The 55018-nt window shown below is 61.8% G+C and carries 57 protein-coding genes and 4 tRNA genes (2 of these 61 running past the window's edge); 18 read left to right on the top strand and 43 right to left on the bottom strand.

Annotation, left to right across the window (positions count from 1 at the left end; all coding sequences use genetic code 11):
* Positions 1–1939: the 3' portion of an ATP-dependent DNA helicase RecG gene (gene recG / locus JXQ94_RS06425; RefSeq protein ID WP_421922954.1), read on the top strand. 146 nt of this gene lie to the left of the window's left edge; the window shows 1939 of its 2085 coding nt (coding positions 147–2085); its start codon lies off the left edge, out of view; it ends in the stop codon at positions 1937–1939.
* Here recG and JXQ94_RS06420 read toward each other — a convergent pair.
* On the bottom strand, positions 1936–2598 hold the full coding sequence (locus tag JXQ94_RS06420) for a DUF502 domain-containing protein (protein WP_295690872.1): 663 nt from the start codon (positions 2596–2598) through the stop codon (positions 1936–1938). The genes recG and JXQ94_RS06420 overlap by 4 nt on opposite strands.
* A gap of 141 nt (positions 2599–2739) precedes the next feature.
* Here JXQ94_RS06420 and JXQ94_RS06415 point away from each other — a divergent pair, with 141 nt between their 5' ends.
* Complete coding sequence (locus JXQ94_RS06415; RefSeq protein ID WP_421922953.1) at positions 2740–3942, top strand: DUF3089 domain-containing protein; 1203 nt, start codon at positions 2740–2742, stop codon at positions 3940–3942.
* Positions 3943–3951: 9 nt separating this feature from the next.
* Here the strand turns inward: JXQ94_RS06415 and kdsA are convergent, their stop codons facing one another.
* Positions 3952–4800: a 3-deoxy-8-phosphooctulonate synthase gene (kdsA, locus tag JXQ94_RS06410; RefSeq protein ID WP_295690878.1), complete on the bottom strand. Its 849-nt coding sequence runs from the start codon at positions 4798–4800 to the stop codon at positions 3952–3954.
* 99 nt (positions 4801–4899) lie between these two features.
* Here kdsA and JXQ94_RS06405 point away from each other — a divergent pair, with 99 nt between their 5' ends.
* Positions 4900–6387 (top strand): cryptochrome/photolyase family protein, encoded by a 1488-nt coding sequence (locus JXQ94_RS06405; RefSeq protein ID WP_421922951.1) that lies wholly within the window; start codon positions 4900–4902, stop codon positions 6385–6387.
* Between the two features lie 2 nt (positions 6388–6389).
* Here JXQ94_RS06405 and JXQ94_RS06400 read toward each other — a convergent pair whose 3' ends face one another.
* Positions 6390–7034, bottom strand: a complete 645-nt coding sequence (locus JXQ94_RS06400) for a DUF6134 family protein (RefSeq protein ID WP_421922950.1) — start codon at positions 7032–7034, stop codon at positions 6390–6392.
* 101 nt (positions 7035–7135) lie between these two features.
* Between JXQ94_RS06400 and JXQ94_RS06395 the strand changes: the two genes are divergently transcribed.
* From JXQ94_RS06395 to metC, 3 genes are read left to right on the top strand one after another with little or no spacing between them, the layout of a single operon-like run.
* Complete coding sequence (locus JXQ94_RS06395; protein ID WP_421922949.1) at positions 7136–8143, top strand: cysteine synthase A; 1008 nt, start codon at positions 7136–7138, stop codon at positions 8141–8143.
* On the top strand, positions 8143–8973 hold the full coding sequence (locus JXQ94_RS06390) for a sulfurtransferase (RefSeq protein ID WP_421922948.1): 831 nt from the start codon (positions 8143–8145) through the stop codon (positions 8971–8973). The genes JXQ94_RS06395 and JXQ94_RS06390 overlap by 1 nt, the downstream gene beginning before the upstream one ends.
* Positions 8970–10127, top strand: a complete 1158-nt coding sequence (gene metC, locus JXQ94_RS06385; RefSeq protein WP_421922946.1) for a cystathionine beta-lyase — start codon at positions 8970–8972, stop codon at positions 10125–10127. The genes JXQ94_RS06390 and metC overlap by 4 nt, the downstream gene beginning before the upstream one ends.
* 61 nt (positions 10128–10188) lie before the next feature.
* On the opposite strand, the gene JXQ94_RS06380 is transcribed toward metC, so the two are convergent.
* The 10 genes from JXQ94_RS06380 to JXQ94_RS06335 form a co-directional block, all read right to left on the bottom strand.
* A tRNA-Arg gene (locus JXQ94_RS06380) sits at positions 10189–10265 on the bottom strand.
* Positions 10266–10287: 22 nt separating this feature from the next.
* Positions 10288–10593 (bottom strand): ETC complex I subunit, encoded by a 306-nt coding sequence (locus JXQ94_RS06375; protein ID WP_421922945.1) that lies wholly within the window; start codon positions 10591–10593, stop codon positions 10288–10290.
* Between the two features lie 59 nt (positions 10594–10652).
* Positions 10653–10729 (bottom strand) — tRNA-Pro (locus tag JXQ94_RS06370).
* Positions 10730–10770: 41 nt separating this feature from the next.
* Positions 10771–11340 carry a DUF192 domain-containing protein gene (locus JXQ94_RS06365; protein WP_421922944.1) on the bottom strand — a complete coding sequence of 190 codons (570 nt, stop codon included), beginning with the start codon at positions 11338–11340 and terminating at the stop codon, positions 10771–10773.
* Between the two features lie 88 nt (positions 11341–11428).
* Entirely contained in the window at positions 11429–11917 is a 489-nt protein-coding gene (locus tag JXQ94_RS06360; protein WP_421922943.1) for a cold-shock protein, read from the bottom strand.
* 368 nt (positions 11918–12285) lie between these two features.
* A complete protein-coding gene (locus JXQ94_RS06355) occupies positions 12286–12795 on the bottom strand; it encodes a 6-pyruvoyl trahydropterin synthase family protein (protein WP_421922942.1) in 510 nt (169 codons plus the stop codon).
* A gap of 134 nt (positions 12796–12929) precedes the next feature.
* A tRNA-Glu gene (locus JXQ94_RS06350) sits at positions 12930–13004 on the bottom strand.
* A gap of 67 nt (positions 13005–13071) precedes the next feature.
* A complete protein-coding gene (gene recJ / locus JXQ94_RS06345; protein ID WP_421922941.1) occupies positions 13072–14883 on the bottom strand; it encodes a single-stranded-DNA-specific exonuclease RecJ in 1812 nt (603 codons plus the stop codon).
* 11 nt (positions 14884–14894) lie between these two features.
* Positions 14895–15851 carry a class II fructose-bisphosphatase gene (gene glpX / locus JXQ94_RS06340; RefSeq protein ID WP_421922940.1) on the bottom strand — a complete coding sequence of 319 codons (957 nt, stop codon included), beginning with the start codon at positions 15849–15851 and terminating at the stop codon, positions 14895–14897.
* 54 nt (positions 15852–15905) lie between these two features.
* The gene (locus tag JXQ94_RS06335; protein ID WP_421922939.1) at positions 15906–16235 is read right to left on the bottom strand and encodes a hypothetical protein; all 330 of its coding nucleotides are present in this window, start codon (positions 16233–16235) and stop codon (positions 15906–15908) included.
* An 83-nt stretch (positions 16236–16318) separates the two neighbouring features.
* Here JXQ94_RS06335 and phaC point away from each other — a divergent pair, with 83 nt between their 5' ends.
* Entirely contained in the window at positions 16319–18232 is a 1914-nt protein-coding gene (phaC, locus tag JXQ94_RS06330) for a class I poly(R)-hydroxyalkanoic acid synthase (protein ID WP_421922938.1), read from the top strand.
* Here the strand turns inward: phaC and JXQ94_RS06325 are convergent.
* A complete protein-coding gene (locus JXQ94_RS06325; RefSeq protein WP_421922937.1) occupies positions 18229–20106 on the bottom strand; it encodes an ABC transporter transmembrane domain-containing protein in 1878 nt (625 codons plus the stop codon). The two genes, phaC and JXQ94_RS06325, sit on opposite strands and share 4 nt — an antisense overlap.
* A 26-nt stretch (positions 20107–20132) precedes the next feature.
* Positions 20133–20756 carry a class I SAM-dependent methyltransferase gene (locus JXQ94_RS06320; protein ID WP_421922936.1) on the bottom strand — a complete coding sequence of 208 codons (624 nt, stop codon included), beginning with the start codon at positions 20754–20756 and terminating at the stop codon, positions 20133–20135.
* Between the two features lie 112 nt (positions 20757–20868).
* Here JXQ94_RS06320 and JXQ94_RS06315 point away from each other — a divergent pair, with 112 nt between their 5' ends.
* Positions 20869–21786 carry a LysR family transcriptional regulator gene (locus tag JXQ94_RS06315; RefSeq protein WP_421922935.1) on the top strand — a complete coding sequence of 306 codons (918 nt, stop codon included), beginning with the start codon at positions 20869–20871 and terminating at the stop codon, positions 21784–21786.
* Between the two features lie 70 nt (positions 21787–21856).
* On the opposite strand, the gene rpsI is transcribed toward JXQ94_RS06315, so the two are convergent.
* Positions 21857–22354, bottom strand: coding sequence for a 30S ribosomal protein S9 (gene rpsI / locus JXQ94_RS06310; protein ID WP_421922934.1), 498 nt, complete (start codon positions 22352–22354; stop codon positions 21857–21859).
* A gap of 1 nt (position 22355) precedes the next feature.
* Positions 22356–22820 (bottom strand): 50S ribosomal protein L13, encoded by a 465-nt coding sequence (rplM, locus tag JXQ94_RS06305; protein WP_421922933.1) that lies wholly within the window; start codon positions 22818–22820, stop codon positions 22356–22358.
* 213 nt (positions 22821–23033) lie between these two features.
* Here rplM and JXQ94_RS06300 point away from each other — a divergent pair, with 213 nt between their 5' ends.
* Together JXQ94_RS06300 and JXQ94_RS06295 are read left to right on the top strand one after the other, a co-directional pair.
* Complete coding sequence (locus JXQ94_RS06300; RefSeq protein WP_421922932.1) at positions 23034–24449, top strand: alkaline phosphatase PhoX; 1416 nt, start codon at positions 23034–23036, stop codon at positions 24447–24449.
* Between the two features lie 92 nt (positions 24450–24541).
* A complete protein-coding gene (locus tag JXQ94_RS06295) occupies positions 24542–25441 on the top strand; it encodes a hypothetical protein (protein ID WP_421922931.1) in 900 nt (299 codons plus the stop codon).
* Between the two features lie 51 nt (positions 25442–25492).
* On the opposite strand, the gene JXQ94_RS06290 is transcribed toward JXQ94_RS06295, so the two are convergent.
* Positions 25493–25996, bottom strand: coding sequence for a MarR family winged helix-turn-helix transcriptional regulator (locus tag JXQ94_RS06290; RefSeq protein ID WP_421922930.1), 504 nt, complete (start codon positions 25994–25996; stop codon positions 25493–25495).
* An 84-nt stretch (positions 25997–26080) separates the two neighbouring features.
* On the opposite strand from JXQ94_RS06290, the gene JXQ94_RS06285 reads away from it, so the two are divergent.
* Complete coding sequence (locus tag JXQ94_RS06285; RefSeq protein WP_421922929.1) at positions 26081–26929, top strand: CPBP family intramembrane glutamic endopeptidase; 849 nt, start codon at positions 26081–26083, stop codon at positions 26927–26929.
* Between the two features lie 14 nt (positions 26930–26943).
* Here JXQ94_RS06285 and JXQ94_RS06280 read toward each other — a convergent pair whose 3' ends face one another.
* Entirely contained in the window at positions 26944–27969 is a 1026-nt protein-coding gene (locus JXQ94_RS06280) for a COX15/CtaA family protein (RefSeq protein ID WP_421922928.1), read from the bottom strand.
* 153 nt (positions 27970–28122) lie between these two features.
* Here JXQ94_RS06280 and JXQ94_RS06275 point away from each other — a divergent pair, with 153 nt between their 5' ends.
* The gene (locus JXQ94_RS06275) at positions 28123–29394 is read left to right on the top strand and encodes an NAD(P)/FAD-dependent oxidoreductase (RefSeq protein ID WP_421922927.1); all 1272 of its coding nucleotides are present in this window, start codon (positions 28123–28125) and stop codon (positions 29392–29394) included.
* 216 nt (positions 29395–29610) lie between these two features.
* Positions 29611–32022, top strand: a complete 2412-nt coding sequence (locus JXQ94_RS06270) for a DUF305 domain-containing protein (RefSeq protein WP_421922926.1) — start codon at positions 29611–29613, stop codon at positions 32020–32022.
* A gap of 157 nt (positions 32023–32179) precedes the next feature.
* Here the strand turns inward: JXQ94_RS06270 and JXQ94_RS06265 are convergent.
* The 6 genes from JXQ94_RS06265 to JXQ94_RS06240 all read right to left on the bottom strand — a co-directional run bounded on the left by JXQ94_RS06265 (position 32180) and on the right by JXQ94_RS06240 (position 35926).
* A tRNA-Pro gene (locus JXQ94_RS06265) sits at positions 32180–32257 on the bottom strand.
* 120 nt (positions 32258–32377) lie between these two features.
* Positions 32378–32830: a MerR family transcriptional regulator gene (locus JXQ94_RS06260; protein WP_421922925.1), complete on the bottom strand. Its 453-nt coding sequence runs from the start codon at positions 32828–32830 to the stop codon at positions 32378–32380.
* A 30-nt stretch (positions 32831–32860) separates the two neighbouring features.
* Positions 32861–33166 (bottom strand): integration host factor subunit alpha, encoded by a 306-nt coding sequence (locus tag JXQ94_RS06255; RefSeq protein WP_301062976.1) that lies wholly within the window; start codon positions 33164–33166, stop codon positions 32861–32863.
* A gap of 97 nt (positions 33167–33263) precedes the next feature.
* Entirely contained in the window at positions 33264–34241 is a 978-nt protein-coding gene (locus JXQ94_RS06250) for a beta-ketoacyl-ACP synthase III (protein ID WP_421922924.1), read from the bottom strand.
* Positions 34238–35296, bottom strand: a complete 1059-nt coding sequence (gene plsX / locus JXQ94_RS06245; protein ID WP_421922923.1) for a phosphate acyltransferase PlsX — start codon at positions 35294–35296, stop codon at positions 34238–34240. Before plsX ends, JXQ94_RS06250 begins: the two co-directional genes overlap by 4 nt.
* A 96-nt stretch (positions 35297–35392) precedes the next feature.
* On the bottom strand, positions 35393–35926 hold the full coding sequence (locus tag JXQ94_RS06240; RefSeq protein WP_421922922.1) for a ubiquinol-cytochrome C chaperone family protein: 534 nt from the start codon (positions 35924–35926) through the stop codon (positions 35393–35395).
* A gap of 117 nt (positions 35927–36043) precedes the next feature.
* On the opposite strand from JXQ94_RS06240, the gene JXQ94_RS06235 reads away from it, so the two are divergent.
* Complete coding sequence (locus JXQ94_RS06235; RefSeq protein ID WP_421922921.1) at positions 36044–36538, top strand: outer membrane protein assembly factor BamE; 495 nt, start codon at positions 36044–36046, stop codon at positions 36536–36538.
* 217 nt (positions 36539–36755) lie between these two features.
* On the opposite strand, the gene JXQ94_RS06230 is transcribed toward JXQ94_RS06235, so the two are convergent.
* The 10 genes from JXQ94_RS06230 to glyA all read right to left on the bottom strand — a co-directional run bounded on the left by JXQ94_RS06230 (position 36756) and on the right by glyA (position 45605).
* Positions 36756–38849 carry a sodium-translocating pyrophosphatase gene (locus tag JXQ94_RS06230; protein ID WP_421922920.1) on the bottom strand — a complete coding sequence of 698 codons (2094 nt, stop codon included), beginning with the start codon at positions 38847–38849 and terminating at the stop codon, positions 36756–36758.
* A gap of 199 nt (positions 38850–39048) precedes the next feature.
* Positions 39049–39570, bottom strand: a complete 522-nt coding sequence (locus JXQ94_RS06225) for a hypothetical protein (RefSeq protein ID WP_421922919.1) — start codon at positions 39568–39570, stop codon at positions 39049–39051.
* A gap of 39 nt (positions 39571–39609) precedes the next feature.
* Positions 39610–40575, bottom strand: coding sequence for a thiamine-phosphate kinase (thiL, locus tag JXQ94_RS06220; RefSeq protein WP_421922918.1), 966 nt, complete (start codon positions 40573–40575; stop codon positions 39610–39612).
* A 3-nt stretch (positions 40576–40578) separates the two neighbouring features.
* A complete protein-coding gene (gene nusB, locus JXQ94_RS06215; protein WP_295690949.1) occupies positions 40579–41061 on the bottom strand; it encodes a transcription antitermination factor NusB in 483 nt (160 codons plus the stop codon).
* Positions 41062–41063: 2 nt separating this feature from the next.
* On the bottom strand, positions 41064–41492 hold the full coding sequence (ribH, locus tag JXQ94_RS06210) for a 6,7-dimethyl-8-ribityllumazine synthase (protein WP_421922917.1): 429 nt from the start codon (positions 41490–41492) through the stop codon (positions 41064–41066).
* Complete coding sequence (ribB, locus tag JXQ94_RS06205) at positions 41489–42610, bottom strand: 3,4-dihydroxy-2-butanone-4-phosphate synthase (protein ID WP_421922916.1); 1122 nt, start codon at positions 42608–42610, stop codon at positions 41489–41491. Before ribB ends, ribH begins: the two co-directional genes overlap by 4 nt.
* A 15-nt stretch (positions 42611–42625) precedes the next feature.
* Entirely contained in the window at positions 42626–43231 is a 606-nt protein-coding gene (locus tag JXQ94_RS06200; protein ID WP_421922915.1) for a riboflavin synthase, read from the bottom strand.
* Complete coding sequence (locus JXQ94_RS06195; RefSeq protein ID WP_421922914.1) at positions 43231–43806, bottom strand: RibD family protein; 576 nt, start codon at positions 43804–43806, stop codon at positions 43231–43233. The genes JXQ94_RS06200 and JXQ94_RS06195 overlap by 1 nt, the downstream gene beginning before the upstream one ends.
* On the bottom strand, positions 43803–44288 hold the full coding sequence (gene nrdR / locus JXQ94_RS06190; protein WP_295690958.1) for a transcriptional regulator NrdR: 486 nt from the start codon (positions 44286–44288) through the stop codon (positions 43803–43805). The genes JXQ94_RS06195 and nrdR overlap by 4 nt, the downstream gene beginning before the upstream one ends.
* A 9-nt stretch (positions 44289–44297) precedes the next feature.
* Entirely contained in the window at positions 44298–45605 is a 1308-nt protein-coding gene (gene glyA, locus JXQ94_RS06185; RefSeq protein ID WP_295690960.1) for a serine hydroxymethyltransferase, read from the bottom strand.
* A 270-nt stretch (positions 45606–45875) separates the two neighbouring features.
* On the opposite strand from glyA, the gene JXQ94_RS06180 reads away from it, so the two are divergent.
* On the top strand, positions 45876–46298 hold the full coding sequence (locus tag JXQ94_RS06180) for a MucR family transcriptional regulator (RefSeq protein ID WP_295690963.1): 423 nt from the start codon (positions 45876–45878) through the stop codon (positions 46296–46298).
* A gap of 10 nt (positions 46299–46308) precedes the next feature.
* Here the strand turns inward: JXQ94_RS06180 and JXQ94_RS06175 are convergent, their stop codons facing one another.
* From JXQ94_RS06175 to JXQ94_RS06140, 8 genes are all read right to left on the bottom strand, one after another.
* Positions 46309–46536, bottom strand: coding sequence for a DUF6898 family protein (locus tag JXQ94_RS06175; RefSeq protein WP_295690964.1), 228 nt, complete (start codon positions 46534–46536; stop codon positions 46309–46311).
* A gap of 28 nt (positions 46537–46564) precedes the next feature.
* Complete coding sequence (hemA, locus tag JXQ94_RS06170) at positions 46565–47788, bottom strand: 5-aminolevulinate synthase (RefSeq protein WP_421922913.1); 1224 nt, start codon at positions 47786–47788, stop codon at positions 46565–46567.
* A gap of 132 nt (positions 47789–47920) precedes the next feature.
* Entirely contained in the window at positions 47921–48412 is a 492-nt protein-coding gene (gene ldtR, locus JXQ94_RS06165; protein WP_295690967.1) for a transcriptional regulator LdtR, read from the bottom strand.
* Positions 48413–48515: 103 nt separating this feature from the next.
* The gene (mmsB, locus tag JXQ94_RS06160) at positions 48516–49427 is read right to left on the bottom strand and encodes a 3-hydroxyisobutyrate dehydrogenase (protein WP_421923168.1); all 912 of its coding nucleotides are present in this window, start codon (positions 49425–49427) and stop codon (positions 48516–48518) included.
* Between the two features lie 48 nt (positions 49428–49475).
* Entirely contained in the window at positions 49476–50531 is a 1056-nt protein-coding gene (locus tag JXQ94_RS06155) for an enoyl-CoA hydratase/isomerase family protein (RefSeq protein ID WP_421922912.1), read from the bottom strand.
* Between the two features lie 12 nt (positions 50532–50543).
* Complete coding sequence (locus JXQ94_RS06150) at positions 50544–50957, bottom strand: type II toxin-antitoxin system VapC family toxin (protein WP_421922910.1); 414 nt, start codon at positions 50955–50957, stop codon at positions 50544–50546.
* A complete protein-coding gene (locus tag JXQ94_RS06145; protein WP_421922909.1) occupies positions 50954–51217 on the bottom strand; it encodes a type II toxin-antitoxin system Phd/YefM family antitoxin in 264 nt (87 codons plus the stop codon). Before JXQ94_RS06145 ends, JXQ94_RS06150 begins: the two co-directional genes overlap by 4 nt.
* A gap of 71 nt (positions 51218–51288) precedes the next feature.
* On the bottom strand, positions 51289–52425 hold the full coding sequence (locus JXQ94_RS06140) for an isobutyryl-CoA dehydrogenase (protein WP_421922908.1): 1137 nt from the start codon (positions 52423–52425) through the stop codon (positions 51289–51291).
* 134 nt (positions 52426–52559) lie between these two features.
* Between JXQ94_RS06140 and hemB the strand changes: the two genes are divergently transcribed.
* The 3 genes from hemB to JXQ94_RS06125 all read left to right on the top strand — a co-directional run.
* Complete coding sequence (hemB, locus tag JXQ94_RS06135; protein WP_421922907.1) at positions 52560–53540, top strand: porphobilinogen synthase; 981 nt, start codon at positions 52560–52562, stop codon at positions 53538–53540.
* A 134-nt stretch (positions 53541–53674) separates the two neighbouring features.
* Positions 53675–53941, top strand: a complete 267-nt coding sequence (locus JXQ94_RS06130; protein ID WP_421922906.1) for a hypothetical protein — start codon at positions 53675–53677, stop codon at positions 53939–53941.
* 455 nt (positions 53942–54396) lie between these two features.
* Positions 54397–55018: the 5' portion of a trans-sulfuration enzyme family protein gene (locus tag JXQ94_RS06125; RefSeq protein ID WP_421922905.1), read on the top strand. The gene runs 527 nt beyond the window's last position; 622 of the gene's 1149 nt are visible here — the first part of the coding sequence; the start codon lies at positions 54397–54399; its stop codon lies beyond the right edge, outside the window.

The following is a 55018-nucleotide window of genomic DNA, read 5'->3' as shown; positions in this document are numbered from 1 at the left end:
GACGCGGCGGGTGCCGATCATGGACGCGCCGACGGGTGAAATCGTCACGCTGACCGTAATCGTGGAGTCGCATCTCCCGGCCCAACGCCAGGGCCAGCCCTACAAGGTGCGATGCCGCGATGAGACGGGTTTCCTCCACCTGATTTTCTTTCACGCGCGACGCGACTACTTGTCCAAGCTCCTGCCCGAAGGCGAAACACGGGTGATTTCCGGCAAGGCGGAGCGTTTCGGTTCGGAAATCCAGATCGTGCACCCGGATCTGGTTGTCACGGAAGATGCTGCGGGAGAGATGGCGCTCATTGAGCCGGTTTACCCCCTCACCGCCGGGCTGACCGCCAAGGTCATGCGCCGTGCCATCGATGGTGCCCTTACGCTCCTGCCCACGCTTCCTGAGTGGATCCCGGGTGATGTGTGCGGCGAGCACGCCTGGCCGGCCTTCAAACCCGCTTTGAAAGCCTTGCATGCACCGGAGTCGGCGCAGTCACTCGAGGCTGGCGCCCCAGAGCGTGAACGCCTCGCCTTTGACGAGATTTTTGCCCGCCAACTGGCCCTGCAAATAGTCCGGGCGAGCCGACGGGCCCAATCCGGTCGCGCATTGGCGGGGTCATCGGCGGCCGTCGACAAACTCCTTGCCACGGCGCCGTTCAAACCGACCGGGGCCCAGCTACGGGCCTTTGAGGATATCCGTCGTGACATGGTCTCCGATGCCCGCATGACGCGCCTCCTCCATGGGGATGTCGGAGCGGGCAAAACATTCGTTGCCGCCCTCGCCGCCGCCCAGGCCGCCGGCGCCGGTGTGCAGACGGCAATCATGGCACCAACTGAAATCCTCGCACGGCAGCATGCCAGGACCCTGACAGAGATGCTCGAACCAGCAGGGCTTTCCGTCATCGCGCTGACGGGGCGCGACAAGGGGAAAACCCGCGCAGCCCTGCTCGAACGCATGTCGCAGGGCCATGTGGATATCGTTTGCGGCACCCATGCCCTCTTCCAGGACGGGATCGAATTCGCGGACCTCGGCCTGGTCGTTATCGATGAGCAGCACCGGTTCGGGGTCTCAGATCGTCTGCGACTGACATCCAAGGGACAACGCCCCGACACGCTTGTCATGACTGCGACGCCGATTCCGCGCACGCTTTCGCTCGCAGTGTATGGCGACCTGGATGTCTCCCGGCTGGATGAAAAGCCGGCCGGCCGCATCCCGCCGGAGACCCGCCTGGCGTCGATGGATCGCCTGGATGAAGTCGTCGAGGGCGTCCGCCGGGCAATCGGTCGCGGAGACCGGGTTTACTGGGTCTGCCCGCTGGTTGAGGAAAGCGAGATGTCCGAGCTGTCGGCGGCCGAGGATCGATGGCGACATTTGCGCGCCGCCCTCGGCGATGACCGGGTCGGTCTGCTGCATGGCCGAATGAAGCCCGCCGAGAAAGAAGCCGTTGCGACCGCCTTCAGGGCTGGCGAAATGGATATCCTGGTCGCCACCACGGTCATCGAGGTGGGCGTGGATGCGCCGGATGCCACAGTCATGATCATCGAGCATGCCGAGCGTTTCGGGCTGGCCCAGCTGCATCAGTTGCGCGGCCGGGTGGGACGGGGTGAGAAACCCTCATCCTGTCTTCTTCTCTACAAGGGCCCCCTGGGCGATACAGCACGGGCCCGTCTTGAGATGATGCGCGAGACGGATGACGGCTTCCGGATCGCAGAAGAGGACTGGCGCTTGCGCGGGGCCGGCGACCCGCTTGGTTTGCGCCAAAGCGGACTGCCGGAGTTCAGGCTTGCCGATATCGAGCAACATGCGGCGCTGATCGAGATTGCCAATGACCATGCCCGTCTGATCGTTAACCAGGACCCCGAACTCAAAGGCGAACAGGGCGATGCGCTGCGCACCCTCCTTTACCTGTTCGATCATGACCAGGGCGTTCGCTTCCTGCGCTCGGGCTAGTGAGGTTTGGTGATTTCGTCCGGTAATTTTGCCCGGACCTCATCCGGCAGTTTGTCGGGCGTCACCATTCCAAAGGAAATGATCAGCTTGGCCGCTTCCTCCACCGTCATGTCGACATGGATCGTATTGGCTCGCGGCGTGTAAAGCAGGAAACCCGATGTCGGATTGGGCGTGGTCGGAACGAAAAGTGCCACCACGTCATCGGAAATCTTGTGCTTGAGGTCGCCCTGCCCTTCGGCCGATACGAACGCGACAACATAAAGACCTTTCATCGGGTATTCGATCAGCACCACTTCCTTGAAGGAATTGGCCTTTCCGGAGAACACCGTTTCCATGATCTGCTTCAGCGCGCCATAGACATTCCGGACCAGCGGAACACCATTGAGAATGCGGTCACCAATCCCGATCAGGGTTCGTCCGAAGATATTCGCGGCCAGTGCGCCGAGGGCCGTCAGCAGGATGACCGCGATCAGAACCCCAAGCCCGGGAATGGTGAAATCCGCCGGCAGATAGGTTTCCGGATTGTAGCGGGCCGGGATCAGGGGCTTGACCACATTGTCGACGAAGCCGACGAATGACACGATGAGATAGAAGGTCACGCCCAGTGGTGTGGCGATCACAATACCGGTGAGGAAACTGTTGCGAAGCCAGCGAAACATGGCGCTCCCGTTCAGATGACGCCGGATCGGCGTAAACACTACCCCCCGGCAGCCGTGTCAGCATAGGGTAAGCCCAATCGGTCGCCAATCGCCGCTGCACGATCTTCACACGCAGTTCGCGTTACAAGGAAAAGCCTCGACATGCTCGCCAATCCGATCTCGATCGCGCGCTGGATGATCGTCGCCGGGAGCCTCGGCGTCTTGGTCGTTGCGGCTCTGGCTGGCTGGTTGCTACGCGACCAGATTTTCCAGACGTTCCAGGACCCCGGAGAACCATTCCAGACCTATAGCCCCCCCCCGCCGGCAGATTACGCCGCAGCGGACGCGTGGTTCGCGCAGGGCGCTTTCAGCGATCCCGATGAAGCTGCAGTCTTCTTCGTCCATCCGACCACCTATTCCGGCGGTGCCAACTGGAATGGGGCGCTCGACAAGGAAAGCGCAAATCGCCAGGTCATCGATATCGCTCTGCCCAATTACGCGGCCCCCTTCGCGCGTTCCGGCGTCCTGTTTGCGCCACGCTACCGGCAGGCCGCGCTCTACGCCTTCATGAACAACCGGGAGGACAGCGTTCAGGCTCGCCTGTTTGCCCATGAGGATGTCGCGCGGGCCCTCGACGCTTTTCTGGAAGACATCGGCCCCGATCGTCCAATCATTCTCTCTGGCGTCGGCCAGGGCGGGTTTCACGCGCTCGGCTTGTTGATCGACCGCTTCGCGCGGGATCAAACGCTTCGCAGCCGGTTGGTGGCTGCCTATATCATTGACGCACCTGTCCCGCTCGACTTGTTCTCTGACGCGCTTGCCGACATACCGCCCTGCGAAACGGCGGAAGATGTTCGCTGTGTCTTTGCCTATTCCTATGCACAGACAGAGGAATCTGACCGAATTCGCATTCTCACCGAACGCACGATGAGCTGGACCCCGGATCGCAATCTGGCCTTTGTGGAAGGACGGGGTCTGTTGTGCATCAATCCGGTCCTGGGCACGCGGACCAGTGAATATGCCTCGGCGCGTCAGCATCGCGGCGGTGTGGCCGCTGAAGGCTTGCCGCCGGATACGACGCCCGCTCCGATCCCCGGACAGACAGGCGCGCAGTGCGCAGACGGGATCCTTTTTGTCGACGAGCCCCGTCACCGTGACCTGCAAAGGCCGAATCGCCTAGCCGAGGACTTCAGGGAGCCGCCCTTCAACCTCTTCTACGAGGACTTGCGCCTGGATGCCGCCCAACGCGCCTTTACGCTGATCAGTATCCTGCAAGAAGAACGTCGCTGGGCGCCGCCTCTCGAGAGCGTCGAGGATGTCGAGGATGCGCCTGTTGTCCCGATCCCGGACCGGCGCGAGTTCTGAGCCGGCTGGCTACAGCCCTTTCGCGAGCGCGTCGAATTCCAGCAGGCGCTTCACCAGAGCCTCGAATTGATCAAGCGGCACCATATTCGGGCCATCGGATGGCGCGTTGTCAGGATCCGGATGCGTTTCCATGAAGACAGCGGCGACACCGATCGACACCGCTGCGCGGGCCAGGGTCGGCACAAACTCGCGCTGACCACCCGAAGACGCACCTTGACCGCCGGGCTGCTGGACCGAGTGGGTCGCATCGAAGACCACCGGTGCGCCAAACTGCGCCATGATCGGCAGCGAGCGCATGTCCGATACCAGAGTGTTATAGCCAAAGCTGGCGCCGCGCTCACACGCCATGATATTGGGATTTCCCGCCGCCGCGATCTTCTCGATCACATTTTTCATGTCCCAGGGCGCCAGGAATTGGCCCTTCTTGACGTTGATTGGCTTGCCCGTCTCGGCCGCCGCAATCAAGAGGTCGGTCTGACGGCAGAGGAAGGCCGGGATTTGGAGAATGTCGACCGCCTGAGCGGCGATCCGCGCCTGCTCTTCGGAATGCACATCCGTCAGCACTGGCAGTCCGCTCGTCTCGCGGATCTCTGCAAAGACCGGGAGTGAAGCCTCAAGGCCGAGGCCGCGTTGCGCCTTGATACTGGTGCGGTTCGCCTTGTCGAAGGAGGTCTTGTAGATCAGGCCGACATCCAGACGATCGGCGATCTCACGCAATTGAGCCGAAACCTCCAACCCATGCTGGCGGCTTTCAAGCTGGCACGGCCCCGCAATCATCGTGAGTTTGCGGTCATTGCCGATCTCGATCGGATTGCGACCGGGACGCGGGATGGAAATGACGGAATTGACCTGGCTCACGCGGGCTCTCCTTGTGGACGCGAATGCTGTCGCTCGACTGATCCGATATCGGATCGATGACGTAGCGAGACAAGGCCCTTATTGAGCGACAGGACAAGAATGGCAAGTTCCAGCGCCACCGATACCGCCCTCCTCTGGTTTCGGCGAGACCTTCGCATCCTTGATAATCCGGCGCTTCATGCCGCAGTTCGCAGCGGGCATAACCTTGTCTGCGTGTTCATCCATGAAACCGAGGGGGAAACAGCAACGGCCCCGGGCGCCGCTTCACGCTGGTGGCTGCACCACTCCCTCGAACGCCTCGCCGAAGACTTGTCGGCACGCGGCGCACGCCTGATCCTGCGGAGCGGTGATCCAGCCGACATATTGCCTGCCCTGGCTCGCGAAGCAGCATGTGGCGAAGTCTACTGGAACCGCGCCGACCGGCCCGAGATTGATGCGCGCGACAGACGTCTCGCCACAAAGCTAGAGGGCTTGGGGATAAAGCCTCGCGCATTTCGAGGCAGCACACTCATCAACCCGGCCTGTCATCTCAATGGGTCCGACAAGCCCTATCGCGTTTTCACGCCGTTCTGGAAGGCGGCGCTGCGGACCCTTGATCCGCGCGCGCCCTTGCCTGCGCCCACACGGCTGATCAAAGGTAGAGAGGTCGCCAGCGAGGCGCTGGAGGATTGGGGCCTGTTGCCCAGCCGCCCCAATTGGGCCCGTGGCTTTGAGCGGGACTGGTCGCCTGGCGAGGCGGGTGCCCACGCCAAGCTCGACGCCTTCCTCCGCGGTCCCATGAGCGCGTACCCCACGGATCGCGACCGCCCCGACCGCGAAGGCACATCACGCCTTTCCCCACATTTCGCCTGGGGTGAGATTTCACCGAGAACCGTGTGGCATCGGGCCCGTGATCACGCCGAACGCGGTGGCGCGTTCCAGCCGATGGAAAAATTCCTCTCAGAAGTCGGTTGGCGCGACTTCGCCCTCTATCTCGCATTCCATTTCGGCGATTTGAGAGAGGCCAATTTCAACCGCCAGTTCGATCATTTTCCATGGCGCAAGAATGATGACGGGCTGGCGGCGTGGAAGCGCGGGCAGACCGGCGTGCCCATCATTGATGCGGCGATGCGCCAGCTCTGGCAGACGGGCTGGATGCACAACCGCACCCGGATGATCGTCGCGTCCTACCTGATCAAGCATCTCGGCGTTCACTGGCGCGACGGCATGGTCTGGTTCGAAGATACCCTGGTCGATGCCGACCTCAATGTGAATGCAGCGAGTTGGCAATGGGTCGCCGGATCCGGCGCCGATGCGGCCCCCTATTTTCGGGTATTCAATCCGGTAAGCCAGGGCGTAAAATTCGACCCGAACGGCGCGTATGTGAGACGCTGGGTTCCGGAGCTGGCCGAACTCGGCAGCAAGGCGATCCATGCACCCTGGGAGCAGCCGGATGGTATTCTCGCCATGGCCGGTGTGACACTCGGCAAGACCTATCCGCACCCGATCGTCGATCTGAAGCTGGGACGCGAGAGCGCTCTGGCCGCTTATCAGCACATGAAAGAACGCGCCGCGAGCGCGGCAGCCGAGGCGGACGCGGCCTCCTGAACTCAGCTATCGCGAAGGCGGTAGACGATATTCTGGCCGCGGATAGAGAAGGCACAGCCCACCCAGCGGCCCTCTGCGTCATACCAAAGGTCGACCGTGACGGAGCCGGTCATCCGGTAGCGACGGGCGTCGATCAGACCACTCCCGGTCTCGATCCGGTCCATGCCCAGATCCTCGATCGTGACGTCCATTGGCTCGCCGGTCTCGGTGTTGAGCACAGCCGGCAGGCCCGCCATATAGCCTGACCAGTGACTGGAGGGGACCAGGTCTTCGATCAAGCCGTCCTGCGAGATCAAACGCCCCTCTTCATCACGAGAAAGCGCGTAACGAGTGCGATCACCATCCTTCAGCGTCGAGGCCGTCAGCGAGACCAGCTCGCCTCCGTCCCAGACCTCCTCGGATTCATGCTCATAGCGAAAGACGGTCACCGGTCCGAAACCGACCCGCAGACCGATATCGATCTCAACTTCCATCCGTCCATCGGGTCGCTCGGAGAACTCAACGCGGTGTTCACCGAAGGGCGAACCGTTCCGGAACACATCAAAGGTGACGTCATCCGGCGTGTCAGCAAGCGCGCCAGGCGTCGCAAGGTTGACCATGGCGAGGGCGAGCGGGATGGCTTGAAGCATTGAAGTATGGCGGGTCATGATTGAACTACGCGCTGAAGCAGGATCCGGATTGCAGGCCTTGCCATTTTCTTTTCCATCCGCGACACCAACTGAGACTGGTCAGCCCCAGCCAAGGAGACTTGCCCGTGCAACCTGCCCGCAGCGTTATAGACCTGATCGGCCATACCCCGCTGATACGATTGAACGCCGCCTCGAACGCCACGGGGTGCGAAATCCTCGGCAAGGCGGAGTTTCTCAATCCGGGCGGATCCATCAAGGATCGCGCAGCTCTGGGCATTGTTCGCGCAGCGGAAGCCAGTGGTGCGCTGCGCCCTGGCGGCACGATTGTGGAAGGCACGGCCGGCAATACCGGGATCGGTCTGGCCCTCGTTGGAGCGGCCCTCGGCTATCGGGTCGTGATTGTCTTTCCACGCACCCAGTCCAAAGAGAAGAAGGATGCCATTCGATTGCTCGGGGCCGAGTTGATCGAAGTGGATGCTGTGCCCTACGCCAATCCCAATCATTATGCTCGCTATTCCGGCACGCTGGCTGCCGAGCTGAATGAGAGCGAACCCAATGGTGCGATCTGGGCCAACCAGTTCGACAATACCGCCAATCGCGATTTCCACGCTGCCACAACGGCGCAAGAAATCTGGGACCAGACCGAGGGCAAGTTGGATGGCTTCATCTGTGCCGTTGGATCCGGAGGCACGCTCGGCGGCCTTTCCCAGGGCCTGAAGGCCAAGCGGGAGAATGTCCAAATTGGGATTGCCGAGCCGGGCGGCGCGGCCCTCTACGGGTTCTTCAAGGATGGCGAGCTCAAGGCTGAAGGCACGTCGATCACGGAAGGAATCGGCCAGAGCCGGGTGACAGCCAATCTCGAGGGGATCCGGGTCGACCGCGCCTATCGTATTCGGGATGAAGAGGCCCTGCCGATCATTTTCGACCTGACCCAGAAGGAAGGGCTGTGTCTGGGCGGATCTTCCGGGATCAATATCGCCGGCGCCATGCACATGGCGCGCGATCTGGGGCCGGGCCATACGATCGTGACGATTCTTTGTGATCACGGCGCACGCTACCAATCCAAACTCTACAATCCGGATTTCCTGCGCGAAAAAGGTCTGCCCGTACCGGCCTGGCTCGCCTGATGTGCAAAAGCCTGATCCACGCCAGCGCGGCAATTTCGCGGCTGTCCGACCCCGACACAATCTTCCTGGATGGCAGCTGGACCTTCCCAGCGGGGCCACAGGATGGGGCAGATGGATATATTCCCGGCGCTCGTCCGTTCGATATCGATACCGTCAAGGACACTGCCAACCCGCTGCCGCACATGTTGCCGACGGCCCCGGAGTTTACCCGTCACGCCCGCAAGCTGGGGATCAATGGTGCCAGCAAGCTGATCGTCTATGACCGGTTCGGCCTGTTCAGCGCCGCCCGGGTCTGGTGGATGTTCCGCGTCATGGGACATGAGAATGTCGCCGTTCTTGACGGCGGCCTGCCGGCCTGGATAGCCGCGTCGGGGCCGGTCGCAGACCGGCCAGCATCGAGCTGGACGGACGGTGATTTCGAGGCGGCCCTGATGCCAGACCGCCTCGCGGACCGGGACAGTGTCATCGCGGCGGTCGAATCCGGACGGAGCCAGATCCTGGATTCCCGCGGCAAGGCCCGTTTTGCGGCGCGTATACCCGAACCGCGCCCGGACATGCGAGGTGGGCATATGCCTGGCGCGCGAAACCTGCCCTACACGACCTTGCTGACGCCGGAGGGGAAGCTCCGGGTCGAGGAAACCCTCTTCACCCGAGCCGGATTTGATCCGGACCGGCCGGCTATCACGAGCTGCGGCTCTGGGGTCACGGCTTGCATTGTTTCGCTGGCACTGGATTGTCTGGGATACGATTCCGCCGTCTATGACGGATCCTGGAGCGAATGGGGCAGCTGTCCCGACACCGAAATCGAAACGGGACGCGCCGCGCCATGAAAGACGATACCCGCCTCACCCGCCTGGGCCGACCGCATGATGAGCGCGGACAGGTCAATCCTTCCGTCGCGCGGGGATCGACGATGTTGGCGCCGTCGGCCGCCGCTCTCTACGACTTCCCGCCAGGTCGCAAGCATTATGGCCGGGTCGGTCTGGAGACGCATGACGCCTTGCGCACGGCGCTCACCCAATTGCAGGGGGGAGCGGGCGCTGCCCTCACCTCGTCCGGGCTGATGGCCAATACGCTGTCCATCCTTGCCGCGACCGAGGCTGGCGGAGAAGTCCTGGCCGCCGACTGTATCTACGGGCCTGTCCGCAATTTCCTGCTGACCCAGTTGTCGCGCTATGGAATCTCAACTCGTTTCTTCGCGCCGCGCATGGGCGCCGAGATCGGTGACCTTATCACCGACAAAACCCAGGCCATCCTGCTGGAAAGCCCGGGCTCCCTGACGATGGAAATGCAGGACGTGCCGGCGATCGCGAAAGTCGCCCGGGACAAGGGTGTCACCACGATCATCGACGATACCTGGAGCGCCGGCCTGACTTTCAAACCGCTTCAGCTTGGCGTCGATTACGCGGTCCAGGCCCTGACCAAATATGTGGGCGGGCATTCCGATCTTCTCATGGGCGCTGTCGTCGCGCGCGACGAGACCTTGTTCCAGAGACTGCAAACCACCGAGCGCGCCTTCGGTTTCCACACCGGGCCGGACGATGCCTATCTCGCCTTGCGCGGTCTGCGTTCGATGGCGGTCCGCATGGAGCGCAGCGCTGCCAGCAGCCTGGCCATCGCCGATTGGCTCGCCACCCGGCCAGAGGTCGGGCCCATTCGACACCCGGCCCGCCCGGATCATCCGGACCATGCCATTTTCTCGCGCGATTTCACCGGTGCCTGCGGTCTATTTGCCTTTGAGGCCCCGGGCTGGGATGTGGCGATGTCGGAGCGCTTTCTGGACGCGCTGGAAGTCTTCGGCATGGGCTTTTCCTGGGGCGGCTATGAAAGCCTCGCCATCCACTGCGATCCTCAATTGAAGCGCTCGAAGACCGACCACAGGCATGACGGCGCCTTGCTTCGTCTCTCCATCGGCCTCGAGGCTCCCGAAGACCTGATCGCCGATCTGGAGCGCGGTTTCGCAGCTGTCGCGGCCACACGCTGACCCGGACGAGCCCGCCCGCTCAGGACGGGGCCGCGGCGTGAGTTGTCGTGCGCTGGAAAGCTGGCGCTTCCGGCAGGACTCGAACCTGCAACCATCCGCTTAGAAGGCGGGCGCTCTATCCGGTTGAGCTACGGAAGCTGAAAACTGTCAGGCGAGGCGCCTAGTGCGACCAGGGCTGTTTGCGATCGGCCGAGAAATTATCGGCATAGGATTTCGCGTACCGCTTCGGTTCGTGCGGCTCGACGACCTGGAAGGGGATACCCTGACGCTTGGCATAGGCCACGGCATCTTCCTGGCTGTCAAAAGTCAGCTTGATCTGGCCGCGCATGTCCGAGGACGAGGTCCAGCCCATCAGAGGGTCGGGGCGCTTGGCCATCTCAGGCGAGAATTCGAGCACCCATCTTTTGGTCTTGCCGCGACCGGATTGCATCGCATTGCGTGCGGGACGATAGATCTTTGCGAACATGCGTCTCTCCCAATCATATCACGACATTGCCGGGCGGGACCCTGCGAAGGCCCGGCAAATGGTCGGGGCGGCAAGATTCGAACTTGCGACCCTTCGCTCCCAAAGCGAATGCGCTACCAGACTGCGCCACGCCCCGACTGAGTGTCCTTATGTAAGCGAGTTCCGATTAAGGCAAGCCTACTGCGCCTCGACAGGGCTTTCCTCTGCAGCATTGTCGTCGTCCAAGACCGCTGCCGGCTCGCCATCATTACCGAAAATGGCGTGATGAACACTGTCACCCGGACGCAGTCCCAGCTCGATCGCCTGCCCCGCGCCCAGCTCCAAGACCCCAGAAACACTGGCTTCCGCAGCAAGACTGCGCAGCGATTCGGCCTGGGCGTAGGCAATGATCTTCACAATCCTGCCCTCCGGATCGATGAAAACAATATCCAGATCCACCAGCGTGTTCCGCATCCACATGGAGGCTGACTCCGGCGGCGCGTACTCAAACAACATGCCCGTGCCCGGCTCGATGCTCTCGCGCCACATCAGCCCGCGCTGCTTTTGGTCAAGCGTCGTCGCGATTTCCGCCATGATGACATGACTGTCACCGCTCGCCGTGTCGATCCGGACGACATCGGGACCACCGAATATGATCGGCGCATCCTGCGCAGTCGGGTCAAGAGCAGGTTGAGGAGTGCCGGGCTGGGCCGAAACGGCGCCGGCCAGACCAAGAGCCAGAAGGCTGGAAAGGATCAGGGTTCGCATGGCCGCAAGCTAACCGCGCACCCGTAGGCGCGCAACGGTCAAACGCAAGGGAAGGCGGCGGGCGACGCAGGTCACCCGCCCCTGATACTCAGGCCGCGCCGGCAGCCTTGATCTCCGCGGCCAGCGCGCCCTTGGGGCCCTCGACACAGCGAACCTCGAGGCGATCACCGGGCTGGATGTCTTCCAGCCCCGCGCGCCGCAGAGTGGCTGCGTGCAGGAAGACGTCACCCTCGACCTCGTCGCAGGTGACAAAACCGTATCCACGCAGCGCGTCGAACCATTTCACCACGGCCTCGCTGAAAGGCGCGTTTGTAACGGCATAAGGATGGAAACGCCGTGGTCGCGTCTCGGCTTCGGCATCGCCGCCGACCATCTCAACCAATTCGACCGCCTGTCGGCCCTTGTCGCCCTGGACCGCCTTGCAAAGCACTTTCGCGTTGGGAAGCGCCGGACCTTGCCCGAACCGCCTGAGGCAGCTCGCATGAAGCAGGATGTCCCCCTGCCCGTCACTTGCATCGATAAACCCGTAGCCCCGAGCCGGATCGTACCACTTTACCCGGCCTTCGAGCTCAAGCATCTCCGTGTCTTCAAACACTTCGTGAGCCAAAACCATAATGTCACTCGCTTAAACAACCCTCGAGCGAAAGATTGTTACACAAATTGATAGGTTAAGAGAAGGTGAATTCGGCTCTGGGGCATATTGGCGCCGAGCTAAATATTGATAGTGCGAGCCATTCGCACCCCTTCAACTACTATATCTTGTGGTTTTGGAGATTTCTCCACGCTACTTGATGCGCTTTCAATGACAGTTCGGTAATGTGCATTTTTCCCGTATCAGGCGAATTTTTTATGCACCTACATCCGGCCATGCACTCGCATTTGCTCCGTGAACACATCAAAACACGTCAATTTATTTGGAGCATTGAGCCGGATAACCGCTGAGTCTCAATCTTCGGTCAGCGAGGCCTGCAAACGCTCGGTCTGGGCGAAACGCTCAACCGCTGCAGCGGAGCGATAGATCGCTGAATTCGAGGCATGCTCGGAACATTCCACCGACTCGACCCAGCAGCGGCCACCCGTCGCCGTGGCCACGATCTCAGACGCCTTGTGAAAGGCCAGCTCGGCCATACGCTCACAGCTCGTACCCTCGACAAGACGTATCTTGGCCAGGCCGCGCTCGCCGAGCGCTTCAAGCATCGGCCGCTCGGGATCATCAAGCGCAACCAGCAGTGAGTGGTCGAACATGTCATGCAGCCACTCCTTGATCGGTCCGAAACCGCCCTTGCCGAAATCCAGCACCCAGCCCCGCTTGTCGAGCTGTTCCGCGGCGAACACGAAGTTGAAGCCGAAGGAATAACCGTGAAGGAGCGCGCAATGGCTGTCCGCAGCCCACTGCCGAGAGCAACAGGAAAGACCGCGCTCATTGCCATAGGATTTGGTCGACAGATGGGCCATGCCCGTACGCTCCGCTTTCGGTTTCGGTGTGGGCCTATAGCCCGCGCCCCGCGCAGAGGCAAACCCTGACTGCCCGCGCAATGGGCATGGCGACCGGCTGATCTCGCATCATCATCTGTAAGGGGAGGACATCGTGGCAGTCCCTAGGGGAATCGAACCCCTCTTTCCAGGTTGAAAACCTGGCGTCCTAACCGATAGACGAAGGGACCGCAGCGATGTGAGGGCCGTCGTATAGAAAAGCCTGAGCATCCTTGCAAGCGGGATTTCTGCAAAAAATCATTCCGCTGCAGTTGCGAGGTCTTCCAAGTGGAGCTGCACGCGTTCCCGGCCTTGCCAGCTGTCCAGCTTAAGGCGACCCAAAGCGTGGAACAAGTCCGGGCCCGCAGCCAGCAGGGCCTCGCCAATTGGCGTATCGGCACAGCGAAAGCAAATGCCGTCGACCCGACGGCTGTCGCTATCACTGAGCGTGAAACGGACATGATCCGTGCCCACTCGCTTGGCAAAGCTGACCCGCATCCTTGGCAGGACAAAGCGCGGTTCCGCATTGCCCTGCCCGTAAGGACCAGCCTGTTCCAGCATGCGCGCGAGCTCGAGCGTGAACCCGGAGGCCGACAAGACACCATCGGCCTTCAGCGCCATGGCATCGGCTGCGGCTGCGAGTTCAGGTGCCAGACGCATGTCAAGATCGGCGACGAGCTCTGTTATGCGGTCCGGATCGACGCTGAGCCCCCCGGCCATGGCGTGACCGCCACCGGAGAGCAGCAGGCCGGCCTCGCGGGCCGCGGCGATTGCACCGCCGAGATTTACACCGGGTACGGAGCGACCGGACCCCTTGCCGACGGGGGGTGTCGCTTCGCGATCAATCCCGATAACGATGACGGGCTTGTCGAAACGTTCCTTGAGCCGGCCGGCCACAACCCCGATCACGCCGGGGTGCCAGCCCTCGCCGGCAGCAATCAGAATGGCCCGGTCCGATGCCTGAGCTTCAAGCTGGGCGCTTGCAGCGTCCAACACCTCCGCCTCGATGGCGCGACGCTCGGCGTTGAGCCGGTCGAGTTGATCGGAAATGCGCCGGGCCACAGCCTCATCCTCGGTGGTCAGCAAGGTAGCGCCGAGATCCGATTTGCCGACCCGGCCACCGGCATTGATACGCGGCCCGATCAGGAAGCCGGCATGATAGGTCGTCGCCTCACCTTCCACGCCCGACTTTTCGGCCAGACTTCGCAGACCGAGATTACGCCAGCCGGTCATCGCCTTCAGGCCCTGGGCGGTGATCGCACGATTGATGCCGGTGAGCGGCACGACATCACATATCGTGCCGAGGGCGGCCAGATCGATCCAGTCGAGCAGATTGGGCTCATTGTCAGGCGTGATGGCCCCACGTCGACGGCCTTCGCGATTGAGTGCGGCGAGAAATACAAAAGTTACCCCGGCCGCAGCGAGATGACCGCAACCGGATTTGTCGTCGGCCCGGTTGGGATTGACCAGGGCGGCGGCGGGCGGCATTTCCGCATCCATCAAATGGTGGTCGATGACGATGACGTCGAGATCGATGGTCGCAGCATGCTCCAGGGCCGCGTGGGCGGCCGCGCCGCAATCCACGGTAATGACGAGCTCCGCCCCGCGCGCTTTCAGCGTTTCGAAAGCCTCGCCCGACGGGCCATACCCCTCCTCCACACGGTCCGGCACGTAAATGTCCGCATCCTGGTCGAAATGCCTGAAATATCGGATGAGTTGCGCGGCCGAGGTCGCACCGTCGACATCGTAATCGGCGAAAATCGCCATCGGCCGTTCCGTCTCGATCGCCTCCCACACGAGACGGGCAGCCTTGTCCATATCCGCGAAATCGGCGGGGTCGGGAAAGCTGTCACGCAAGCGCGGCGTGAGATAGCCCGCTGCGCCTTGCGCGGTAATACCCCTGGCCGCCATGACCCGCGCGAGCGCATCGGGCACGCCCTGCTGACGGGCTATGGTGACAATCTCGCCCTCATCCGCCTCGCGCAGTCTCCAGCGCTTGCCGGATAGCGAACGGCTCACCCCCAGGAGTGGAGATGAGCCGCCGGATTGTGTCGGATTGTCGTCGCGCATCACACCATCGATCAGGCCGCCGGTCGGGCTGACCGGATACGGCGGACGGAATGATCGGCTGAGTCGAGCAAAAGCGTATGCGTATGGACCAGATCGCCTTCCTTGCGCACGCCATCGACCAGATCACCATCGGTGACGCCGGCGGCAACGAAAAGACAATGGCTCGCCGCCAACTCGGCGACGTCATATTTGCGATCGAGATCCGTCACCCCGGTACGGGCTGCGCGCGCCCGTTCATCATCATTACGGAAGACGAGGCGCGCCTGCATCTGACCACCAATACAGCGCAGGGCAGAGGCGAGCAGGACACCTTCAGGGGCGCCGCCCTGGCCGATATAGAGGTCGACACCGGCACCAAGGCCCGCCGTCCCCATACCGCCGGCAACATCGCCATCCGGAATCAGGCGAATGCGCCCACCGACCGATTTCACACCATCCATGATGGGCTGGTGACGTTCGCGTTCGAGGATACAGACCGTGATCTCGGACGTGTCGACACCCTTGGCCTTGGCCAGATTGCGGACATTGTCCGCTGGCGAGGCATCGAGATCGATCACTCCAGCCGGCAAACCCGGGCCGACAGCAATCTTGTCCATATAGGTATCCGGCGCGTGCAGCAGACCGCCACGGAGCGCGAAGGAGACCAGGACCAGCGCATTGGGTTGGCCTTTTGCGGTCAGCGTCGTGCCTTCAAGTGGATCCAGCGCGATGTCGATCTCGGGGCCCTCGCCCGTACCGACTTCCTCACCAATGAAGAGCATTGGCGCTTCGTCTCGCTCGCCTTCGCCAATCACGATCCGCCCCTTCATGGGCATGGCGTTCAGGCCTGTGCGCAACGCGTCGACTGCGGCCTGGTCTGCCAATTCCTTTTCACCACGCCCGATCCAGCCATAGGCTGCCACGGCTGCGTGCTCAGCCGCACGAACGGCCTGAAAGGCCAGATTGGTCAGGGCTTGCGTGTCGCTCATTTCGTCTTCCTCATCATCCCGTCCGTGTCCGGTACGGGCGGCTTTACGCCGATCCTATTGCTGGGGAGGCTGGGTTCGTGCCTGCCCGTCACTCACAAAATCACTGGCGTCCCCACGCCGGTTTTCCTCTTCGCGGCGCACGGCCTCGGCCTGCATGGCGGCGCGCTCATCGAGCAGGCGCTGCGTGGCAGCATCCATGGCCCCCGCTTCGCTCTGTGGAAGGGATGTTACCGGTACCACGGACGGTGCTTCTCGTCTATCCCCGGCACGAGCGAGGCGCTCATCAACCCAGCTTGGATTGGCATCATCGGACGCCGGCATGTCGACCACGGCGCAGCCGCCAGAACCGAGCGTCACACACAGGACGAACAGGACATGTTTCATGGGCTCTCCTCGCGCTGGACGCGCGTCGCGCTTTCTATACGCTGATAAGGGTCTGAGTCACCTGTTGATCACAAGGGATTGCCATGAGCGACACGTCGGGAAATGACAAGAACAAGAACCCCGGCAAGCCTGATGACAAGGCTGACACGCCTGGTTGGGCGGCGTTCTCCGAAAAGGAATTCGAGACGCTCGACAAGGTTTCGCGCAATCTGATGCAGGCCTCGTTGAAGTCGCAACACCTGATGTCAGACGTCATGCGCAAGGCGATTGAGGGCGATCCGGTCCTGCCCAATGCCGACCCCTTTCACTCGGCGCCGGAATTCCAGGAAGTCTGGGCGAAGATTGCTGAACAGCCCGATCTCATGATGCAGGCCCAGGCCGATCTCATGAAAGGTTATATCGATCTCTGGTCGAACACGACCAAACGGATGATGGCCAGTGATTCGCCCGCGACCCCAGCCATCAGGCCCGAACCCGGCGACAAGCGCTGGCGCTCGGCTGACTGGTCGGAAAACCCGGTTTTCGACGCGATCAAGCAATCCTATCTGCTCAACCAGCATTTCCTGATGGGCCTGGTCGGCAGCGTCGACGGCATCGATGAGCGGACCAAGCGCAAAGTCGAGTTTCTCACCAAACAGATGACTGATGCGCTGTCGCCCACCAATTTTGCCCTGACCAATCCCGACGTGCTCCGCGCAACCATGGAGAGCCAGGGAGAGAACCTGACCAAGGGCTTGCAGAACCTGCTCGATGATCTCGCGGCAGGCGATGGACGGCTGGCGCTCACCCAGACTGACACGGACGGTTTCAAGGTCGGCCGCGACATGGCGACGACGCCAGGCAAAGTCGTTTTCGAGAACGATCTGATGGAGTTGATCCAATACGCGCCGACAACAAAAAGCGTGAAGGCGCGTCCGCTGCTAATCGCGCCTCCCTGGATCAACAAATTCTACATCATGGATCTGCGCGAAAAGAATTCCATGATCCGCTGGCTGGTCGATCAGGGCTTCACCGTCTTCCTGATTTCCTGGGTCAATCCGGGCCCCGAGCTCAAGGACAAGACCTTCGAGGATTACATGCATGAGGGGCTGTTTGCGGCCCTCCACGCGATCGAGGCTGCCACCGGTGAAACCGCGGTCAATGCTGTCGGCTATTGCGTCGCGGGCACCCTCCTCTCCTCCGCCATGGCCTGGCTTGAGGCGGAAGGCCAGTCAGAACGAATTGCCTCGGCAACCTTCTTCGCGGCCCAGTCGGACTTCGAAAAGGCCGGTGATCTGCTCATCTTCATTGATGATGTCTGGCTCAAGGAAATCGAACGCATCATGGACAGCCAGGGAGGTGTTCTGGACGGTCGCTCGATGGCGGACACATTCAACCTGCTTCGCTCGAACGATCTTGTCTGGTCCTTCGTGGTCAACAACTACCTGCTCGGCCGTCAGCCTCAGGCGTTCGACCTTCTGTTCTGGAATGCCGACCAGACGCGCATGCCCAAGGCACTACACCTCTGGTATCTCGACAACTTCTACAAGAATAACCGCCTGGCGAAGGGCGAGCTCGAGCTCGGCGGCCACACCCTGGATCTCGGCGCCGTCAAGACACCGGTCTATATTCAGGCCTCCAGGGAAGACCATATCGCGCCTTACCCGTCCGTTTATCGCGCTGCCCGCCTGTTTGGCGGCCCGGCCCGCTTCATGATGGCGGGCTCCGGACATATTGCCGGCGTGATCAATCACCCCGACGCGAACAAATACCAGTACTGGACCAATGATGCCCTGCCCGAGACCGTCGAAGACTGGATCGAGGGCGCGTCAGAGCATCCCGGCTCCTGGTGGGGCGACTGGCGCGCTTGGCTGTTTGACCGCTCGGGCGACGATGTCCCTGCACGCACACCCGGTGATGGCCTGCTGAAGGCGATCCGCAAGGCACCCGGTCGCAATGTTCTCGTACGAAGCGACGCCAAGCCGTCGAAGTCGACCGAACAGGAACCGGCGGTCTAGCCGTCAGTCTGACCGAATTGCAGCTCGACATATCGGGCGTAGAGACCGCCGCGCTGCAGCAGGTCGTCATGGCGACCGGTATCGACCACTTGCCCGTTCTCCAGGACGATAATCCGGTCTGCCGAGCGCACGGTCGCCAGTCGGTGGGCGATAACCAGGGTTGTTCGCCCTTCGGACAGCGTCTCGACGGCTGCCTGGATCAATTGCTCACTCTCTGAGTCCAGGGCGCTGGTCGCCTCGTCAAGCAGCAGAACCGGGGCATCGCGCAGGATGGCGCGGGCGATGGCGATACGTTGGCGCTGACCACCAGACAGGCTAGCGGCCCGCTCGCCCAGCGATGTGTCATAGCCCTCCGGCAATGCCTGAATGAAGGCGTCGGCATTGGCGGCCCGAGCCGCGGCCTGGACGTCGGCATCACTCGCGTCGGGGCGCCCGAAGCGGATATTGTCGGCCACACTTCCCGAGAAGAGCGGCGCATTTTGCTGCACGATGGCCAGCCTTTCGCGCAAGGCGTGCGGATCGAGCTGCTTGATATCGTGTCCATCCAGACAGATCCGGCCGGCAAGAGGATCATGCAGGCGCAGCAGAAGCTGAAATAATGTCGTCTTGCCAGCGCCGGACGGCCCGACAATGGCGACCGTCTCGCCGGGCCTGGCATCGAAGCTGACCTCACGCAGAGCCGGGTCCGCCTCCCGCCCCGGATAGGCAAAGCTGACGGCATCGAACGCTATCGCGCCTTCAACGGGCTCGGCCAGTTCCTCGGCCGGCGACGCAATGGGCAGTGAGGTGCGCGCAACCAGCAATTCCATCAGACGCTCGGTGGCACCGGCCGCCCGCATCATCTCGGTATAGGTCTCGGTGAGCATGCCGACACCGCTCACCGCGACAAAGGCGTACATCACGAACTGGGTCATGGCGCCGGGCGTGATGGCGCCAGCCTGCACCTGAACGGCACCAAACCACAGCACCGCGATCAATCCGGTCAGTATGACCGAGAAGATCAAGGCGGTCATGAAGGAGCGGACATTGATGCGCCGCATCGCCGAGGCAAAGGTCATTTCAACAGCCTTGCCAAACCGGTGGGATTCCTCGCGCTCGCGGGTGAAGGCCTGTACTGTCTGGATTGCTTGCAAGGTCTCGCCGGCCCGCGCCGAGGCATCGGCCAGATTATCCTGGCTGACGCGCGACAGGCGTTGGATCCGGCGCCCGAACAGCATGATCGGTCCCAGCATCAAAGGGCCGAGCGCCAGCACGAGCAGCGCCAGCTGCCAGCTCACAACGACCATCAGGATCAAGGCACCGGTCGTGGTCGCCACGGTCCGCAACGCCACCGAGATAGAGGATCCGACGACCGTCTGTATCAAGGTTGTATCGGTGGTCAGGCGCGACAGCACCTCGCCGGTCCGCGTCCCAGCATAGAAACGCGCATCGAGCGACAGCAGATGGGAAAACACATCCTGCCGCAGGTCGGCCACGACACGCTCACCCAGCCGACTGATGAAATAGAAGCGGAAGGCGCTGGCGAGACCCAGCAGGACCGCCACCCCCATTCCGGCCAGGAAATAGATTCCAAGCCCCGAGCTTTCCCCCAGGCTGGCGCAGGCGTCGGACTGGGTTGCGCCTGCAAAACCGCAATCAACCACGAGACGGAAGGCTGCGGGAAGGAGCAGTGTCAGACCGGACGCCAGGAAGAGAAAAACCGAAAAGGCCGCCAGCAAGGCCGGATAGCGCAATATATAGGGCAGTAATCGGCGCAAGGGCTGCACCGATTTCGCCTTTTCCCGGTGGGCCTGGTCGCGCTCAAGCTCGGCAGCAAATCCTGAACCGCGGGCTTCGTCCACGGCAGCATCTCGCGCGGTCTGGGTTTCAGTCATGCTATCACTCTCTGCTCGGTCGAGGCTCAGGCCGGTTTGCGGGCGATGACGAACAGTGCCGCGCCGGGTTTTGGGCGCCAGTCATAGGTGATTTCGAACCCGGCTTCGACAATCTCTTGCTTGAGCGTCCGCGTCCCGAAGGCCTTGACCGGCGGAAAGGCACCGAACCATTGCCCGATCGGCAGGATTGGCACCATGAACCAATAACCATCCAGCAAACAGGCGGTGCTGGTGATGAAGAGGCCGCCTGGCCGAAGCAGTGCCATCGCCTTGGCCATTGCGGCCTGACGATCCTCCAGCAAGTGCAGGATGCTCATGCCGAGGACGACGTCGAAACTGCCCTCCGGCGCATCCAGGTCAACAAAATCGGAGCGCTGATAGCTGATATTGTCGATTGCGGCCTCGGCACCCCGCGCCTCGGCAATCGCCAGCATCTCGCCCGAGAGGTCCGTCGCAAGGATGGAGCCTGCAGCATCCGCGAGACGGCGGGCCGTTCCGCCTGTGCCGCAACCGAATTCCAGCAGGCGCGAATCCGGCGTCAGGGTTTCACGGATTTTCGAGAGCTTGAACTCCCAGGACTCGACGTCCGCAATCGGTTGGTTCGAGTATTTCTCCGCAATCTTGTCCCACCAGCGATGTGCTTGACCCATGACTTTGTCTCCACTGCAAGTTCGCGACGTACGAACCACCAAGACCCCGGTTTTGACATACGTTGAGCGAATATAAATTGCCCGCATTCGGACATCTGATATACGCATTTAGATGAATTGGAACGCCATCGCCTTCGACTGGAATCAGATCCGCGCCCTCCTCGCCACGATCGAGGAAGGCTCATTCTCCGCCGCAGCACGAGCGCTGGGCCAGACCCAGCCAACCCTCAGCCGCCAGATAGCGGCGCTTGAAGCGGATCTGGGCGTCACCCTATTCGAGCGCAATCGCCGCGCCACCCAGCCAACCCGCGCGGCCCTGGAACTGGTCGAGCATGTCCGCTCCATGGGTGAGGCCGCCCAACGTATTTCGTTGACCGCGTCCGGACAGTCGAGAGCCATTGAGGGCCTGGTCACCATCACCGCGACCAATATCACGGCGTCTTTCTATCTCCCGCCCATCATCAGGCGGATCCGCGAGGAAGCGCCAGGTATCCGCCTCGAGATCATTGCCTCGAATGAATTGCAGGATCTGCAGAAGCGAGAGGCCGACATCGCCATCCGGCATTCCCGCCCGGAACAACCGGACCTTATCGCCCGCCTGGTCAGCGAGACCACCGGCCACCTCTATGCGCATCCGGACTATCTCGACCGCGTCGGTCGTCCGACCAGCCTGGACGACGTCAACCGACTCGATTTCATCGGCTTCGAGCAAAATGAACGCGTGATCGAGCATCTCAACGCGATCGGGCTAAACCTGACGCCGGATAATTTCCGTATCAGCAGCGGCAGCTCGACCGTGCATCACGCCCTGGCCATGCAAGGCCTCGGCGTGACGCCGATGACACGCGACTGGATCGATCAGCACTCCATCCTGGAGGAGGTCTGGCCAGCTCTGCCTCCGATCCCGGTCCAGACCTGGCTGGTCACCCACCGCGAACTCAATACCAGCCGCCGTATCCGCCTGGTCTTCGACCATATTGCCAACGGTCTTGCCGAACAGGCACGGGCCCGGCCACGTCCGCGACTGTGAGATAGCCAAAATAAAAAACGGGCGGTGCCAGCGGCACCGCCCGTCTTGCATGCGTTGTGTTCTGTAAAGCTTAGCGCTTGGAGAACTGGAAGGAACGACGGGCCTTCGCCTTGCCGTACTTCTTACGCTCGACGACGCGGCTGTCGCGGGTCAGGAAGCCGCCGGCTTTCAGGACCGGGCGCAGGCCCGGTTCAAACAGCTGGAGGGCCTTGGAGATGCCGTGACGCACAGCACCGGCCTGGCCGGACAGACCGCCGCCAACGACGGTGGCGACAATGTCGAACTCGTCGACACGCTCGGCGGCCTGCAGCGGCTGCTGGAGCAGCATGCGCAGGACCGGGCGTGCGAAATAGGTTTCCTGATCGCGGCCATTGACCGTGATCTTGCCATTGCCGCGCTTGATCCAGACGCGGGCGACCGCGTTCTTGCGCTTGCCGGTGGCATAGGAACGGCCGTGCTCATCGATTTTGGGCTCAGCCGGAACGGACTCGTCAGCCACCACGGTGCCGGCGTCGGCTTCCTTGATGACGTCTTTGAGGTCTTCGAGCGAGCGGGCTTCTTCTGACATATCAGCCTCGCGTATTCTTGGAGTTCATGGACTTGAAATCGACCACATCCGGCTGTTGGGCCTCGTGCTTGTGATCGGGACCGGCGTAAACGCGCAGGTTCGAGAATTGCTGACGGGCCAGCGGGCTGTCTTTCGGCAGCATGCGCTGAACAGCTTTCTCGACCACACGCTCAGGGAAACGACCGTCCAGAATCTTGGCCGGGCTGCTTTCCTTGATGCCACCAGGGTGGCCGGTGTGGTGGTAGTAGCGCTTGTCGTCACGCTTGTTGCCTGTGAAGACAATCTTCTCGGCATTCACGATGATGACATTGTCGCCCATGTCGACATGGGGAGTATAATCCGGACGGTGCTTGCCGCGGAGGCGGGTAGCGACGAACGCGGCGAGACGGCCAACAACGGCGCCTTCCGCATCGATCACGATCCACTTCTTCTCGACATCCGCCGGTTTTACGGAGATGGTTTTCATATTGATCCTGCCTCAGGCCTGCTTGGCTCGGGTTGAATTCGAGCGCGCCGTTTAGAGGGCATTTTTGACTTGGTCAAGCAGGTGTCTGATTTTGGCTGTAATTTTATACACCTAACAATGCGGTTAAATGGTACCGCATACTGCATAACCGTCATGTCTCCGTCGTGAATCTAACGTAATTACAGCGTGTTCCCGACGTCCCCGGAGTTGCCGATGTCCCTGTCCCGCCGCCACTTCTTGCGCAGCAGCGCTGCCACCACCCTTGCCTTTTCTGGCCTGGCCGCCCTGGCCGGCTGCCAGCGTCCCTATCCGGCAGAGCAAGGCTATTTCAATGAGGTCAGGGGGCTGGGTTCCCTGCGTGTTGATCCGGACATGCTTGTCGATCTACCGCGCGGGTTCACCTATCAGGTGATCTCCTCGGCCGGTCAGCCGATGAGCGACGGCCTCATCGTGCCGGGTGATTTTGACGGCATGGCGTGTTTCCAGAAGGCCGATGGACGGCTTGTTCTGGTCCGCAATCACGAGCTGCGCCTTGGCGATACTGAAAAATCGCCCTTCGTGCCCGACAATAGCGGTCTTGAGCGAATTGATCGCGCCCTCGTCCATGACTGGGACGAAGACGGCAATCCACATATTGGCGGCACAAGCCATGTCATCCTGAACCCGGAGACCCTGGCCGTCGAGGACGAGTATCTCTCCCTCGTCGGGACAATGAATAATTGTGCCGGCGGTCCGACGCCCTGGGGCAGCTGGCTGACTTGCGAGGAAACGGATCTCAATCCCGGCCCACAGGCCGGTGTCGAACATGGCTATATCTTCGAGGTTCCGGCCGAAGCCGAAGGACTGGTTCAGCCTGTCCCGCTCAAGGCCATGGGCCGGTTCCGCCACGAAGCCATTGCCGTCGACCCCCGCACAGGCATCGTCTACGAGACCGAAGACGAATATAACCGCGCCGCCTTCTATCGTTTCCTGCCAAATGTTCCGGAACAGCTCGTCGAAGGCGGACGGCTTCAGGGCCTGGCGATCCGCGGGCGCCCGGGCCTCGACACACGAAATTGGAACAGCGAGACAATCCAGCCCGGCGAATGGCTGGATGTGGACTGGGTGGACCTCGACAATGTCGAAGCGCCTGACGCTGATCTCGCCATACGCGCCATCGCCGGCGGCGCCGCGCAATTCACCCGCGGTGAAGGCATCTGGTGGGGCGAGAATGAATGTTATTTCGCCTGTACCGATGGCGGCCCGGACCGGCTTGGCCAGATCTGGCGCTACCAGCCAAGCCCCGATGAAGGCGAGAACGGCGAATCCGCGGCGCCCGGCCGGCTTCAACTTTTCTATCAAAGCCATGACGCCGCCGTGATGGAGCGTTGTGACAATCTCTGCGTTGCCCCTTGGGGCGACCTCATCGTTGTTGAGGACGGACCTGAAGACCAGTACATCCGCGGCGTGACGCCCCAAGGAGAGGTGTATACGATTGCCCGCAATGCGGCCTCCGGGCCGGAAGGTCAAAAAAGCGAGATTTGCGGTCCATGTTTCAGTCCCGACGGTTCGACTCTGTTTTTCAACGTACAGCGCTATCCCGGTCGCACCTTCGCGGTCCGCGGTCCCTGGCCCGAGCCTTCGCGCTAGGCGCTTCTCTTCTGGCGCTCAGCGCTTGCGGACCCGACACGCAGGAGACAGCCGAGAACTCCAGTCCGCTGGATGAGGGCGGACCGGTCGAGGTGACGGTGACTGCCGCCTTCACGCCTGTGAATGGTGGGGGGGGCGGCATGGTCGGCTTCCTCCCCGACCCGCTCGCCCCTTCGCTCGGCTTCGTCCTGTCAGCGCCGCGCGATGGCGGTATTGATATCTTCGACCTGGATGGTCTGCTGAAGACGCGACATGCCGGTGAACGCCTGACCGGACTCGCCACGGCCCCCAATTTCGAACTTCGCGGCGAGAGCCTGCCACTGATCTTCGGCGCCGCCGCTGATTCCAATTCGGTTCGCGGATATGCCGTCATTCGCGATGGTGCCCAGGTCCTTGACCTGCCACTGGGCGAAATTGAGCCGATCAACGGTGTCACAGGCCTCTGCCTGCTGCGCGAGGGCGCCGGTTTTGTTGAAATCGTCGTGCTTGGAACAGGTGCACGCGCCGAAATCTGGCGGATCCGGGATGCCGGCGAAGACCTTCTCGGCGTCGAACGAATCCGCGATTTCCCCCTGCCCGATCCGGCGCGCCAGTGCGCGACCTTTGATGGTGACATCTACACAGCCAGCCCGGCCGGTGGCCTGGCCCGGCTCAGCAGTGACGGGACACTGCTTGCCGACACAGCTTATCCAGCGGCCAACCTGACCGTGGGCGAGTTCAACGGCACGCGTCTCGTACTCGCCACCAATGGCAGCGGCGATACCGTCGAGACCTTTGACGCTGCGACGTTGGACGCCGGCATCTCCCTCGACATCGTCGATGGCCTCTCCACGCCGGGCGTCGGCATTCCGGCGGGCCTCGCTGTCACAGATGCTGACTTTGGTTACACAGCCTATTCCAACGGGCTCATGGCCGTCTTTGACGCCGACGCCGGCCGACTGAAAGTCATCTCGCGAGACGTGCTGACACGCGCTGTGTTTTCCAGCGAATAACGACCTTCGACCGGCGATTCTGTTGGAGGCTGAATGAGCCGCGCAAGTGGCTCATTTCGCGTTGGGTGTGGCCAATCCCTCGACACGATCGGTCAATGGCCGCGCCCGCAGTGCCGCCACAGCCTCAACGGCCTTGCCAGCGAGATCACAGCCGATCTCGTCGAAGAGGGCATCCATCGCGGCACGGATATTCTCGAGTACAGCCATCATCAATCGATACTGATCCTCGCCGCGCGCCGTCAGGACCAGGACCTTGCGTCGGCTGTCCGTGGCATGCGGGCGTTTTGTGACAAGGTCCAGCTTGATCAGGGCCGCGATCCGCTGGGTCGCGACCTGGTGAGGTTGATCGAGCGAGGTCGCGATATCGGCAGCCGTCACATCCGCGATCTCACCGATCATGAGTACCGTCGAGATCGCTCTTGGCGGCACATCAATGCCCGCTGACGACAACAGGACCTGTCCCTGATCGGCAATCGTTTCCACCAATCTCAGCAGCTTGTTGGACACGAATGCGCCGCTCAGCCGGTGAGTGTCCATGATGTTGCTGTCACGCATGGCTTGCCTTTTATACAATTAATTGTACAATTCTGTGTACAAAATACACCCTTCGACCTCAAACGTAAAGGAAGGTCAGCCACCATGAATGACGCTCAAACTGACAAGCGCACAACGGTCCTCACCTTGCTGACCTTCCTCGTGATGCTCTCGGTAACGAGCGCAATCGCCCATTACGCGATCGTCGAACTTGTGCCGACCTCCCTTTATGTCGGCACGCTCATGATGATGCCCACAGTGTCAGCTTTCCTGGCGCTCAAACTCCGCGGTCGGAAGATTTCCGACCTGCCCTGGCGCTGGGGAAGCCATGGCGCCAATTGGGCCGGATACCTGATCCCGGTGCTGTATGTCGCAATTGGTTACGGGATCATCTGGATGACCGGGCTGGGTGACTTCGGAAACCCAGAAACGGTCAGCGCTTGGAGCCAGCAACTTGGCCTTCCCGATGCGTCGGCCTTCGTGGTAATCGCGCTGATGGTCGGCTTGATGGCCATCGTTCAATTCGTGAAATCGCTAGGCACGATCGCGGGCGAGGAAATCGGCTGGCGCGGCTTTTTTGCATGGGAGTTGCGCAAGCTTTTCTCATTCAATGCCACATGCCTGATCAGCGGTAGCATCTGGGCAATCTGGCACTATCCGCTCATCATCGCCTATGGCGGCGGCAACACCGTGTTTCAGCTGATCTGCTTCACCGTCATGATCATCGCCATGACCGTGATCATGACCTATTACACTTTCAAGAGCCGGTCCGTCTGGCCCGCCATCATGTTTCACGGCGCCCACAATATCTACATCCAGAAAATCTTCATGCCATTGACCGTCGAGACGTCCTCCACCGCCCTGTGGACGGATGAATACGGTCTCATGATGCCAATCGTGGTGAGCCTGATCGCGCTGGTTTACTGGCAGCGGGCTCGCAAGGCCGGCCTCTAGCGCGACGCGTCGCCCTACACCGCGCGGCGGGCGGTCCAAGCCGCGCCGACCATGGCAATGAAAAGCAGGACAGCCCCCGCCTGGTGGGCCAGCGAAAGCGAGAGCGGCACGACCGCCAGCAGTGCAGCAATACCAAGCGCGATCTGTCCGATCACGAGAGCTGGCAGGATGATCATGAAAGGCTTCAGCGAGACCCGTGGCTCCCGCCAGATCAACCCGGCGTAGACAAAGACCCCCAGAGCGACGAGATAGCCGGTCCACCGGTGATGCAACTGCACCGCTGCATGGCTCTCGAATATGGCCGGGAAGAAGCCCATCCCGGCGAGATAGCCCTCGGGGATGAGATCACCATTCATCAAGGGCCAGGTGTTGTAGAGTCGACCGGCATCAAGGCCGGCGACGAAAGCCCCCAGGATGATCTGCAGGAAGACCAGGCCGAGAAGCCCGGCTGACAGGCCGGCAAGTCGCCCTCGCCGCAATGGTGGCGGCCCATAGCGCGCTTCCAGCGACAGCCAGATCGATGCCCCGAGAATAATGAACGCCATGCCCAGATGCGTGGCCAGACGGTATTGGCTGACGTCCAGCCGGTCGGACAGCCCGCTGGCGACCATCCACCAGCCAATCGCGCCCTGGGCGCCACCGAGCAGGAAAAGCCCGAACAGGCGGGGCTTGAGGCGCGCGCTGAGCTCGCCCCGCAGCCAGAAGAAGATGAAAGGTACAAAAAAGACCAGACCGATCAGGCGACCCAGCTGACGATGCCCCCACTCCCACCAGAAAATGAACTCAAACTCCTCCAGCGTCATGTTGGAGTTTTGAACCTGGAATTCTGTGGTCTGCTGATAGAGCGAAAACTCTCGCTCCCAATCTGCCTGCGAAAGGGGCGGAATGGCGCCGGAGATCGGCTTCCACTCGGTGATTGACAGGCCGCTATCGGTCAGCCGCGTCGTACCGCCGACAATGATCATCGCGCAAACGAATGCGGCAACAATGAGCAGCCAGATCGAAACGGCGCGGCTGGTGGTGCTGGTATGGTACGACATGCTATCTCCCGGTCCGGCTAGTTAGCCCATCCACAGCAGCAGACAAGCCTCGGGCTTCATTCCATGCGGGTCGCCTGCTGATAATGCACTCGCAGGACAGGAGCGGACGCGCCATCATGTCGCAACCGACAAGAGTGTCAGGGAGAGACAGGCGTGGCGAAAACCAGTGAGACAGTCATCATTCTGGGCGCCGGACAAGCAGGCGGCCAATGCGCGGCCTCCTTGCGGCGCGGCGGGTTTGAGGGCCGCATTGTCCTGGTTGGCGATGAGCCGCACCCGCCCTATCAGCGCCCCCCCCTGTCCAAGACCTATTTGTCCGGCGAAATCGATGAAAGCCGTCTCTGGCTGCAACCGCCGGAAACCTGGGCCGAGCAAGAGGTGGAATTGCGCCTGTCGAGCCGCGCCAAAAGGATCGACCCGGACCGGAAGCTCGTCATCCTCTCAAACGGTCGCGAGGAATCCTACACGCATCTTGTGATCGCAACCGGCTCCCGGGTGCGCCCCCTGCCGGTCCCCGGCGCCGAGCTCGATGGAGTTCGGTATCTGCGCTCCATTGCCGACGTCGATGCGCTGAAGGCGGACGTCCAGCCTGGCAAGCGGATCGCCATCATCGGTGGGGGCTATATCGGGCTGGAAGCGGCCTCGGTGGCGGCCAAGCTCGGTGCGACACCGATTGTGATTGAAGCGATGGATCGGCTTCTGGCGCGCGTCGCGGTTCCCGAAGTTTCGCAATTCTATCGGGACGCCCATGAGACCCGCGGCGTTACCATTCGTCTGGACGCCCAGGTCGCGGCGCTCAAACCCAGGTCCGGATTCTTCTCCCGTGGCACAGATGTCAGCCGGGTCGAGTTAAAGACAGGCGAGAAGATTGCCTGCGATAGCGTCCTCGTCGGGATAGGCGTCATGCCCAACCAGGAAATCGCCGCCGCATCCGGCCTGGAGACGGGCAATGGGATTATGGTCGACGATCAGTGCCGCACCAGCGATCCCAATATCTACGCCATTGGCGATTGCGCCGAGCAACACAACTGGCTCACCGACACCCGCCTGCGTCTGGAGAGCGTTCCCAACGCCCTTGACCAGGCCAAGCGTGCCGCCGCCGCCATCTGCGGCGGCACAGCACCCAAGCCGGAAGTGCCCTGGTTCTGGTCCGACCAGTTCGACCTCAAGCTCCAGACCGCCGGCCTGATCGGGACCCAGGACACCACCATCACCCGCGGCGGCGACGCAGAAACACCCCGTAGCTTCTTCCATCTCGCCAGCGGGGTCCTGATCGCCGCCGACTGCATCAATGACCCGCAAAGCTTCATGGCCGCCAAGATGATGATCCAGAAGCGTGCCCGGCCCGAGCCGGCTGCCTTGGCCAATTCGGGAATAGCGATGAAGGATGTGATGAAGGCGGCGCTTGCGGGAATTCAGGACTAGCGCCCGGTGTTGAGGGCATCACCCTGCTTCGCGTCCGGGAGGCGTCTGCCAACATGGCGCGGGGCGCAAGACGCTCCGGGGCCGGTGCCCCGACCGGCTACGCGTCAATCGCCTGGTGTGCATACCGATCGCGATGGCGATTGAAATTGGCGACGGGCGCTTGTCCCGGCGGCGCACTACCCTAGTTTTCACAGTCATTGTTTCGGGAGGGATCAAATGTCCAATAAGGCCAAGTTTTTCATTGGTACGGCGGTGCTCGCCGTCAGCACAGGCCTGACGGCGGCCGGGCCGGTCATCGCGCAGGACGCACCGATCGTGCAACCGGGGGCGCCCGGTGAAGCGGTCCGCCAGCTAAGCGCCGAGGAAGCCGTCCAGATTGCGGCCAACCGATATTCCGACGATGATGTCCGTTTCATGCAGGGCATGATCCTGCATCACTATCAGGCGGTCCAGATGGCGGCACTGGTCGGTGACCGGACCAACACATCGGACCTAGTGGATATCGCCGGGCGGATTGACGCGTCGCAGGCCGATGAGATCGCCTTCATGCAAGGCTGGTTGCGCGAGCGAGGCGAAGACGCCCCGGATCCGGCCGGCGACCCCCACGCCATGCATCATGGCGGCCATCAGACCATGTCCGGCATGGCCACGCCGGAGCAGATGGCGGAGCTTGCCGCGGCCCGTGACATGGCCTTTGACGCCCTCTTCCTGGAGTTGATGATCGCCCATCACGAGGGCGCGGTGGACATGGTCCAGCACCTCCTGAACCAGCGCGGCTCGGCCTACGACCCGATCCTGTTCGACTTCGTCAACGATGTGCGCGGCGAACAGGAGGCGGAAATCCGCCGGATGAATGCCACACTGTCGGGCCTGTCCCAAGACCCGCGCACCGGGCTCGCCGGCGGCTTCCGCGATGCCGAGGAAGCCATTTCAAATCTCGCCCTCCTCGCCAGTCTGCCCAAGCCTACAGGCTTCTTCGACGTCGAAAATCCGGCTGGAAAACCGCCGGAGATCGAGGCCGATGAATCCGATGAGGACATCGAGCGCCGGTTCGGGGACCGCGCGCCCTTCCTCAGCTTTTCCAACACCGACATCGCCTTTGCCGGGGATTTGATGGCGGTCGGGAATTACCACGGCTTCAACCTCTACCGTATCGACGCGGACGAGCCGCGTCTTGTCAGCTCGGTTGTCTGTCCCGGCGGTCAGGGCGATGTGTCCATCGTCGGAGATCTCCTGATCATGTCGGTGCAGGACACGCGCGGGCGGGTCGATTGCGGTCGCCAGGGTGTCACCGAGGATGTCAGTGAAGAGCGCTTCCGGGGGATCCGGGTCTTCGATATTTCCGATCCGGTCGCCCCACGCCAGGTTGGTCAGGTGCAGACCTGTCGCGGCTCGCACACTCATTCCGTGGTGTCGAGCGATGACGAGCTGATTATCGTCTACAATTCCGGCACCAGCTCGATCCGCTCCGAAGATGAACTGGCCGGCTGCGTCGCCGGCCTTCCGGGCGATGAAGAGACGGCCCTGTTCAGCATCGATGTGATCGAGATCCCGGTTGCCGATCCTTCGCAATCACGCCTCGTCGACAGCCCCCAGGTCTTTGCCGATGACGAAAGCGGCCGTATCGCCGGGCTGTGGGCCGGCGGCGACCACGGCGAGGGCACGCAATCAACGCGGCGGACGGACCAGTGCCACGACATCACGGTCTTCCCGGCGCTCGACCTCGCTGCCGGCGCGTGTTCGGGCAATGGCATCATTCTCGACATCAGCGATCCACGCGCGCCACGCCGGATCGACGCGGTCGTGGACCAGGGATTTGCCTACTGGCACTCAGCCACTTTCAACAATGCAGGTACCAAAGTCCTGTTCACGGATGAGTGGGGCGGCGGTGGACGCCCGCGCTGCCGCGCTCAGGACCCGAGCGATTGGGGCGCCAATGCGATCTATGACATCAATGATGGCCAGCTTGAATTTGCCGGCTATTTCAAGATTCCCTCGGCCCAGACCGAGGAAGAGAATTGCGTCGCGCATAATGGTTCGGTGGTCCCGGTCCCGGGTCGCGATATCTTCGTGCAGTCCTGGTATCAGGGCGGTGTGTCTGTCATTGATTTCACCGATTCAGCAAATCCGTACGAGATCGCCTTCTTTGATCGTGGTCCGATCGACGAGGACCGTATGATCAGCGGTGGCTATTGGTCATCCTACTGGTATGACGGCCGGATCTACGCCAGCGAGATCGCTCGCGGCCTCGACGTCTTCGCGTTGTTGCCGAGCGCGCATTTGACTGCCAACGAAATCGCTGCCGCCGCGCTGGCTGACCAGGGTGAGGCGTTCAATCCGCAACAGCAATTTCCGGTCAGCTGGCCCGACCACCCGGTCGTCGGCTTGGCCTATGTCGATCAGTTGGAGCGTATGAATGCGATCTCCGCGGAGGCAGCGGAGCAGCTCTCTGCCGCGCTTGATCGCGCCGTGCAGCCTGTTGAGAACGGTGCGCGCGACGCGGATCTGGCATCGGAGCTGAGCGGGCTAGCAGACGCCCTGCCGAGCGCCGAGACGGGGTCACCCCTCGCATCACGGACGACGGCTCTCCGAGCGGTGATCGATGGGGTCGCGTCCAGCCTTCGCTAGGCCGCCGGACATCGATACAGCTAACGACAAACCACGGCTCGATTGAGCCGTGGTTTTTCTTGCGCGGCGCCAGGCGCCACAGGGCATGCCCACACCGCTCGCTGCAGGTAGGAGCCCAGCCATACAATGTTCAGATCGGTTGATAGCAAGCAAAAAATGGTCGGAGCGGCGAGATTCGAACTCGCGACCCCCGGTCCCCCAGACCGGTGCGCTAACCGGGCTGCGCCACGCTCCGACACTCACTTGCTGGACAGGCAGGCCCGTCCAATGGGGAAGTCGCTTATAGGGTGAGCTTTCCGGCTCCGCAACAGGTGTGTCAGCGCGGTGTGCGGTGGCCCGGGCAATGCTCGGGACATCAGGGTTCCAGAGCGGCTTTCAGCTTGGCCCGGGCGTTTTCCAGATCGGCGAGGATGTCATCGAGCTGACGTTGGGCACCATCGGCCGGGCGCGGACGCACCGGAGCCGTCAGGGCCGGTGTCTCGCGGTCGGCGGCATCAATTGCGAGGCCGTCGCGCACCGAGCCGGCTTCGCCCTCACCCATCGCCATAACCGCAGCGATGCCATGATCCTTGAAATACTTCCGGGCGCCCTTGATCGTGTAGCCATCCTCATAAAGGAGCCGCTTCACGCCGCGCAGCAATTGCAGGTCCTGGGGACGGTAGAAACGCCGGCCTCCGGCACGTTTGAGCGGGCTGATCTGGGCGAATTTGCTTTCCCAAAAGCGCAGGACATGCGCCGGGATATCCAGTTCATCAGCGGCCTCGCTGATGGTCCGAAATGCGTCCGCAGACTTCTTTGTGACCGACATGCGCCCTTCGCGTCAGCCTCCGGGCCTGTCCTAATCCTTGGACAGAGCCGAGTCGACGCGCTCCTTGAGAACTTGCGACGGTTTGAACACCAGGACGCGGCGCGCCTCAATCGGCACCTCCACTCCGGTCTTCGGATTACGCCCGACACGTCCACGCTTGTCCCGCAGAAGGAACGAGCCGAATGAGGAGAGTTTGACGGACTCACCCTTGGCCAGCGTATCCGACACCATGCCCAGTACGGACTGAACAAGATCGGCTGATTCCTGACGTGAAAGGCCAACCTCTCGGTAGACCGATTCCGCCAGATCTGCTCGCGTCAAGGTTTTGTCTGACATAGCTATCCCCACAAAGACGATATGAAGCTACGCCTCCAAAGCGGGTCAGGTCAACGCCAAGGTCTTGGTTAAGTGCAAGAAACCGGCGAATAAAAGATCAATAACGCGCGAGCGCGGCGCCCCAGGTGAAGCCACCGCCCAGCGCTTCCATCAAAACCAGGTCGCCCCGCTTGATGCGCCCGTCCTGCACCGCCCGGTCAAAGGCAAGCGGAACCGAGGCCGCCGAGGTATTCCCGTGATCAGCAACCGTGGATATGACTTTTTCCGTTGGAATTGAAAGCCTTCGCGCAACACCTTCAAGTATCCGCTGATTGGCCTGATGAGGCACAAACCAGTCCACTTCCTCGATCGTGACGCCGGAACGCTTGGCGATCGTGGTCATGGATTCAGCGATATTGGTGATGGCATGACGGAAGACCTGATTGCCCACCATGCGCAAATGACCCACCGTTCCGGTCGAGGACGGGCCGCCATCGACATGGAGCAAATCCTTGAATCGCCCATCCGAGCGCAGATATGTGCCCAGAACTCCCGAGCGTTCGGTGCCCTCATCGGGTTCCGCCGCCTGCAAAACCATCGCACCGGCGCCATCCCCGAAAAGCACACAGGTCGAGCGGTCGGTCCAATCGAGAATCCGCGACATGGTCTCGGCACCGACGACCAGAGCCGTCTTCGCCTGGCCACGCGCCAGCATATTGTCCGCCATGGCAATGGCGTAAACAAAGCCGGTACAGACGGCCTGGACATCAAAAGCCGCCCCCCGGGTCGCGCCGAGCCGAGCCTGCAGCATGGTACCAACCGAGGGAAAGGTGAAATCAGGAGTCGTTGTGGCGACCACGATCAGGTCAAGATCGTCCGCCTCGAGCCCGGCATCTTCGAGCGCGCGACGCGCAGCCCGCTCCGCCAGGTCGCACGTCGTGATGCCCTCACCGGCTATATGGCGCTGACGGATACCCGTCCGCTCGCGGATCCAGGTGTCGCTGGTATCCACCATGGCGGAGATTTCGTCATTGGTCAGGATCCGCTCGGGCAAATAGGAGCCGATACCGGCGATACGCGTACTCAACTCGGTCATGAAGCTGCCACGACTTCCTGTTCTTCTTCAAAACTGGCGAATTTGTCGAGATTGGCGCGAATCTGGGCCATGAAATCGCTCTTCGCCATGACATAGGCCAGGCCGAGCGCCGAGGCGAAACCCTCACCGTCGGCACCGCCATGCGATTTCACGACGATCCCCTTGAGGCCCAGCAGCACACCGCCATTGATGTAGCGCGGATCCATCCTCTGGCGCAGGCGTTCGAGCGCGCCGAGCGAGAGCAGACCGGCCGCGAGCTTGGCCAGCAGCGAGCTGGTCAGCGCCTCACGCACCCAGCCGGCGACCAGACGGGCCGTGCCTTCGGCGGTCTTCAACGCAATATTCCCGGTGAACCCATCGGTGACCACGACATCGATGCCGCCGGCCGAAATGTCATTGCCCTCGATGAAACCCTGATAGGCAATATCGAGGCCCGATTTGCGGATCAGCTGATCCGCCTCGCGCACCGTGTCATTTCCCTTGAGTTCTTCCTGGCCGACATTGAGCAGACCGACAGACGGCGAGTCACCGCCGAATACGGCACTGTGATAGGCCTCGCCCATAATTGCGAACTCAACCAGCTGGGTCGCACCGCACTGAACATTGGCGCCCACATCGAGGACAACCGTATGCCCTTTGGGCGTGGGCCAATTCGCAGAAATCGCCGGACGGTGAACGCCCTTTTTCATGCGCAGGATGACCTTGCCGATCGCCATCAAGGCGCCGGTATTGCCCGAGGACACGATCGCACCCGCCTCACCGGCCTTCACGCTCTGGATGGCATTCCACATCGAGGAGCCGCGCGCGCGCCGAACGGCTTCGCTCGGCTTGTCTGTCATCTGAACCAGCGTCTCCGTATGTCGCAACTCGCAAACGGCGGCGACTTTCGGATGCTTTTCCAGAAGCGGCGCGAGCTGCGCCTCGTCACCGTGAAGCAGATAGTGCGCCTTGCGGTCCGGCCAGCGCTTGAGCGCATGGCCGATACCCTCGACGACCGCCTCGGGTCCGAGATCTCCGCCCATGGCGTCGACCGAAATCGTGGGGATAGCTGTCATGAGTAGCGGTGCAATGTCCCTCGCAAAGGCGCGCTGCGCCGAAAGCCCGCGGAACTTAGCCCATGACTCTAGCAATGCAAGACAGCAAGACGGCGATCAGATCGCCGGAAAGGCCGGGGACGCCCCGGCGATCAACGCTGCCCCACCCTGTGCCCGCAAGGCTTCAAGTGCCGAGTTGACGTATAGGGCAAGGGCTGGCGCGCGCGCGTCATCCGCCTCAGCGTTGAAAACATTGCGCGACAGCACGGCCTGCAATTCATCCGCCTGGTCCTGGCTGGCCGCTTCGCGCAGCGCTTCGGCTCGACCATAGAAGCCCTCCGCCATGAAGCGGATCTTCTTGCCAACGCCTGAGTCGCCCACGCCCATTTCGCGCATGGCGGCATCAAAATCATCGAACATGGTGTCAAAGAGCGCCTGGCTGAGACGCGCTGACTCGTCGCCGTCCTGCGCTTTCAGGGTCAGCACCACCAAGGCACAATGCAGGATGATCATCTCGAAACGGCCTTCGACCGTGTCCGGAACTCCCAGCCTGGCATAGAAATCCGGCGTGCGGGCAACCGTCACGACATCGCGATACAGCGCTTCGGCGCGTAGTTTTTCCGGCTTTCGGCCGAAAAGACGGTTCAACATGCGATCCGCTCTCCCAAGAATTGGCGCTTGAAGCTAAGCTCGCCCTTGGTTAGGTCAAGACAGCGCCGCACGCGTCATCACGTCGCGCGCGGCAGACCCATCTCGCAGGAGTTCCTGATGAAGCGTCGCGTTAGCCTTACAGTCCTGATTGCCGCTTGCGCGATCGGCGCATCGGCCTGCAATCCGGTCCTTCGATCGCACGGCTATCGCTACACGACTCAGGACGTGCCCGAAATCCTGGTGGCTGAAGACACCGAATCCACGGTGCTGTCGCGCCTCGGCAATCCGTCAACACGTGGAACTTTCGAGGATAACACCTGGTATTATATCTCAGCGACCCGTGAGAGCCTGGCCTATCTCCGGCCGGCAACACGTGACCGCCGCATCATCGCCGTCACCTTCGACGATAATGGTGTGGTCTCCGAAGTCTCCGAATACGGGCTGGAAGACGGCCGGGTGGTTGCCTATGCGGACCGCGAGACGCCGACACGGGGTCGCGAACTGACCTTCCTGGAACAGCTTCTCGGCAATGTCGGGCGCCTGCCCTCTGAACAATTCGGTGGCGAGCAAAACCTGCCCGGCGGCGCCGGCGGTCCGCGTCGCGACCAGTAGACGCGACCGGCAGCGCGACATCCAAAGAGCCCTGGTTCACGGACCGGGGCTTTTTTGTGCGCGGCGCCCGCTGTGAGCAAACAGGTCGCAGCCTTCTCCGCCGCTGTCCGCCCGTCCTTCGCCACCGAAACACATTGGCCCGCAGGCCGCGCACAGCGGACAAAAAAAGAGCCCCGGCCAAAGGCCGGAGCTCTTCCAGGATCAGGCGTGATCCTGCCTAGTGGGCCAGGACGGCCAACAGAAGCAGGGCCACGATATTCGTGATCTTGATCATCGGGTTCACGGCTGGACCAGCCGTGTCCTTGTAGGGATCACCAACCGTATCGCCGGTCACGGACGCCTTGTGAGCCTCCGAGCCCTTGCCACCATGATGGCCGTCTTCGATATACTTCTTGGCGTTGTCCCAGGCACCGCCACCGACGGTCATGGAAACGGCCACGAAGAGACCATTGACGATCACGCCCAGCAGCATCGCACCAACCGCAGCCAAGGCTTCCGCCTGGCCGGCGATCGCATTGATCGCAAAGTAGAGCACGATCGGAGACAGGACGGGCAGAAGCGAAGGCACGATCATTTCGCGGATCGCCGCCTTGGTCAGGATGTCCACGGCGCGGCCATAATCCGGCTTCGCCTTGTACTCCATGATGCCCGGGATCTCCTTGAACTGACGACGCACCTCGGCAACCACGGCGGTCGCCGCACGACCAACGGCCATCATAGACATGCCGCCGAAGAGATATGGCAGCAGACCACCGAAGAGGAGGCCGACGATCACATACGGGTTCTCGAGCGAGAAGTTCGGCTCAATCCCCAGCAGATGTTCGACATCCGTCGTGTAGGCCGCGAACAGGACCAGGGCGCCAAGACCGGCCGAACCGATCGCATAGCCCTTGGTCACCGCCTTGGTGGTGTTGCCCACCGCGTCAAGCGTGTCGGTCGTATTGCGGACGCTCTCGTCGAGACCAGCCATCTCAGCAATGCCCCCCGCATTGTCCGTCACCGGACCGAAGGCATCGAGGGCCACGATCAATCCGGCCAAGGCCAGCATGGTCGTCACCGAAATGGCAATCCCGAACAGGCCCGCCAGGGCATAGGTACTCAGAATGCCACCAATGATGATCAGGGCTGGCAGCGCCGTCGATTCCAGCGAGACCGCGAGGCCCTGGATGACATTCGTGCCATGCCCGGACTCCGAGGCCAGAGCCACCGACTTCACCGGGCGATAGGCAGTCCCGGTATAGTACTCGGTGACCCAGATGATCGCTGCCGTTACGATCAGGCCGATCAGGCCAGACCAGAACAGGTTCATCCCGGTGATCATCTTGCCGTTCACTTCGGCGATATCACCCATGCCGATCGTGAAATCGGTCACGAAGTAGAGCGCACCGATCGACAAGACACCGGCAACGATGAGGCCCTTGTAGAGCGCGCCCATCACATTGGTGCCCTTGCCGAGGCTCACAAAGAAGGTGCCGATGATCGAGGTCACGATACAGGCCGAGGCGATCATGAGCGGATAGAGCACCATCGTGGTCGCCAGACCGCCGGAGAAGAAGATCGCCGCCAGCACCATGGTCGCAACCACGGTCACTGCATACGTCTCGAACAGATCAGCCGCCATGCCGGCACAATCACCGACATTGTCGCCGACATTGTCGGCGATGGTGGCCGCATTGCGCGGATCATCTTCGGGAATACCGGCTTCGATCTTGCCGACCATGTCACCGCCGACATCCGCACCCTTGGTGAAGATACCGCCGCCGAGACGGGCGAAGATCGAGATCAGGGAGGCCCCGAAGCCGAGAGCGACCAGGGAGTCGATGATGATCCGCCCGGTATCTTCGCTTCCGAGGACCAGTCCCATCGGACCGGTCAGAACCCAGTAATAACCAGCCACACCCAGCAGGGCGAGACCGGCAACCAGCATCCCGGTGATCGCACCGGACCGGAAAGCCACGGCGAGGCCGGCACCCAGGCTCGTACTGGCAGCCTGGGTCGTACGCACATTGGCGCGGACCGAGATCAGCATGCCGATAAATCCGGCAGCGCCGGACAAAATGGCACCGATGGCAAAGCCGAGCGCTACCTGCCAGCCGAGGAAGACGGCGATCAGGATACAGACGACGACGCCGACGATGGCGATGGTTGTGTATTGACGTTTAAGGTAGGCGTTTGCGCCTTCCTGGATGGCCGATGCGATCTCCTGCATCTTCTCCGTGCCTGCGCTCGCACCCATCAGACGTTGGGTCTGAACGACCCCGTAGATGATGGCGAGAACAGCTGCCGCAATGGCCAAAAAAAGCATGTTCATGGCTTCCAGCCCCGTTTGTTCACTTCGTTGTGGTCTCGGAAGGAATACGGGAAAGCATGCGCGTGTGACCACGCCGACCTTAGACAACTCCCCCGCTTTTATTCTTATTGTTGGGGAGACTATGCCCAAAGCATTGGGGCGGTGCAATACGCACTCTTTGCCAAGTCAAAACATTGACTTGCTGCACTGCAATATAGTTTTAGCGACGAAAGAGCCGGGTATCAGCCTGGCGAATCTCGATGCGCTCGATGGCACTCGGTCCATAGTGCTCGCCAAGCGCAGCCTGCCATACTTCCACGGCACGCTCGGTATCGAGCGCAGAGCCTTCGTCATTGGAGACCGAAGTGCGGAAAGCCGCCCTCACCGCGGCATCGAGGGCGTAGTGGGCATCCTCGCGAATATCCCAGACATTGTGCCCGGTCGCCACGCGAACGCGGATTTGCACATAGGCATAGCCAGTCAGATGGCCTTGGCTCGACAAGGGGGCGACCACGGTCGGCATGGTGAAACTGCGCGGATCGTCTTCGTCGTCCTCGGCTTCTTCCTCATCATCCTCATCCGACCCGGCAAGATTGAAGATGGTCAGGAAGCGATTGCCGCGACCGCCCGCATCACCCGAACCATCTCCGGACTCCGCCGGCGGGGCCACCAAGGCATGGGCGGGCATCGGGATCAGCGATACCAGAAAGATTGCAGCCACTCGAGCGAAAACATTGCGCATGAAAGCCTCTCAGTCATTGCTCAGACTGACAGCTTTGCCTCAAAAATGCGTAAACCCGGTCCGCTGCGGCGCCAGCAACGCGCCGGTCGCATCTCGCAGACATATCCGGGCATCCCCGGTAACCGAACCGATGCGGGTCAGGGCGAGGCCGAGCGTTTCACTGATCGCATTGATCCGGCCCCGTGCGGCGACCGGAGCTGTGAAGGCCAGCTCGTAATCATCGCCACCTGCGAGCAGGCGATGGACATCCCCCTCCGGCGACGCGCGCCAGGCCTTGCCGGCCTTCGACAATGGTACCGCTTCGATCTCGATTTCGAGCCCGCAATCACTCGCCCGGGCAATATGGCCGAGATCGGCGATCAGACCGTCAGAGATATCTACCGCGCTGCTGGCCAGTCCGCGAAGAGCCTCACCCAGCGCCAGGCGCGGCTCCGGTGCGGTATAGCGAGTCAGGCAATCCGCAAGCGCAGCTGCACCCGATTGCGCCGCCATGAGACCGAGAAATCCGTCCCCGATCTGTCCGGAGACCCAGACATCCTCGCCAACCTGCGCGCCGTTGCGGGTCACGGCCTGGCCGACTGGGACGGCGCCAACAAGGGTCAGGCTGATCGTGAGCGGCCCGGGCGTCACCGTGGTATCGCCGCCGACAAGCGTGAGACCAAAGCGGGATTGGTCGTGTTTCAAGGCAGCCAGGAAAGCTTCACGCCACCCGGCGCCAAGCGCGCCGGGCCAGGACAGGGCCGCCAGATAGTGGCGCGGCGACGCCCCCATCGCTGCCAGATCGGAGAGATTGCTGCGCAAGGCACGACGGGCGACGGTTTCCGGAGAGTCACTGTCGCGAAAATGCACGCCCGCGATCAGGGTATCGCAGGCGAGCACGAGGCTCTCACCTGGATTCGGGTCGAGCAGGGCCGCATCATCGGCCAGGTTGAGGGCGACGGGATCGCCTTCACTCAGAGGCAGGAGATGCCGCCGGATGAAGTCGAATTCGCCGTCGCCGGCCATGGCTCAGAATTCGTCCGGGCGAGCGTCGCGGGCGGCGCGATCGAAAGCCGCATTGATGAATTTCGGCTCGGACCCCTCGAAGAAGGCATTGGCGATTTCGATGTATTCATCAATCACCACGCGCGCAGGCACATCCTTGCGATGCATGAGCTCAAATCCACCAACGCGCAGGATGGCACGCACGGTCGAGTCCAGGCGTTCCAGACGCCAGCCTTCAGCCAGCAATGCGTCCATCGCCGGATCGACGCGGGCCTGCATCTCGACAACACCGCTCACCAGGCTTTCGAAGAAATCCTCGTCGGCCTCGACATAATCAGGCGCTTCGTGATCACCACCGAAACGATGATCGCGAAATTCGCGGATAACCGCCGCCGCGCCCTGCCCGCTGATCTCCATCTGATAGAGCGCCTGAACGGCTGAGAGGCGTGCAGCCCGACGGAGACGGGCCCGGTTTTCCGATGTGGATTCCTTGCTGGCTGCAGCCATGATCATGCGCTCCTGAAGCGGTTGCGCAGCTCGATCAGCATCATCGCCGCATTGGCTGCATCCGCGCCTTTATTATTGTCGATGGCGCGCTTCAAGGCCTGGGCGCGGTTCTCAACCGTGAGAATACCATTGCCCACAGGGATGGCCCGAAGGTTCAAATCCATGATTCCACGCGCCGATTCACCGCAGACATAGTCATAATGAGTGGTCTCACCACGAATAACACAGCCCAGCGCGACATAGCCGTCATAACCGGCGCCGGCCTTTTCGGCCTGAGCAATCGTGCCGGGGATTTCCAGCGCACCGGGGACTTCGACAATGTCAAAGGCGCAGCCCTTGGCCTCGATGGCGTCGCGCGCGCCCTTGATCAGGGCATCAGCGATGTCGCGGTAGAATGTCCCCGCAATGATCAGGTATTTCGGCGCGCTCATGCGTCACCCTCCGGAAAATGCCGCTCTTCGCGGATAGACAGACCATAGCCCTCAAGGCCGACAATTGTCTGCGGCTTGGTGGTCAGAAGAATCATGTCGCGCACGCCAAGGTCCAGCAGGATCTGCGCGCCGACGCCATACTCACGCAGGCGGCGTGCCTCACGCTCGTCCTGAGGCAGGCTGGGATGGGCACCAAGCCGCTCAATGATCGCGGTATGCGAGGTCTCGCGGATGAAGACCATGACCGCCGGGCCGTCGGCCTGGGAAATTGCCCGGATTCCGGCTTCCACCTTCTCGCCACGCGGACCGCTTTCATGGAGGACATCATCAACAAAACTGACCTTGTGCATGCGCACAGTGGTCGCTTCACCGGCATTGGGTTCCCCCTTCACCAGGGCAACGTGCTCGGAGCCGTCCAGCGTATTGCGAAACACGACCAGTTTGAACGGACCGCCCAATTGGGATGTGAACTCGCTCTCGAGGCGCCGTTCGATAAAGCGGTCATTCTTGCGACGATAGGCGATCAGGTCGGCAATCGTGCCGATCTTCAGCCCGTGCAGCTGGGCAAAAGCGACGAGGTCAGGGAGGCGCGCCATCGACCCGTCTTCATTCATGATCTCGCAGATCACGCCGGACGAACCGGCGCCGGCCAGGCGGGCCACATCGACGGAGGCCTCGGTATGACCAGCCCGGACCAGCACGCCGCCATCGCGAGCGACCAGCGGAAAGACATGGCCCGGTGTGGCAATGTCCTCGGCGCCTTTGGACGGATCAGTCGCCACTTCGATCGTACGGGCCCGGTCATGGGCCGAGATGCCGGTGGTGACACCCTCGCGGGCCTCGATCGAGGTCGTGAACGCGGTCTGGTGACGCGAGCGGTTATCGCTGGCCATCAGTTTCAGATCGAGCTGGGTGACGCGTTCCTGGCTCATCGCCAGACAAATCAGGCCGCGCCCGTGCTTGGCCATGAAATTGACCGCATCGGGAGTGGCGAACTTGGCCGGGATGACCAGGTCGCCCTCATTCTCGCGGTCCTCGGCGTCGACAAGGATGAACATGCGTCCATTGCGCGCATCCTCGATAACGTCCTCGATGGGGGAAAGTGGGATGTCGCTCACGCGCGTCTCCAAATATCAGGTCGGCGAAAATTCGCTCAGGCGGGCGGCGTAGCGTGCCATGAGGTCAACCTCAAGATTGACGTGCGCGCCAACTTGCAGCGCGCCCAGTGTCGTGACCTCCGCCGTATGCGGAATGATCATCAGATCAAAACAGTCGCGGGTCACCGCATTGACGGTCAGGGAAACGCCATCGACGGTGATCGAGCCCTTCCGCGCAATGAAGCGATTAAGGTCCGGTGGGGGACGCACGGACAGAACCAGCCACTCGCCCTCCTCACGCCGATCAACCAGCTCACCGAGGCCATCGACATGCCCGGTGACCAGATGACCACCAAGTTCCTCGCCAATCGCCAGGGCGCGCTCGAGATTGACCGGATCGCCGACCTGCCAGCTTCCCAGCGTGGTCAGGCGCAAGGTCTCCGGCGACACCTCAACAGCGAACCAGCAGCCCTCGGGCACCCCAACGACTTCCACTACCGTCAGACAGGCCCCGGCATGGGCAATCGATGCACCCAGCGCGATGGTGTCAGCATCGTAGGGCGCTTCGATCTCGAAGCGGCGCACGCCCTCGCCGCTGATCGCGCGAATGCGGCCTTTCGCCGTGACTATTCCGGTAAACATCAGCCTGTCCGTTCGTAGGTTTCCTGCAGATCAGCGCCGCGTTCCACGACGCCTGTCCGCCTGAAAATGGGGGCGGTGTCGAGTGTCTCAAGGCCCAGAGCTGCGAGAACCGGCATTCCGTCGCCTCCCAACAGCATTGGCGCGCGGAACCATTCGATACAATCCACCAGTCCGTCCCGCACCGCCGAGGCCGCGATCCCGGCTCCCGCCTCGATCATGACGCGCTGATGCCCGGCCATCGCACGGCCCAGGTCACGATAGGGTATCAGCGTCACGGAACGGTCGCCCCCCTTGAACACGCGGGCATTCGCAGGCGTGCGTCCCTGGCTGTCCATGATGATGATATCCGGCTGACGCTCGCACCCGCCCTCGGGCCGTGCCGTCAATTGGGGATCATCCGCGAGGATGGTGCCGATGCCGGTGAGGATGGCGTCATGAGCAGCGCGCATGCGATGCACAACCGCGCGGCTTTCCGGACCGGTGATCCATTGCGAAGCCCCATTGGCCAGCGCGATCCGCCCGTCGAGCGAGGTCGCCAGTTTCAATGTGACACGCGGACGCGCCGCGGCGTTCATTCCTTGTCGTCTTCGCTTGTTCCGAAATGGGCGCTCAGCGCTTCATCGGTGATGAATTCGCGGAAATCCTCGACCTTGTGGAAATCCTTGTAGACCGAGGCATAGCGAACATAGGCCACGGCATCGAGATTCTTGAGACCTTCCATGACCAGCTCACCGACCCGGTCTGACGTCACATCGGTCTCGCCCGTCGACTCCAGGCGCCGGACAATACCGGAAATCATCTGATCGATGCGATCCGGCTCGATATTGCGCTTTTGCATCGCAAGCTGGATGGAGCGGTTCAGCTTGTCACGGTCAAACGGCACCCGCCGCCCCGACTTCTTCATCACGGTCAGCTCGCGCAATTGCACGCGCTCGAATGTGGTGAAACGGGCTGCACAGGACGGACATTGCCGCCGGCGACGAATGGCATTCCCGTCCTCCGCCGGACGGGAATCCTTCACTTGGGTATCGGGATGACCGCAAAAAGGACAACGCATGCGGGTACCCTAGGCCAATTCGGGATAGATGGGGAAGCGCGCAGTGAGCGCCTTCACCGTCTCGCGAACCTCGCCCTCGATCTCCGCATTGCCCTCAGGTTGATCGACCAGCGCATCAAGTACCTTCACCATCAACTCACCGATCAGGGTGAATTCCGCCTCTCCGAAACCGCGGGTCGTCCCCGCCGGCGAGCCAACGCGCAGACCCGAGGTCACTGTCGGCTTTTCCGGATCGAACGGGACGCCATTCTTGTTGCAGGTGATGTAGGCGCGCTCGAGGGCTTCCTCGGCGATATTGCCTTTCAGGCCCTTCGGACGCAGATCGACGAGCGCCAGATGGCTGTCCGTTCCACCGGAGACAATGGCATAACCCCCATCGGTGATCGCCTTGGACATCGCCTGGCAATTGGCGACGACCTGTTTGACATAATCCTTGAACTCCGGCTGCAGCGCTTCGCCAAAGGCCACCGCCTTGCCCGCGATCACATGCATGAGCGGACCGCCCTGCAGGCCCGGGAAAATCGCGGAATTGAACTTCTTGCCGAGATCAAGATCGTTGGACAGGATCATGCCGCCGCGCGGCCCGCGCAAAGTCTTGTGGGTCGTCGTCGTGCAGACATGGGCGTGGGGCATCGGATTGGGATAGACCCCACCAGCCACCAGACCGGCGACATGGGCCATATCGACCAGAAGATAGGCGCCAACTTCATCCGCGATCTTGCGGAATTCGGCGAAATCGATCTCGCGCGGATAGGCCGACCCGCCGGCAATGATCAGCTGTGGCTTGACCTCATGAGCCTTGGCCCGGACCGCGTCATAATCGATCCGCGCATCGCTCTCGCGCACACCATAGCTTTCAGCCTTGAACCATTTTCCCGACATGTTGGGGCGGGCGCCATGGGTCAGATGCCCCCCGGCGTCGAGAGACATGCCAAGGATGGTATCGCCTGGCTTGAGCAGGGCGAGAAAGACACCCTGATTGGCCTGGCTGCCCGAATTCGGCTGGACATTGGCGTATTGGGCACCGAAGAGCGCCTTGGCGCGCTCGATGGCGAGTGTCTCGACAACATCGACATGCTCACAACCGCCATAATAACGGCGCCCCGGATAGCCTTCGGCATACTTGTTGGTCAGCGGCGAGCCCTGCGCCTCCAGCACCGCGCGGGAGACGATATTCTCCGATGCAATCAGCTCGATCTGGCTTTGCTGACGCTGGATTTCTTCATGGATCGCATGCGCCACGTCGCGATCACTCTCAACGATGGACCGGGTGAAAAACGGATTTTCCTGGCTGGCTTCGATCTGGGTATCGGGCATGACGCTTCCTCATCACATTTATCTCGTGTGATAAGGTGCTGCCCCGGGCGGGGCAAGCGGACAATTGGCGCGGCTGCAGGCGCGATCATGCTGAGTCGCGCCAAATCAGATTACTTGAACATTTCTGCCGGCGCAGGTGCGTATGAAACATATTCAATCATACTCACTTGAACTCGCTATCAAGTCATAATATCGATCAGGCATTGCAATAATGAATGAAGTCACCACGTGTGACACAAGCAAGACAGCGTATCTTGAAAGGTTCCATAAATGGCCGACGACATGCTCCCCGATATCGACAAGGAAGAATTGCTGCGGATGACGACCGATGTTGTCGCTTCCTATCTCTCGCACAACTCCATGCCGGCCGATAACGTGCCCGACCTGATCAAGTCAGTACATGCGACAATGAAGGAAGTTTCAGAGTCGGAAGTGAAGCCCGAGCCCAAAACCAAGCCGGCTGTCGCTGTCTCCAAGTCCGTTGCCGACGACTACATCGTCTGCCTCGAGGACGGCAAGAAACTCAAAATGCTCAAGCGGTATTTGCGCTCGCAATACAACATGTCGCCGGACGACTATCGCCGGAAATGGAATCTGCCTTCGGACTACCCGATGGTCGCGCCGGCCTATTCGCGCAAGCGGTCACAATTCGCCAAGGATATTGGTCTGGGACGCGGCAAGAAAGACGGCTAGTCCGCCCGATCTAGACTTCGATCCCCCGACGGCCGGACCCTGTGTCCGGCCGTTTTTTATTGGCCGATGCCCGCTTGAGTTTCCAGGCCAGCTTGGCGCGGGCCAGGACATCAATATCAGCCCTTGGTGTCTTCGCGGGAACCTGGAATACAACCTCCTCGGCCGTGGCACCGTCAATGGCGGCCACGCGCAAGGCGTTTCCCACTCGCTGGATTTCGACAAAAATCTCGCCGGCCATTCCCGGACCTCGCTTGAGCGAGCCGAATTCAGGCCCGGGCCACCCCGGTCTGTTCGCACGCCCGCTCCCAGACATCATCAAGTGCCTCGATGAGCTGGTCAAACATTCCGTCGTCATGCAACGGGCTCGGAGTCAGCCGCAGCCGCTCCGTGCCGCGCGGCACGGTCGGGTAGTTGATCGGCTGGACATAGACACCATGCTCTTCGAGCAGCATGTCGGAAATACGCTTGCAGAGGACCGGGTCGCCGACCTTGATCGGAACAATATGGGTCTCCGATACCATGACCGGATAACCGGCCTCGGCAAGCCGCGTTTTCAAGGTCGCGGCACGTTCCTGGTGCGCGTCACGCAGATGATGCGCCGCCTTGAGATATTCCACACTCGCCCGCGCGCCAGCCGCCAGGGCCGGCGGCAGGGCTGTTGTGAAGATGAAACCCGGCGCCATGGAACGGATCGCATCAACGATTGCGCCGTCGGCCGCGATATAACCGCCCATCACACCGAAAGCCTTGCCCAGCGTACCCTCGATGATGTCGATCCGGTCCATCAGGCCTTCGCGCTCCGCGATCCCCGCCCCACGCAGGCCGTAGAGGCCGACCGCGTGCACTTCATCGAGATAGGTCAGTGCGCCATATTTGTCGGCGAGGTCACAGACCGCCTCAAGCGGACCGATATCGCCGTCCATGGAGTAGACGGACTCGAAGGCGATCACCTTCGGTGCATCGGCGGGCGCTGCGGCCAGCAATTCTTCCAGATGTTCGAGATCATTATGGCGCCAGATTCGCTTTTCACAGCGCGCGCCCTTCACGCCCTCAATCATCGACGCGTGGTTGAGCTCATCCGAAAACATGACGAGCCCGGGCAGGATCTTGCCAAGGGTCGACAGGGTCGCCTCATTGGCGATGTAGCCTGAGGTGAAAAGCAGGGCCGCGCTTTTCTGATGAAGGTCGGCGAGCGAACGCTCGAGCTCGACATGATAGTGCGTGGTGCCGGAGATATTGCGCGTACCGCCGGCGCCTGAACCGACATCATCAATCGCTTTCTTCATCGACTCCACGACACACGGCACCTGGCCCATGCCGAGATAATCATTGGAGCACCAGACAGTGACGTCGCGGACCTTGCCATCCTCGGAGCGCCAGCGCGCCACGGGGAAATCGCCCTTGCGTCGCAGCAGGTCGGCAAAGACGCGATAGCGCCCTTCAGCCTTCACACGACGGACGGCATCCTGAAACGCGGTTTGGTAATCCATGGGACGGGCCTTTCACGACGTTCACTACATGCCAACCGGACGGTGAGTCGATACATAGTCCGTTATCAGCCGTCCGTATAATGGACGAAGCGCCGCACCCAATGGATTTTTTCATTCGCAGCCCAAAAGGCCCTACATCCTGAACCGGATGTGATCTGCCCAGAAACGCTCGATGCGCGCCAGCGCGGTATTGATTGCCGGCATTTGCTCGACATCGACACCACCGACGGGATTCAGGGATGACCCCTGACGCTCGAACAACTTGTTCAGATGTGCACACACCGCAAAACCGCTATCGGTCAGGCTTACCCGCACGGCGCGGCGATCAACAGCCGAACGCTCGTGCCGGATATAACCGGCATCGACCAGCTTCTTGAGATTGTAGGACACATTGGAGCCGAGATAATGGCCACGGGTCCGCAGTTCTCCCGCCGTCAATTCCTGATCACCGATATTGAACAGGAGCAGAGCCTGGACACTGTTCAGATCGTCCAGACCCTCTCGGTCGAGCTCGTCCTTGACCACATCGAGCAATTGCCGGTGGAGGCGCTCCACCAGTTGAAGAAGCTCAAGATAATCGGAACTCGGCGCCGCCTCCGGTGCCACGCTTTCTGCCATCGCCATCACACACACTCCAACCGATCTTTGATGATCGTTATATTGCTTACGTTGATGACATTAGCGGCAAAGCGCGAAAATCCCCTTAACAGGCTTGGTTAAATTGGTGTCAACGCGCACCCCAGCTGCCATCCAGCAGCTTGTAGATGCCTGAGAAGTCGGCCGATCCACCGCCAAGATTGTCAAACATCGCATAGAGCGCCTCGGCCTGGGCACCCAGCGGTGTTGTGGCGCCGGCACTCTGTGCCGCGTCCTGCGCAAGCTTGAGGTCCTTGAGCATCATCGCTGTCGCAAAGCCTGGCTGGTAGCCATGATTGGCCGGCGTGGTCGGGATCGGCCCCGGGACCGGGCAATAGGCCGTCATCGACCAGGACTGGCCGGACGCCTTGGACGAAATATCGAAGAAGTTCTGCTGGTCCAGACCGAGCTTCTCGGCCAGCGCGAAGGCCTCACACGTCCCGATCATGGTGATGGCCAACAGCATGTTGTTGCAGATCTTGGCGGCCTGGCCGGCACCGACATCGCCCGCCCGGATCACCGCCTTGCCCATCGCGTCGAGAATGGGTTCAGCCGCTGCGAAATCCCCCTCGCTGCCGCCGACCATGAAGGTCAGCGATCCGCCCTGGGCAGCGGCGACCCCGCCGGAGACGGGTGCGTCGACAAAGCGGAAGCCCTTTTCCACCGCCAGCCCCCCGACATGGCGGGCGCTGTCCACATCAATCGTCGAACAATCGAGGAAGAGCGTGCCCGGTGCGGCGGCGTCGAAAATCTGGCCTTCATAGACACCCCGCACATGTTTGCCCGCGGGCAACATGGTGACCACCGCGTCTGATCCGGCAACGGCGTCCGGGGCGCTGGCGGACGCAACAGCGCCCTGCCCGACTGCCTGGGCGACGGCGTCGGGGCTGAGATCAAACGCGTGAACCTCATGCCCGGCCTTGACCAGGTTTGCGGCCATGCCGGATCCCATGTTTCCAAGTCCGATAAAGGCGATGCGGGCCATGTTGTACTCCCCGTTGATAGTGGTGGTCTTTGTGGTGTCTTGTTGGTGGTCTTTGTGAGGTGTCCGTCAGGCGTCGGCGAGAAAGCTCATCTCATGGGCCTCATCGAGCGGCGCAAACGCCGTGGCGATCTCGCTGTCAGCCGCGACAGGCGACCATTTCGGCGACTGGTCCTTGTCGATGATGACGGCGCGCACACCCTCGTAGAAATCAGTCCCAGTCAGGCACCAGCTGGAAACCCGCAGGTCCTGCCGCATCACATCCTCGAAGGAGAGATCGGCGCCCTTGCGCAGGCAGGCCAGCGTCAGCTTCAAGGCTGTCGGGGACTTGGTGCCGAGGATTTTCGCCTGCTTGGCCGACCAGGCATCGCCCGCGGCCTCGATGCGAGCGACGATGTCTTCAACGCTGTCGCCGGCGAAGGCCGCGTCGATCAGCCCACCGGTCACCGACAGGTCGCTGTCACCAGGATCACCGGAGAATTCCTCCAGCAGGACTTCCAGCGCGTCTTCGCCGCTGAGGTCGGCGCTCTCGAGCGCTTCGATGAGCGCGTCATACTGGCCGGAGGGGCAGTAGTGCGTCGCCAGACCCGCCGCGACGCAGTCCGGCGCTTTCAGGCGCGCACCGGTCAGGCCCATCCAGGTGCCGATCTCGCCCGCCAGGCGCGGCAGGAAATAGGCCCCGCCGACATCGGGGTGAAAGCCGATACCGGTTTCCGGCATGGCAAACATCGTCCGGTCACCGGCGACCCGGTGTGAACCGTGTACTGACACGCCAACACCGCCGCCCATGGTGATGCCATCGATCAGCGCCACATAGGGTTTGGGATAGTGATGGATCAGCGTGTTGAGCTGGTACTCATCGCGCCAGAACAGCCAGGCCTTGTCGTCGCCCGCCTTGCCGGAATTGTGCAACTGAAGAATATCCCCGCCGGCGCAGAACCCCTTCTCGCCAGCCCCGTCAACGACGATGGCCTTCACGCTGTCATCATCCCGCCAGGCCTGCAGCGCCTCGACCATCATGAGGCACATGCCATGGCTGAGCGCATTGAGCGCCTTGGGGCGGTTCAACGTGATCCGGCCGACCTGGCCGATCTTGCGGGCGATGATTTCGGGGTCGTCGGTCATGTTGGCTCCGCTCTATTCATTCAAATCGTGACAGGGGATGGCGTGCGCGCGAGCGGCGGTCAACAGGGCGCGATCACGAGAGACCAGTTCGGCCTCGGATTCCACAGCGAGGGCGAGATAGGCCGCGTCAAACAGGCTCAGGCGCAGATCAAGTGCCAGCGGTGCGAGACTGAAAATTTCACTCGCCGAGCGGGACCGGGAGAACGCGATTCCCAATTGGTCGAGAATTGCCATCGCGCTGTCGAACTCCAACGCCCCGGCCAGCGAGAAACGCCGGAAGAGATTGGCCATCTCCCAAGCGAAGACATCCGGGGCAATCAATTCGTACGTGACGAGTCGTTGCTCAAAGGCCGCACTGCGCCGCCCGGACTGTGATGCAACGAACCAGCTGATCGCGGCCGATGCGTCGACGACAAGCCGGGTCACTTCCGCATCTCGTCTTTCAGCTCGTCCCAGGACAAACCGTCCAGCTCAGGTGCCGCCTTCTGGCTGTCGCGAAAAGCCTTCAATCGTGCTGCCAATGTCTCGCCCGACAGGCGCGGCGGTACGGCATAAGCCACGTCTTTCGACAAGACCGCCACGCGCTTGCCATAACGGGTAATCACAATCGGCCCCTCACCCCGCTCGATCATTTCCAGCAGAGCGGAGAGCCGCGTCTTGGCTTCCAGAACCCCGATTTCGATCATGCAAGACTCCTGACCAGAATGATGGTCAGATCATAACCCGAAACACGTCATCGGAACAGGCCGGTTTTCCGCTACTTCATCACATCCTTGGCAATAATCACCCGCATGATCTCGTTGGTGCCTTCCAGGATCTGGTGGACGCGGAGATCACGCACAATGCGCTCGAGCGGGTAGTCCTGGAGATAGCCATAGCCGCCATGCAGCTGCAGGGCCTGGTTGGCGACGTCGAAACAGGTATCGGTGGCGAAGCGTTTGGCCATGGCACAGAACTTCGCGGCTGACGGATCGCCGGCATCGATCGCCGCGGCGCCGCGATAGAGCATCATGCGGGAGGCTTCGAGCTCGGTTGCCATGTCGGCCAGCTTGAACTGGGTGACCTGGAACTGCCCGATCTCGCGGCCGAACTGCTTGCGCGTGCCGACATAGTCTTTTGCCAGCTCGAAGGCTTCGGTCGCGCCGCCCAGCGAGCAGGCACCGATATTGATGCGGCCGCCATTGAGGCCCTTCATCGCCAGGGTGAAGCCCATGCCCTCTTCGGCGAGCAGGTTCGCGGCGGGAACGCGGCAGTCCTCGAAGGTGACGACGCGGGTCGGCTGGGCATTCCAGCCCATCTTCTTTTCATTGGCGCCGAAGGAGAGGCCAGGCGTGCCCTTCTCGACCACAATGGTCGAGATACCCTTGGGACCGTCACCGCCGGTACGACACATGACGACATAATAATCCGACGTGCCGGCGCCCGAGATAAAGGCCTTGGCGCCGTTGAGCACATAATCATCGCCATCGCGGACGGCCCTGGTGCGCAGCTGGGCGGCATCCGACCCGGCGCCCGGCTCGGTCAGGCAATAGGAGGCGATCTTTTCCATCGTCATCATGCCGGGAAGGAATCGCTGACGCTGTTCCTCATTGCCCCAGCTGTCGATCATCCAGGCGCACATATTGTGGATCGACAGGAAGGCGGCCGTCGGCACACAGCCGCGCGACAATTCTTCAAAGATGATCGCGGCATCGAGGCGCGACAGGGCGGACCCGCCAACATCCTCGGCGGTATAAATCCCGGCAAAACCGAGCTCGGCAGCCTCGCGCATCACCTCGACAGGGAAGTATTTCTCTTCGTCCCACTTGGCCGCATGGGGCTTGAGACGGTCCTCGGCGAATTTTCTCGCCATGTCGCGGATCAGGGTCTGATCTTCTGTGAGAGCGAAATCCACAGCAGTACTCCTGTTGCTATTCGATTGTTTGGCGGACAAATCTTGCCCGACGGCTTTGGCCGGAGCCGTAACGCGGGTTTGCCGCGGCGGCAAGTTTGATATGTCATTGCAGACGAAGAAGACCAGAGGCCGACATGTATCCCAATACCCGCCTTCGCCGCACCCGCCAGGCCGACTGGTCGCGCCGCCTCGTGCGCGAAAACACCCTGTCGGTGAATGACCTGATCTGGTCGGTCGTGGTCTCGGACACCGCCGACCCGGTCGAGCCGGTCGCCGCCATGCCCGGCGTTGAACGCCTCTCCCTCGCTGCACTGGCGAAGGCAGCGAAGGAAGCCCAGGACCTGGGCATACCGGCCATGGCGATCTTTCCCCATATCGACCCGGCCAAGAAGGACGACGCCGGCTCCGAAGCGCTCAATCCGGACGGGCTCGTCCCCAACGCCATCCGCACCATCAAGGACGCCGCCCCCGATCTCGGCGTGATTTGCGATGTCGCGCTCGACCCGTTCACCACGCATGGCCATGACGGGATCCTGCAGGGCGACCGGATCGCCAATGACGAGACCGTCGAACGGCTGATCGAACAGGCCCTGATCCAGGCCGATGCCGGCTGTGATGTGGTCGCCCCGTCCGACATGATGGACGGCCGCATCGGTGCCATCCGCGAGGCGCTGGAAGGCGAAGGCCATCACGACACGATGATCCTCTCCTATGCCGCCAAATACGCGTCGGGCTTTTACGGCCCTTACCGCGAGGCGATCGGCTCGGCAGCCGCGTTGAAGGGCGACAAGCAGACCTATCAGATGGACCCGTCCAATCGCGATGAATGCCTGCGCGAGGTCGAACTCGACATCGCCGAGGGCGCCGACATGGTCATGGTCAAGCCCGGCCTGCCCTATCTCGACATCGTCCGCGCCCTCTCCGACACGTTCCCCGTTCCCGTCTATGCCTTCCAGGTCTCCGGCGAGTACGCGATGATCGAAGCCGCTGCCGCCAATGGCTGGATCGATGGCGACCGGGTCATGATGGAAAGCCTGCTGGCCTTCAAGCGGGCCGGCGCGGCGGGCGTGGTGACGTATTTTGCACGGCGGGCGGCGATGAAGCTTGGCGGGTAGAAGCATACTTCATGGCTTGGGGACGCATGAAATGTCTCGGCTGCGGCTATGTGTTTGACGGCTACGTCGCCGAACTCAAGGACCAAAGACGGATGCTGGGGTGAGTTGGAGAACCGGTCAGGCACTATGGTGATTTGGCCCAGTACACCGGCAGCCATCCCATTCCCCGCTGTCCGGAATGCAACGTCCGGCAGCGCATGGCATTCTGGCCCTTCATGCCCATCGCCTGCTCCTTCTTTCTCACGTGGCTCGCCGGCATGGTCATGATGATCGCCTCGATACCCGACAAAATTCCTGCCGAGGTTGTCGCGCCCTTCCTATGGTTTGCGGGTGGCTGCTTTGTCGTGAGCGTGATGTTTGCGATCGTTTTTCATTCGATTGCCAAACCGATCCGGTGCTAGCGCCTGCGGCGCACACCCCGCCCTAAACCGCTTGCCGGGAGTCCGCCGTATCCGGTTCTTGAGCTCAAGGGTTTCAACCGCGGAGCGGCGCTGCGCGCCCTTGACCTCAAGAACCGGATACGGCCCGCTGGCTGACAAGCGATTAATGGATGATTTCGCGCGGCGCGCGAATTGCGACCTACATAATGTGAGATCTGGTTGTCATCCCGGCCACCCGCCTTCGCGGGCACAGGCTCCTGTCCTGCGAAAGCAGGCCGCAGAGCCGGGACCCATACGCGCTGATATCGGCCACACCGGGCTTACAGGTCCCGGATCTGCGCCCTGGTCAAGTCAGGGCTCCGTCCGGGATGACCAGGAGGTTGAGTTGCGATGTTGAGCGCCGCGTGCACCGCAAACATGGCAGCGTTCCGCGAACACGGTAATCTCCCGCCAACCTCAACTTCCCGGACCTGCCCATGACCAAACCTTCCCGCACCACTCTCGCCGTCCAGGCCATGCACGCGATCGACCCGATAACCGGCGCGGTGATCCCGCCGATCCACCCGGCGACGACCTTTGCCCGCGGGACAGACAACCAGCTGATCGGGGAGCAGGACTATCGCCGCCCGGAAGGCCCGACCGAAAAACAGGCGGCCATGGTGCTGGCCATGCTGGAGGGGGCACCCGAGGCCAAGCTGTTTTCCTCCGGTATGGCGGCGATCGCGGCCGTAATCGAAAGTGTGCCGAGCGGCGGGCATGTGATCGCCCAGACCGAAATGTATTACGGGGCCAAACTGCTGATGCAGCGGGCGGCCGCAAAGAAACGGATCACGCTCGATCTCGTCGCCCCGGGCGATCTGACTGCCCTCACCGCTGCCGCGCGGCCCGAAACCGATCTGATCTGGATCGAGAGCCCGGCCAATCCGTCCTGGGCGGTCGTCGACATTGCCAAGGCGGCGGAGATTGCCCACACCGTCGGCGCGACACTGGGCGTTGATTCCACCTGCGCCCCGCCCTGCACCACCCAGGCCCTGACATTAGGCGCCGATATCGTCATGCATTCGGCAACCAAATATCTCAACGGCCATTCCGACGTGC

Source organism: Maricaulis maris (assembly GCF_049116555.1).
GTDB lineage: Bacteria > Pseudomonadota > Alphaproteobacteria > Caulobacterales > Maricaulaceae > Maricaulis > Maricaulis maris_C.
Note: the sequence above shows the minus strand (reverse complement) of the source record. Positions and strands in the feature narration are given on the sequence as shown.

What these genes read in the sequence shown, in the direction of transcription:
- JXQ94_RS06420 (WP_295690872.1), bottom strand. Translation starts at nt 2,598, where the DNA reads ATGTTTCGCTGGCTTCGCAACAGTTTCCTCACCGGTATTGTGATCGCC.
- JXQ94_RS06415 (WP_421922953.1), top strand. Translation starts at nt 2,740, where the DNA reads ATGCTCGCCAATCCGATCTCGATCGCGCGCTGGATGATCGTCGCCGGG.
- JXQ94_RS06405 (WP_421922951.1), top strand. Translation starts at nt 4,900, where the DNA reads ATGGCAAGTTCCAGCGCCACCGATACCGCCCTCCTCTGGTTTCGGCGA.
- JXQ94_RS06400 (WP_421922950.1), bottom strand. Translation starts at nt 7,034, where the DNA reads ATGACCCGCCATACTTCAATGCTTCAAGCCATCCCGCTCGCCCTCGCC.
- JXQ94_RS06390 (WP_421922948.1), top strand. Translation starts at nt 8,143, where the DNA reads ATGTGCAAAAGCCTGATCCACGCCAGCGCGGCAATTTCGCGGCTGTCC.
- metC (WP_421922946.1), top strand. Translation starts at nt 8,970, where the DNA reads ATGAAAGACGATACCCGCCTCACCCGCCTGGGCCGACCGCATGATGAG.
- JXQ94_RS06375 (WP_421922945.1), bottom strand. Translation starts at nt 10,593, where the DNA reads ATGTTCGCAAAGATCTATCGTCCCGCACGCAATGCGATGCAATCCGGT.
- JXQ94_RS06365 (WP_421922944.1), bottom strand. Translation starts at nt 11,340, where the DNA reads ATGCGAACCCTGATCCTTTCCAGCCTTCTGGCTCTTGGTCTGGCCGGC.
- JXQ94_RS06360 (WP_421922943.1), bottom strand. Translation starts at nt 11,917, where the DNA reads ATGCTTGAGCTCGAAGGCCGGGTAAAGTGGTACGATCCGGCTCGGGGC.
- JXQ94_RS06355 (WP_421922942.1), bottom strand. Translation starts at nt 12,795, where the DNA reads ATGGCCCATCTGTCGACCAAATCCTATGGCAATGAGCGCGGTCTTTCC.
- recJ (WP_421922941.1), bottom strand. Translation starts at nt 14,883, where the DNA reads ATGCGCGACGACAATCCGACACAATCCGGCGGCTCATCTCCACTCCTG.
- glpX (WP_421922940.1), bottom strand. Translation starts at nt 15,851, where the DNA reads ATGAGCGACACGCAAGCCCTGACCAATCTGGCCTTTCAGGCCGTTCGT.
- JXQ94_RS06335 (WP_421922939.1), bottom strand. Translation starts at nt 16,235, where the DNA reads ATGAAACATGTCCTGTTCGTCCTGTGTGTGACGCTCGGTTCTGGCGGC.
- phaC (WP_421922938.1), top strand. Translation starts at nt 16,319, where the DNA reads ATGAGCGACACGTCGGGAAATGACAAGAACAAGAACCCCGGCAAGCCT.
- JXQ94_RS06325 (WP_421922937.1), bottom strand. Translation starts at nt 20,106, where the DNA reads ATGACTGAAACCCAGACCGCGCGAGATGCTGCCGTGGACGAAGCCCGC.
- JXQ94_RS06320 (WP_421922936.1), bottom strand. Translation starts at nt 20,756, where the DNA reads ATGGGTCAAGCACATCGCTGGTGGGACAAGATTGCGGAGAAATACTCG.
- JXQ94_RS06315 (WP_421922935.1), top strand. Translation starts at nt 20,869, where the DNA reads ATGAATTGGAACGCCATCGCCTTCGACTGGAATCAGATCCGCGCCCTC.
- rpsI (WP_421922934.1), bottom strand. Translation starts at nt 22,354, where the DNA reads ATGTCAGAAGAAGCCCGCTCGCTCGAAGACCTCAAAGACGTCATCAAG.
- rplM (WP_421922933.1), bottom strand. Translation starts at nt 22,820, where the DNA reads ATGAAAACCATCTCCGTAAAACCGGCGGATGTCGAGAAGAAGTGGATC.
- JXQ94_RS06300 (WP_421922932.1), top strand. Translation starts at nt 23,034, where the DNA reads ATGTCCCTGTCCCGCCGCCACTTCTTGCGCAGCAGCGCTGCCACCACC.
- JXQ94_RS06290 (WP_421922930.1), bottom strand. Translation starts at nt 25,996, where the DNA reads ATGCGTGACAGCAACATCATGGACACTCACCGGCTGAGCGGCGCATTC.
- JXQ94_RS06285 (WP_421922929.1), top strand. Translation starts at nt 26,081, where the DNA reads ATGAATGACGCTCAAACTGACAAGCGCACAACGGTCCTCACCTTGCTG.
- JXQ94_RS06280 (WP_421922928.1), bottom strand. Translation starts at nt 27,969, where the DNA reads ATGTCGTACCATACCAGCACCACCAGCCGCGCCGTTTCGATCTGGCTG.
- JXQ94_RS06270 (WP_421922926.1), top strand. Translation starts at nt 29,611, where the DNA reads ATGTCCAATAAGGCCAAGTTTTTCATTGGTACGGCGGTGCTCGCCGTC.
- JXQ94_RS06260 (WP_421922925.1), bottom strand. Translation starts at nt 32,830, where the DNA reads ATGTCGGTCACAAAGAAGTCTGCGGACGCATTTCGGACCATCAGCGAG.
- JXQ94_RS06255 (WP_301062976.1), bottom strand. Translation starts at nt 33,166, where the DNA reads ATGTCAGACAAAACCTTGACGCGAGCAGATCTGGCGGAATCGGTCTAC.
- JXQ94_RS06250 (WP_421922924.1), bottom strand. Translation starts at nt 34,241, where the DNA reads ATGACCGAGTTGAGTACGCGTATCGCCGGTATCGGCTCCTATTTGCCC.
- plsX (WP_421922923.1), bottom strand. Translation starts at nt 35,296, where the DNA reads ATGACAGCTATCCCCACGATTTCGGTCGACGCCATGGGCGGAGATCTC.
- JXQ94_RS06240 (WP_421922922.1), bottom strand. Translation starts at nt 35,926, where the DNA reads ATGTTGAACCGTCTTTTCGGCCGAAAGCCGGAAAAACTACGCGCCGAA.
- JXQ94_RS06235 (WP_421922921.1), top strand. Translation starts at nt 36,044, where the DNA reads ATGAAGCGTCGCGTTAGCCTTACAGTCCTGATTGCCGCTTGCGCGATC.
- JXQ94_RS06230 (WP_421922920.1), bottom strand. Translation starts at nt 38,849, where the DNA reads ATGAACATGCTTTTTTTGGCCATTGCGGCAGCTGTTCTCGCCATCATC.
- JXQ94_RS06225 (WP_421922919.1), bottom strand. Translation starts at nt 39,570, where the DNA reads ATGCGCAATGTTTTCGCTCGAGTGGCTGCAATCTTTCTGGTATCGCTG.
- thiL (WP_421922918.1), bottom strand. Translation starts at nt 40,575, where the DNA reads ATGGCCGGCGACGGCGAATTCGACTTCATCCGGCGGCATCTCCTGCCT.
- nusB (WP_295690949.1), bottom strand. Translation starts at nt 41,061, where the DNA reads ATGGCTGCAGCCAGCAAGGAATCCACATCGGAAAACCGGGCCCGTCTC.
- ribH (WP_421922917.1), bottom strand. Translation starts at nt 41,492, where the DNA reads ATGAGCGCGCCGAAATACCTGATCATTGCGGGGACATTCTACCGCGAC.
- JXQ94_RS06200 (WP_421922915.1), bottom strand. Translation starts at nt 43,231, where the DNA reads ATGTTTACCGGAATAGTCACGGCGAAAGGCCGCATTCGCGCGATCAGC.
- JXQ94_RS06195 (WP_421922914.1), bottom strand. Translation starts at nt 43,806, where the DNA reads ATGAACGCCGCGGCGCGTCCGCGTGTCACATTGAAACTGGCGACCTCG.
- nrdR (WP_295690958.1), bottom strand. Translation starts at nt 44,288, where the DNA reads ATGCGTTGTCCTTTTTGCGGTCATCCCGATACCCAAGTGAAGGATTCC.
- glyA (WP_295690960.1), bottom strand. Translation starts at nt 45,605, where the DNA reads ATGCCCGATACCCAGATCGAAGCCAGCCAGGAAAATCCGTTTTTCACC.
- JXQ94_RS06180 (WP_295690963.1), top strand. Translation starts at nt 45,876, where the DNA reads ATGGCCGACGACATGCTCCCCGATATCGACAAGGAAGAATTGCTGCGG.
- JXQ94_RS06175 (WP_295690964.1), bottom strand. Translation starts at nt 46,536, where the DNA reads ATGGCCGGCGAGATTTTTGTCGAAATCCAGCGAGTGGGAAACGCCTTG.
- hemA (WP_421922913.1), bottom strand. Translation starts at nt 47,788, where the DNA reads ATGGATTACCAAACCGCGTTTCAGGATGCCGTCCGTCGTGTGAAGGCT.
- ldtR (WP_295690967.1), bottom strand. Translation starts at nt 48,412, where the DNA reads ATGGCGATGGCAGAAAGCGTGGCACCGGAGGCGGCGCCGAGTTCCGAT.
- JXQ94_RS06155 (WP_421922912.1), bottom strand. Translation starts at nt 50,531, where the DNA reads ATGACCGACGACCCCGAAATCATCGCCCGCAAGATCGGCCAGGTCGGC.
- JXQ94_RS06145 (WP_421922909.1), bottom strand. Translation starts at nt 51,217, where the DNA reads ATGATCGAAATCGGGGTTCTGGAAGCCAAGACGCGGCTCTCCGCTCTG.
- hemB (WP_421922907.1), top strand. Translation starts at nt 52,560, where the DNA reads ATGTATCCCAATACCCGCCTTCGCCGCACCCGCCAGGCCGACTGGTCG.